Annotated in this window: 49 protein-coding genes (2 of these 49 cut by a window edge); 18 read left to right on the top strand and 31 right to left on the bottom strand. The window is 59.7% G+C overall.

Annotation, left to right across the window (positions count from 1 at the left end; all coding sequences use genetic code 11):
• A protein-coding gene (cls, locus tag WH299_RS09965; protein ID WP_323622972.1) for a cardiolipin synthase crosses the window boundary here: on the top strand, nucleotides 1-995 show its 3' portion. Its footprint begins 445 nt before the window's first position; the window shows 995 of its 1,440 coding nt (coding positions 446-1,440); its start codon lies beyond the left edge, outside the window; it ends in the stop codon at nucleotides 993-995.
• A 138-nt stretch (nucleotides 996-1,133) separates the two neighbouring features.
• Here the strand turns inward: cls and cfaB are convergent, their stop codons facing one another.
• From cfaB to hflK (WH299_RS09925), 8 genes are all read right to left on the bottom strand, one after another.
• Nucleotides 1,134-2,315, bottom strand: coding sequence for a C17 cyclopropane fatty acid synthase CfaB (gene cfaB, locus WH299_RS09960; RefSeq protein ID WP_323622973.1), 1,182 nt, complete (start codon nucleotides 2,313-2,315; stop codon nucleotides 1,134-1,136).
• 87 nt (nucleotides 2,316-2,402) lie between these two features.
• A complete protein-coding gene (locus WH299_RS09955; RefSeq protein ID WP_123478416.1) occupies nucleotides 2,403-3,191 on the bottom strand; it encodes an HvfC/BufC N-terminal domain-containing protein in 789 nt (262 codons plus the stop codon).
• Complete coding sequence (bufB, locus tag WH299_RS09950) at nucleotides 3,182-4,027, bottom strand: MNIO family bufferin maturase (protein ID WP_339550177.1); 846 nt, start codon at nucleotides 4,025-4,027, stop codon at nucleotides 3,182-3,184. Before bufB ends, WH299_RS09955 begins: the two co-directional genes overlap by 10 nt.
• Before the next feature lie 63 nt (nucleotides 4,028-4,090).
• The gene (gene bufA2 / locus WH299_RS09945) at nucleotides 4,091-4,342 is read right to left on the bottom strand and encodes a BufA2 family periplasmic bufferin-type metallophore (protein ID WP_028618561.1); all 252 of its coding nucleotides are present in this window, start codon (nucleotides 4,340-4,342) and stop codon (nucleotides 4,091-4,093) included.
• A gap of 118 nt (nucleotides 4,343-4,460) precedes the next feature.
• Nucleotides 4,461-6,347, bottom strand: a complete 1,887-nt coding sequence (locus WH299_RS09940) for a cation-translocating P-type ATPase (protein WP_061434685.1) — start codon at nucleotides 6,345-6,347, stop codon at nucleotides 4,461-4,463.
• On the bottom strand, nucleotides 6,344-7,378 hold the full coding sequence (hflK, locus tag WH299_RS09935; RefSeq protein WP_339550176.1) for a protease modulator HflK: 1,035 nt from the start codon (nucleotides 7,376-7,378) through the stop codon (nucleotides 6,344-6,346). The genes WH299_RS09940 and hflK (WH299_RS09935) overlap by 4 nt, the downstream gene beginning before the upstream one ends.
• A complete protein-coding gene (hflC, locus tag WH299_RS09930) occupies nucleotides 7,375-8,367 on the bottom strand; it encodes a protease modulator HflC (RefSeq protein ID WP_164393884.1) in 993 nt (330 codons plus the stop codon). Before hflC ends, hflK (WH299_RS09935) begins: the two co-directional genes overlap by 4 nt.
• A 9-nt stretch (nucleotides 8,368-8,376) precedes the next feature.
• The gene (gene hflK, locus WH299_RS09925; RefSeq protein WP_126569411.1) at nucleotides 8,377-10,281 is read right to left on the bottom strand and encodes a protease modulator HflK; all 1,905 of its coding nucleotides are present in this window, start codon (nucleotides 10,279-10,281) and stop codon (nucleotides 8,377-8,379) included.
• Nucleotides 10,282-10,586: 305 nt separating this feature from the next.
• Between hflK (WH299_RS09925) and WH299_RS09920 the strand changes: the two genes are divergently transcribed.
• The 6 genes from WH299_RS09920 to WH299_RS09895 are packed head-to-tail and all read left to right on the top strand — an operon-like array spanning nucleotide 10,587 to nucleotide 16,268.
• Nucleotides 10,587-11,210 (top strand): CDP-alcohol phosphatidyltransferase family protein, encoded by a 624-nt coding sequence (locus WH299_RS09920; RefSeq protein ID WP_061434689.1) that lies wholly within the window; start codon nucleotides 10,587-10,589, stop codon nucleotides 11,208-11,210.
• Between the two features lie 11 nt (nucleotides 11,211-11,221).
• Nucleotides 11,222-12,970: a bifunctional alpha/beta hydrolase/class I SAM-dependent methyltransferase gene (locus WH299_RS09915; RefSeq protein ID WP_339550175.1), complete on the top strand. Its 1,749-nt coding sequence runs from the start codon at nucleotides 11,222-11,224 to the stop codon at nucleotides 12,968-12,970.
• A 2-nt stretch (nucleotides 12,971-12,972) separates the two neighbouring features.
• A complete protein-coding gene (locus tag WH299_RS09910) occupies nucleotides 12,973-14,271 on the top strand; it encodes a phosphatase PAP2/dual specificity phosphatase family protein (protein ID WP_122730009.1) in 1,299 nt (432 codons plus the stop codon).
• A complete protein-coding gene (locus WH299_RS09905) occupies nucleotides 14,261-14,704 on the top strand; it encodes a hypothetical protein (protein WP_339550174.1) in 444 nt (147 codons plus the stop codon). Before WH299_RS09910 ends, WH299_RS09905 begins: the two co-directional genes overlap by 11 nt.
• Nucleotides 14,705-14,713: 9 nt before the next feature.
• On the top strand, nucleotides 14,714-15,334 hold the full coding sequence (locus tag WH299_RS09900) for a lysophospholipid acyltransferase family protein (RefSeq protein WP_122730013.1): 621 nt from the start codon (nucleotides 14,714-14,716) through the stop codon (nucleotides 15,332-15,334).
• A 1-nt stretch (nucleotide 15,335) separates the two neighbouring features.
• Nucleotides 15,336-16,268, top strand: coding sequence for a phosphatidate cytidylyltransferase (locus WH299_RS09895; RefSeq protein WP_010207670.1), 933 nt, complete (start codon nucleotides 15,336-15,338; stop codon nucleotides 16,266-16,268).
• Between the two features lie 21 nt (nucleotides 16,269-16,289).
• Here WH299_RS09895 and WH299_RS09890 read toward each other — a convergent pair whose 3' ends face one another.
• Nucleotides 16,290-16,763, bottom strand: coding sequence for an Lrp/AsnC family transcriptional regulator (locus tag WH299_RS09890; protein ID WP_323623044.1), 474 nt, complete (start codon nucleotides 16,761-16,763; stop codon nucleotides 16,290-16,292).
• A gap of 135 nt (nucleotides 16,764-16,898) precedes the next feature.
• On the opposite strand from WH299_RS09890, the gene WH299_RS09885 reads away from it, so the two are divergent.
• From WH299_RS09885 to pbpC, 3 genes are all read left to right on the top strand, one after another.
• Nucleotides 16,899-17,528, top strand: coding sequence for a LysE family translocator (locus WH299_RS09885; protein ID WP_122730015.1), 630 nt, complete (start codon nucleotides 16,899-16,901; stop codon nucleotides 17,526-17,528).
• Between the two features lie 77 nt (nucleotides 17,529-17,605).
• Nucleotides 17,606-23,404 carry an MG2 domain-containing protein gene (locus WH299_RS09880; RefSeq protein ID WP_339550173.1) on the top strand — a complete coding sequence of 1,933 codons (5,799 nt, stop codon included), beginning with the start codon at nucleotides 17,606-17,608 and terminating at the stop codon, nucleotides 23,402-23,404.
• The gene (gene pbpC, locus WH299_RS09875; RefSeq protein ID WP_339550172.1) at nucleotides 23,385-25,685 is read left to right on the top strand and encodes a penicillin-binding protein 1C; all 2,301 of its coding nucleotides are present in this window, start codon (nucleotides 23,385-23,387) and stop codon (nucleotides 25,683-25,685) included. Before WH299_RS09880 ends, pbpC begins: the two co-directional genes overlap by 20 nt.
• On the opposite strand, the gene WH299_RS09870 is transcribed toward pbpC, so the two are convergent.
• From WH299_RS09870 to mnmG, 17 genes are all read right to left on the bottom strand, one after another.
• Nucleotides 25,682-26,059, bottom strand: a complete 378-nt coding sequence (locus WH299_RS09870) for a hypothetical protein (RefSeq protein ID WP_126569407.1) — start codon at nucleotides 26,057-26,059, stop codon at nucleotides 25,682-25,684. The genes pbpC and WH299_RS09870 overlap by 4 nt on opposite strands.
• Before the next feature lie 60 nt (nucleotides 26,060-26,119).
• Nucleotides 26,120-27,952 (bottom strand): glutamine--fructose-6-phosphate transaminase (isomerizing), encoded by a 1,833-nt coding sequence (glmS, locus tag WH299_RS09865; RefSeq protein WP_033900499.1) that lies wholly within the window; start codon nucleotides 27,950-27,952, stop codon nucleotides 26,120-26,122.
• Between the two features lie 10 nt (nucleotides 27,953-27,962).
• Complete coding sequence (locus WH299_RS09860) at nucleotides 27,963-28,730, bottom strand: DeoR/GlpR family DNA-binding transcription regulator (RefSeq protein ID WP_028618576.1); 768 nt, start codon at nucleotides 28,728-28,730, stop codon at nucleotides 27,963-27,965.
• A gap of 229 nt (nucleotides 28,731-28,959) precedes the next feature.
• Entirely contained in the window at nucleotides 28,960-30,327 is a 1,368-nt protein-coding gene (glmU, locus tag WH299_RS09855) for a bifunctional UDP-N-acetylglucosamine diphosphorylase/glucosamine-1-phosphate N-acetyltransferase GlmU (RefSeq protein WP_323622985.1), read from the bottom strand.
• Between the two features lie 123 nt (nucleotides 30,328-30,450).
• A complete protein-coding gene (locus WH299_RS09850) occupies nucleotides 30,451-30,867 on the bottom strand; it encodes a F0F1 ATP synthase subunit epsilon (protein WP_003177061.1) in 417 nt (138 codons plus the stop codon).
• Nucleotides 30,868-30,911: 44 nt separating this feature from the next.
• Nucleotides 30,912-32,288, bottom strand: coding sequence for a F0F1 ATP synthase subunit beta (atpD, locus tag WH299_RS09845; RefSeq protein ID WP_010207684.1), 1,377 nt, complete (start codon nucleotides 32,286-32,288; stop codon nucleotides 30,912-30,914).
• Between the two features lie 27 nt (nucleotides 32,289-32,315).
• Nucleotides 32,316-33,176 (bottom strand): F0F1 ATP synthase subunit gamma, encoded by an 861-nt coding sequence (atpG, locus tag WH299_RS09840; RefSeq protein ID WP_028618578.1) that lies wholly within the window; start codon nucleotides 33,174-33,176, stop codon nucleotides 32,316-32,318.
• A gap of 50 nt (nucleotides 33,177-33,226) precedes the next feature.
• Nucleotides 33,227-34,771, bottom strand: a complete 1,545-nt coding sequence (gene atpA / locus WH299_RS09835; protein WP_010207686.1) for a F0F1 ATP synthase subunit alpha — start codon at nucleotides 34,769-34,771, stop codon at nucleotides 33,227-33,229.
• Between the two features lie 21 nt (nucleotides 34,772-34,792).
• A complete protein-coding gene (locus WH299_RS09830; RefSeq protein ID WP_010207689.1) occupies nucleotides 34,793-35,329 on the bottom strand; it encodes a F0F1 ATP synthase subunit delta in 537 nt (178 codons plus the stop codon).
• Nucleotides 35,330-35,341: 12 nt separating this feature from the next.
• Nucleotides 35,342-35,812 (bottom strand): F0F1 ATP synthase subunit B, encoded by a 471-nt coding sequence (locus WH299_RS09825; RefSeq protein WP_008439543.1) that lies wholly within the window; start codon nucleotides 35,810-35,812, stop codon nucleotides 35,342-35,344.
• A gap of 56 nt (nucleotides 35,813-35,868) precedes the next feature.
• Nucleotides 35,869-36,126, bottom strand: a complete 258-nt coding sequence (gene atpE, locus WH299_RS09820) for a F0F1 ATP synthase subunit C (protein ID WP_002555987.1) — start codon at nucleotides 36,124-36,126, stop codon at nucleotides 35,869-35,871.
• Nucleotides 36,127-36,260: 134 nt separating this feature from the next.
• Nucleotides 36,261-37,130, bottom strand: a complete 870-nt coding sequence (atpB, locus tag WH299_RS09815; protein ID WP_016978714.1) for a F0F1 ATP synthase subunit A — start codon at nucleotides 37,128-37,130, stop codon at nucleotides 36,261-36,263.
• A 16-nt stretch (nucleotides 37,131-37,146) separates the two neighbouring features.
• Complete coding sequence (locus WH299_RS09810) at nucleotides 37,147-37,554, bottom strand: F0F1 ATP synthase subunit I (RefSeq protein ID WP_010565865.1); 408 nt, start codon at nucleotides 37,552-37,554, stop codon at nucleotides 37,147-37,149.
• 148 nt (nucleotides 37,555-37,702) lie between these two features.
• Nucleotides 37,703-38,575, bottom strand: coding sequence for a ParB/RepB/Spo0J family partition protein (locus WH299_RS09805; protein WP_016970690.1), 873 nt, complete (start codon nucleotides 38,573-38,575; stop codon nucleotides 37,703-37,705).
• A 9-nt stretch (nucleotides 38,576-38,584) separates the two neighbouring features.
• Nucleotides 38,585-39,382: a ParA family protein gene (locus WH299_RS09800; protein ID WP_016978715.1), complete on the bottom strand. Its 798-nt coding sequence runs from the start codon at nucleotides 39,380-39,382 to the stop codon at nucleotides 38,585-38,587.
• A gap of 18 nt (nucleotides 39,383-39,400) precedes the next feature.
• Nucleotides 39,401-40,045 carry a 16S rRNA (guanine(527)-N(7))-methyltransferase RsmG gene (gene rsmG / locus WH299_RS09795; RefSeq protein WP_028618580.1) on the bottom strand — a complete coding sequence of 215 codons (645 nt, stop codon included), beginning with the start codon at nucleotides 40,043-40,045 and terminating at the stop codon, nucleotides 39,401-39,403.
• Nucleotides 40,042-41,934: a tRNA uridine-5-carboxymethylaminomethyl(34) synthesis enzyme MnmG gene (gene mnmG / locus WH299_RS09790; RefSeq protein WP_123478451.1), complete on the bottom strand. Its 1,893-nt coding sequence runs from the start codon at nucleotides 41,932-41,934 to the stop codon at nucleotides 40,042-40,044. The genes rsmG and mnmG overlap by 4 nt, the downstream gene beginning before the upstream one ends.
• Before the next feature lie 565 nt (nucleotides 41,935-42,499).
• Between mnmG and WH299_RS09785 the strand changes: the two genes are divergently transcribed.
• The 3 genes from WH299_RS09785 (at nucleotide 42,500) to WH299_RS09775 (ending at nucleotide 46,481) form a co-directional block, all read left to right on the top strand.
• Nucleotides 42,500-43,006, top strand: coding sequence for a sigma-70 family RNA polymerase sigma factor (locus WH299_RS09785; RefSeq protein WP_339550170.1), 507 nt, complete (start codon nucleotides 42,500-42,502; stop codon nucleotides 43,004-43,006).
• Nucleotides 43,006-43,950 carry a FecR domain-containing protein gene (locus WH299_RS09780; protein ID WP_339550169.1) on the top strand — a complete coding sequence of 315 codons (945 nt, stop codon included), beginning with the start codon at nucleotides 43,006-43,008 and terminating at the stop codon, nucleotides 43,948-43,950. Before WH299_RS09785 ends, WH299_RS09780 begins: the two co-directional genes overlap by 1 nt.
• Nucleotides 43,951-44,042: 92 nt before the next feature.
• Nucleotides 44,043-46,481, top strand: a complete 2,439-nt coding sequence (locus tag WH299_RS09775) for a TonB-dependent siderophore receptor (RefSeq protein ID WP_339550167.1) — start codon at nucleotides 44,043-44,045, stop codon at nucleotides 46,479-46,481.
• Between the two features lie 83 nt (nucleotides 46,482-46,564).
• On the opposite strand, the gene mnmE is transcribed toward WH299_RS09775, so the two are convergent.
• The 5 genes from mnmE to rpmH all read right to left on the bottom strand — a co-directional run bounded on the left by mnmE (nucleotide 46,565) and on the right by rpmH (nucleotide 50,493).
• Nucleotides 46,565-47,935: a tRNA uridine-5-carboxymethylaminomethyl(34) synthesis GTPase MnmE gene (gene mnmE / locus WH299_RS09770; protein ID WP_339550166.1), complete on the bottom strand. Its 1,371-nt coding sequence runs from the start codon at nucleotides 47,933-47,935 to the stop codon at nucleotides 46,565-46,567.
• Between the two features lie 79 nt (nucleotides 47,936-48,014).
• Entirely contained in the window at nucleotides 48,015-49,697 is a 1,683-nt protein-coding gene (gene yidC, locus WH299_RS09765; protein ID WP_068937756.1) for a membrane protein insertase YidC, read from the bottom strand.
• Between the two features lie 2 nt (nucleotides 49,698-49,699).
• Nucleotides 49,700-49,945 (bottom strand): membrane protein insertion efficiency factor YidD, encoded by a 246-nt coding sequence (gene yidD / locus WH299_RS09760; RefSeq protein WP_003213574.1) that lies wholly within the window; start codon nucleotides 49,943-49,945, stop codon nucleotides 49,700-49,702.
• Nucleotides 49,938-50,342 carry a ribonuclease P protein component gene (gene rnpA / locus WH299_RS09755; protein ID WP_204937165.1) on the bottom strand — a complete coding sequence of 135 codons (405 nt, stop codon included), beginning with the start codon at nucleotides 50,340-50,342 and terminating at the stop codon, nucleotides 49,938-49,940. The genes yidD and rnpA overlap by 8 nt, the downstream gene beginning before the upstream one ends.
• A 16-nt stretch (nucleotides 50,343-50,358) precedes the next feature.
• Nucleotides 50,359-50,493, bottom strand: coding sequence for a 50S ribosomal protein L34 (gene rpmH / locus WH299_RS09750; RefSeq protein WP_003213577.1), 135 nt, complete (start codon nucleotides 50,491-50,493; stop codon nucleotides 50,359-50,361).
• Nucleotides 50,494-51,078: 585 nt separating this feature from the next.
• Between rpmH and dnaA the strand changes: the two genes are divergently transcribed.
• The 5 genes from dnaA to WH299_RS09725 all read left to right on the top strand — a co-directional run.
• Nucleotides 51,079-52,590 carry a chromosomal replication initiator protein DnaA gene (gene dnaA, locus WH299_RS09745; protein ID WP_122730031.1) on the top strand — a complete coding sequence of 504 codons (1,512 nt, stop codon included), beginning with the start codon at nucleotides 51,079-51,081 and terminating at the stop codon, nucleotides 52,588-52,590.
• Between the two features lie 38 nt (nucleotides 52,591-52,628).
• Nucleotides 52,629-53,732, top strand: a complete 1,104-nt coding sequence (gene dnaN, locus WH299_RS09740) for a DNA polymerase III subunit beta (RefSeq protein ID WP_016970682.1) — start codon at nucleotides 52,629-52,631, stop codon at nucleotides 53,730-53,732.
• A gap of 20 nt (nucleotides 53,733-53,752) precedes the next feature.
• Nucleotides 53,753-54,856, top strand: a complete 1,104-nt coding sequence (gene recF / locus WH299_RS09735; protein WP_012721452.1) for a DNA replication/repair protein RecF — start codon at nucleotides 53,753-53,755, stop codon at nucleotides 54,854-54,856.
• 4 nt (nucleotides 54,857-54,860) lie between these two features.
• On the top strand, nucleotides 54,861-57,278 hold the full coding sequence (gene gyrB / locus WH299_RS09730) for a DNA topoisomerase (ATP-hydrolyzing) subunit B (protein WP_339550165.1): 2,418 nt from the start codon (nucleotides 54,861-54,863) through the stop codon (nucleotides 57,276-57,278).
• A 265-nt stretch (nucleotides 57,279-57,543) separates the two neighbouring features.
• Nucleotides 57,544-57,671, top strand: the beginning of a protein-coding gene (locus tag WH299_RS09725) for a type I restriction-modification system subunit M (RefSeq protein ID WP_339550164.1). It continues 1,483 nt past the right edge of the window; the window shows 128 of its 1,611 coding nt (coding positions 1-128); it begins with the start codon at nucleotides 57,544-57,546; the stop codon falls past the right edge of the window.

Below are 57,671 nucleotides of genomic sequence, written 5' to 3'. Positions count from 1 at the left end.
AGTTCTTCATCATTCATGACGACGAACTTGGCAGGCAGTTGCACGCCCTGTTGAAGGAAAAGGCCGCAGAAGGCGTCTCCATCTACGTGCTGTATGACCGCATCGGCAGCCACGCCCTGCCCCATCGTTATGTGCAATCGCTGCGCGACGCCGGGGTGCACGTCAAAGCCTTCGCCACCCGCAGCGGCTGGCTCAATCGCTTTCAGGTCAACTTCCGCAACCATCGCAAGATCGTGGTGGTGGACGGTATTACCGGGTTTGTCGGCGGGCATAACGTCGGCGATGAATACCTGGGCAAGAAACCACCACTGGCACCATGGCGCGATACCCATGTGCAGGTGACCGGCCCGGTTGTGGCGTGCTTGCAGGAATCGTTTGCCGAAGACTGGTTCTGGGCCGCGCGCGAACTACCGCCGCTGATATTGCCGGACGCCTACCCGGAAGACGGCGTGCTCTGCCAATTGCTCGCCAGCGGTCCGGCCGACCCCTATGAAACCTGCTCACTGTTCTTCGTCGAAGCCATCCACGCAGCGACGGAGCGGGTATGGATCACCAGCCCCTACTTCATCCCCGACGAAGCGGTGTTCTCGGCCCTGCGCCTGGCCGTGCTGCGCGGTGTCGACGTGCGTCTGCTGCTGCCTTCACGGCCCGATCACCGCATCGTCTACGCCGCGTCCAGCCTGTACGCAATCGAAGCCGTGCGCGCCGGCGTGCGGGTGTTCCGCTATATGCCGGGCTTCCTGCATCAGAAGGTGGTGTTGGTAGACGACGAAATCGCCGCTATCGGCAGTGCGAACATGGACAACCGTTCGTTCCGGTTGAATTTCGAAGTGATGTTGCTGACGGTCGACGAGGCCTTCGCCAAGGAAGTCGAGCACATGCTGCTGGGCGACTTCGCCCTGGCCCATGAAGTCAGCCAAGAAGAAAGCCGCGAAACCCGTCGCCTTCAGCAACTGGGCATGCGGGTTGCGCGGCTTATTTCACCGATTCTCTAACAAACACCGCGGTAAACAATGTGGGAGGGGGCTTGCCCCCGATAGCGGTCAACCAGTGCCGAATCAGCTGGCTGACACACTGCCATCGGGGGCAAGCCCCCTCCCACATTTGTATCTTCATTGGTCTGGAGGTTCGGGTTAGCGGTAGATATCTTCCCGTGTCCACGGCAGGTCATGGCTGCCATCGGCATGGGGTTTCACCGCCAGAATCTGGTGCAGGTTGATCCAGCCCCGGGCAAACGCATACGCGCAACCCGCCAGGTACAGCCGCCAGATGCGCAACGCTTGCTCCGGCACCATTTTCGCCGCCGCTTCCAGGTTGTCTTCCAGGCGCTCGCTCCAATGGTCCAGGGTGCGCGCGTAGTGCAGGCGCAGGCTTTCGACGTCGACCACTTCCAGCCCGACTTCGCTGATCTCGGCCGTCATCATCGCCAGGTGTGGCAGCTCGCCGTTGGGGAACACGTAACGCTCGATGAACTCCCCGGCGCCACGGCCCACAGGGCGACCATCGGTGTGCTTGGCGGTGATGCCGTGGTTCATCACCAGGCCGCCTTCGCGCACAGCACCGAACAGGGTCTTGCAGTACTCCGCCAGGTTGGCATGGCCGACGTGTTCGAACATGCCCACGCTGACAATTTTATCGAAACGGCCGTCTTGCGGCAGGTCACGGTAGTCGAGCAGTTGCAGGTCCACCTGGTCTTCCAGGCCTTCGGCTTTTACCCGTTCCCGGGCCAGCGCCAACTGCTCCTTGCTCAGGGTGATGCCAAACACCTTGACCCCGAACTCCCGCGCGGCAAACCGCGCCAACCCGCCCCAACCACAACCGACATCCAGCAGATACTCGCCCGGCTGCAGCCGCAGCTTGCGGCACAGGTGGCGGAATTTGTCTTGTTGGGCCTGGTCGATGGATTCGCTGCCGGTTTCAAAATAACCGCAGGAGTACACCATGTCCTGGTCCAGCCACAGCTGGTAGAAATCGTTGGACAGGTCGTAATGGTAGGAAATGGCCGCTGCGTCGGTGGCCTTGTCGTGGATCGAGCGCACCGGACGTGTCTCATCGTCGTGCACCAGCGCGTGACTCAACTCATCACACACCCGGATGACCTCGGCAATAGAGCCTTCCAGCTCCAGTTTACCTTCGATAAAGGCTTCGCCCAGTGAGTTGAGCGTGGGATGGGTCAGTTGGCTGACAACCGTGGGGTCCTTGACCACGATGGTCACACTGGGCTCGGGGCCCAAGTTGAATTCATGGCCGTCCCAGAGTCGAAGACGCAGCGGTAGCTGAAGATTCTGTAAGGCCGGTGGAAGTTGCGCGAGCATGAGTAGTCCCCCCTTGTTTCAGACGTCTGCTGAGAGGTTAGACCATCCAAAGACAAAGTAGGAGGCTATCGATTTGATAGCGCTCCTCTATGGGGCTCGACGTTCGAGCAACCCGTCCTGGACCCACTGCTTCAGCCATGTGACGGCCTGCAGTGGCGCACCCTCTGCATGAGTGACTGCCAACTCGGCGCACAGTTCGGCAAAGCTCCAACCGGTGGTCGCCATTCCTGTCAAGGCAGAGGCTTCGGCGGGCTCCAGGCTACGGTAATGGCAGACATTCTGATGGCGCCACACCAGGCACGTCTGCGCCGGGGCCAGTGCCTGGCTGTCGGGAAAGTCGGATTCGTCCTTACTGGCGCGCCAGATCGCTACGCTGTTGAACTGGCACAGCAGCGGTTGCACCGTCGGCGCCAGGGAAACCTGCAACACCGGCCACGCCTCCGGCGGTAACGACGCCATGTCGTTCAGCGTCAGCGGTTCGCCCTGCGGCGCATCAAATGCCAGGGTAAACGCCCATTCCAAACGCGCTAGCTCCGCCAATGGCGCACTCTGCTCCGCCACCAGATGCTCAAGGATAAACGCCGGGAAACGCTCGCCCAGCCAACGCAGGCTGTAATGAGCCGAGGGGTAGCGGCGCAGGTAGGCCTCGGTCAACGCGGCAAACTCGTCATCACCCAGCCAATAAAGGAGGGCGCTGAAGTCATGCCGCAAGACTTCTTGCAACCGTGAGAGGTAGGCGTTGTGGTAAATCGCCAGGCCCGTGTCCACATCCAGCGTCGGTCCGCCCAGCAACGTGGCGGCGAAGTCACTGCGGGCACTCGGTGTGTCGGCTAATAGATGCTGTTCGAAGGCCAACTGCCAATCGGTCAGGCGCATAACGGCCTCCTGGCCAGGGCCGTCGCACCCAGTTCACGGGCCTTGCTCAGCTCGGTGAGCAGCTCTTCAAAGGGTGGAAAATGGTCGTCTCGCTCCAGTAGCGTCGACACAGGTCCCAGGTGCTCAAGCGTCTGTTGATAAAGCGCCCACACCGGATCACACACGGGATGGTCATGGGTGTCGACTACGTAGTCGCCGTAGTCCATATGCCCCGCCAGGTGTAGCTGGCGAATGCTATCCGATGGCAGGTTGCGAATAAACGTCCAGGCGTCAAAACCATGATTGCGCGAGCTGACATACACATTGTTAACGTCCAGCAACAGCTGGCAGCCCGACAGGTGGACCAGGGCATTGAGGAATTCCCATTCGGTGAATTCGTCCGCTTTCGAACGCACGTAACTGGAGACGTTTTCCAGCACCAACGGGCGTTGCAACACGTCCTGCACTTGGCGCACACGGGCGGCCACGTGGTAGAGGCTTTCTTCGGTGTAAGGCAGCGGCAGCAGGTCATGCAACTGGTGGGCGCTGCCGCGGCTCCAGCACAGGTGATCGGAAATCCACGCCGGCTGGATACGCTCGGCGAGCTGTTTGATCTGCTTCAGGTAATCGGTATCAAAGGCATGCGGCCCGCCGATGGACAGGGAGACACCGTGCATGACCAAGGGATAACGCTCGGCTATCGCATCCAGGTAATACAAGGCTTTACCGCCCTGGACCAGATAATTCTCGGAGATTACTTCGAACCAATCCACCGCAGGGGATTGCGCAAGGATCTGCTCATAGTATTCGTTGCGTAAACCCAGGCCGTAACCCAGAGAGGAGAAAGAGGTAGGCATGTAGACTCCTGGAAAGTGTCCGCAGCGGCTTGAAGGCCCGCTGCGGTTGCACTCGGCTTGCGATTACTCGCCGACTTTTCCGCCAGCAGCATCGCAGGCAGCCTTGGTCATCGCCTTGAAGCCATGACCCTTGCAGACAGCCTGGCCTTTGCAGGCGTTCTCGGCGGTCTTGCAGTCGTTCATGCCTTTGCAGGAGGTCACGCCGTAGCAATGAACAGTAGCGTCGGCGGCCTGTACCTGGGTGGCGACACCGGCAAACATGGTGGCGGCAGCGATGGCCAGAGCAGCACCGGAAACGGCGTTTTTGATGTTCATTTTTGTAGTCCTCAGAGATCAGTAAGGGTGTCGGTCTGAACGGATTGTTCAGTCTCGACACACCACTAGAGTGAGGTCCCTCATGCGCGTTACAGCGCTGTACAAAAATTTCTGAAGATTATTCCTCGAGCTTCAAAAGCGGTTCCTGAAAACGCAGTAATCGCCCGGCGTTGCCCAGTACCAGCAAGGTGCTGAGGTTATGCAACACCGCTGCAATCATCGCGCCCGCCGCACCCAACCATCCAAACGCAGCAAACACGACAATGGCCAAGGTCCAACCCAGGCCGATGATCACGTTGACCTGCAAGGTCTGCCGGCACTGGCGACTCAAGCGCACACAGGTGCCCAGGCGCCGCAGGTCGCTGCCGATCAGCACCACGTCCGCCGACGCCAGGGCAATATCCGCCCCGCCCGCGCCCATGGCTACGCCGACCACACCGGCCTTGAGCGCCAGGGAATCGTTGATGCCGTCGCCCACCACCATCGGACGGAAGCCGCTGCCGATCTCACCCAACACTCGGTTGAGCTTGTCCTCCGGCAGGGCCTGGGCTTCGACATCGCTGATGCCTACCTCCAGCGCCAGGCTGTTGGCCACGCTTTGACGATCGCCGGTAAGCAGCAGTTGGCGACCGAGACCGAGGTCACGCAGTTCTTGCAGGGCCTGGCGAGCCTCCGGCTTGACGCTGTCGGCCAGCAGCAACCAGGCGAGGAACTGCCCATTCAGCGCCAGCCCGGCGATGGGGCCATCGTGGTTCGGTACAGCGGTGGTGACGATGCCCAGTTGCTCGAACAACTCCGGCCGACCCAAGGCCGCTTCGCCCTGATCGGTCTGCGCCACGACGCCCAGCCCCTGGCGCTCACGAATATCCGTCAACGCCAGCAGTTGTTCCTGCGTTGCCAACCCCGCCAACGCCCGGCTGACCGGATGGCTGCTCGCCGAGCCCAGGCTGGCTGCCAGATTGAGCAGCACTTGCCGATCCGGCGCGGTGGTTTCGATGGATTGCAGGCGCAGGGTGCCGAAGGTCAGCGTCCCGGTCTTGTCGACCACCAACGAGGTCAGGTCCGCCAGCTCCTCCAGAAACGCCGAGCTGCGAATCAGAATCCCATGCCGCGCCGCCACCGCGATCCCGGCAATCGCCGTGGCCGGTGCCGACAGCACCAACGCGCACGGGCACGCCGCCACCAGCACCGCGAGCATCGCCTGGGCGTCGTTGGTTACAAACCAGGTCACCGCCGCCAGCAACAACACCAGCACCATATAGCTGCCGGCATAGCGTTCCAGCAGCCGCGTGATCGGCGGCTTGGCGCGCTCGGCGTTCTGCATCAGCGCAATCACCTTGCCCAAGGTGGACTCATTGCCCGTGCGCGTCACTTGCAGGCGCAGCAAGCCATCCAGGTTGATCGCCCCGCCAAACACCTGCACGCCCACACTGGCTTCCAACGGCACTGACTCACCGGTAATCGGCGCCGTGTCCAGGCTCGCCTGGCCCGACAACACCACGCCATCGGCCGGCACCCGGTCACCGGCCCGCACCTCGACCACATCGCCGGTGTTCAGCGTGCCGTTATCCACTTCAACAATGCTGCCGTCGGCCTGCACCAACCGCGCATGGCTGCGCGTCAGTTTGCCCAACGCATGGATCGCTTCCTGGGAACCGATCACGCTGCGCTCTTCCAGCACATGGCCGAAGATCATGATGATCGGCAGCAACGCCGCCGTCAGCAGGTCCCCTGTGGCCCAGGCACCGAGCATCGCCAGGGCGATCAGTTGATCGGTGATGCCATGCAGGCTCGGAAACCGCAGGCTGTACCAAGCCGAACGCATCACCGGCACCGCCACCAGCAACGACGCCACGCCCAGCAGCAGTTGGCTCACGCCGGTCTGGTCCGGCGCCAGCCAGCGCCATACCAGGCCCAGCACCAGCAAACCCAAGGCCAGCATGGCCAGGGTCAATTGCCGGGCAGCGCTGCGCTGTTCGGCGGAGGTCAGCATGGGTGCGCTCATTGTTCGGCTCCCTGGATGATCAAACGGGAGTCGTCTTTAGGATCGACCGTGGTCACGGAATCGGCCTGGCCGAGAATTTTCGGCAAGCGCTCGCGGTACAGACGCAGCAGCAAACCCGGGTCTTTAACTTGGGCCAGGCTGGCAACGGTTGCGGTTTGCGCCTGGGCGTTGGCCAGGCGTTCGCTGGCCTGGGCGTGGGCGACTTGCACCAGGCGGTCGGCCTGCTGGGTCGCGGTCTGGGTGAGTTTTTCCGCGTCGGTGCGCGCGTTGGCCACGGCCTTGTCGGCTTGTTGGCTGGCCGTCAGCACGGCGTTGAACGCATTGACTGCCGGGCCCGGCAGGCTCGATTGCACATCGACACGGGTCACTTGGATACCCAATCCCAAGCCTGTGGAAGCCAATTCCACCAGGCGCTTGTTGATGCCTTGCACCAAGTCGCCACGCAACCGCTCACGGCGCTCGGCGGCGCCGTTGTCGGTGCTGATCAGTTCAGGTCGCGCCACCAGAATCGTGTCCAAGTCCCGCGCCGCGGTGAGGGCCACCGCGCTGCGCGTCACCAGTCGATCCAGGGCCGGCAGCACATGATCGCCCTGCAACACAAAGGCATAGGGTTCAGTGACTTTGTAGAACACCCGCACATCCAGTTGCACCACGCCGGCATCGCCAGTCAGCAGGTAACCGGAACCGGCCAGCGCATCACTCAAGGGCGTGGCGAAGCTGGCTACACGGTCGGCCTGGAGCGCCGCGTCGGAGCGCAGCAGGTTCTCCACCCGGCGTTCGATCACCCGATCAGCTGCCGGTAGCAGCACCACCTGCTCGAAGGGCTGCGGCCATGCCAGCAAGAGTCCGGCATTCTGGATACGGTCTAGTGCGCCAAAATGCAGGACCACCGCACGGTTCTGCGGGTCGATCTGGCGCACATTGGAAAACGCCCAGGCCAACGCCGCCAATACCGTCACCGCGTACAACGCCAGGAAGGTCAGGCGCCCGGCCTGGATCCATGGGCTGTCCGGGCTGTCACGCTCGATCATGGCTGGACGTCCTTCGGACCGTCCACCAAGGCGCGGAACGGCGCCGCGTCGGTGCGCAGGATAATCTTGGTGCCTGGCGTGACCACAGTGCCCAAGGTATCCAGAGAGCGCAGCAGGTTGTACAGCTGTGGATTACCCGCGTAGGCGCGGCCATAAATCTGCGCCGCTTCGACCCGCGACTGGGCCTCGATATCGGCAGCCTTCACCGTGGCATCGGCCTGCACGATGCGCGCATCACGCTCGGCGGCGGAGCGGATCTGCGCGGCTTCACGCTTGCCCACGGCGGTGCGTTCGGTCGCGATGGTTTCACGCTCGGCGCGCATGCGGTCGACGGTGGCCGTGAGGGTGACCGATGGCAAGGTCAGGCGTTCAACGCCGACCTGGGCCACGCGCACGCCATAGGTGGTGAGCAATTGTTGATCAATCTGCTGGCGCAACTGCGCTTCGAAATCAGCGATGCGCACCTGGCTGGCATCGGTGTTGATCAGGCTGGACAGGTCGAAGCTGGCGGCCGTGGTTTCCAGCGCCGAACCCACGAAGGTGCGAATCTGCCGCGCCGCTTCATCCGGCTGGTTCTGCACAGCGCGCATGAAACGCTGCACGTTGTCTGCGTCGCCCTGCACCTGCCAGGCCACATAGGCCTGCACGATAATCCGCAGGCCATCGCGGGTGCCCACATCCTGCAAACCGCTGGAGGTGGTGCGCAGGCGCAAATCCACCGGGATCGCCGCTTCGAACGGCGCCGGCCAACGCCAGCCCAAGCCCGGCTCCAACAACACCCGCGACGGGTTACCGAAACGGGTAATCACCGTGGCCTCGCCGGAACGCACCTGCACCAGGCTGGCGGCAGCGACCGCAAACAGCACCAGCAACAGCGCCCAGGCCATACGCCGCCAGGGGAACGGGCCGGCCGCTTGGTCGTCACCGTGATGATGGTGGTGGTGATGGCCGTGATGATGACCGTGATCGTGAGAATGAGCGCTCAACAGACAGACTCCTTATTGAACGGCTTTACGCGGCACCGAAGGATCGGCCGGCAAGGTAAAAGAACGCAGATCGATCGTCGGTGCGCCGTCGGCACCCAGGCGATGATCCAGAATCAGCAGCTTGGCGTGGGCCAGGCCCTGGCTGAGTTGGCCGAGGTACTGTTCCAGCACGAACGCCTGCCCGGCGGTGGCGTAGGCCTTTTGTTCAGCGGTGAAGCGCAGGTTGGCCGCTTGCGCGCCCGCGTTCACTTCGCGGGCCGTGGCCGTGGCCTGGTCGCGGGCGGTGCTGGCTTGCAGCAACGCCTGGTTGGTTTGCTCACTGGCCGCGCCGCGTTCGCGGGAGATCAGGGCCTGGGCGCCGATCTGTGCAGCCTGCACACCGTGGTAAGCGTTGGCGGCACCGGCCGGCGGGTGGATCGCCTCCACCACCGTGGCGAGGATTTCCACGCCGCTGTCGAGCTTTTGCAGGTCGGCCTGCACGGCGCGTCCGATTTCGTCGGCCAGGCTGGTGCGTTGTTCGCCGAGCAATTCGTCGAGGGTGCGCGAGGCGAAGTCATGTACGAGGATGCGGCTGGCGGTGCTGCGGATCAGGGTCGGCACGTCCGCGCTGTTATAGGTGGCGGCGAGCGCGGCCTGGTCGGTGAGGCCGATGCGGTAGACGAACCGCACATCCATATTGACGATCTGGAAGCTCTGTTTGTCGCCGCTACTGCTGGCGATCACCTGGGACTTGTCATTCACATGGCTGGCGTCCCACAAGCGGTTGGCGATCAGCGGGGCTGGGCCTTCGGCAGGCGCCAGCTCCGGTGTAGCGGCTTCGCTGACGCTGGTGGCCAGTTCATGCACCACGCCGTTTTCCACACTGATCACGCGGCCCAATGGCCATGGCAATCCCGCATGCAAGCCAGGGCCGAAGACCTGCACCGGCTTGCCGAAACGTTCATAGATCCCACGGCCTTGCAGGGGCACTTCGTGCACGCCAGTGAGCGCCCAGCCTACCGCCAGTACCACCAGCAACACCGGCAGGAACGCCCGGCGCATGTAGGTAAATGCCCAGATCTGGCGCAGGTCGATGCCGAAGCGGTTGTGCAATTCATGTTGCAATGCGAGCAAGGGTTGCGGCGGCCAGCGTAACAATCCGGCGATAAAGCTTTGCGCCATCAGGCGCGGCTCGAGGCGTGGCTGGCGTGGGCTGAAGAGGGACAGCACGGCTCTTAATAGAAATTCGAGCGAGACCAAGGCCGGCAGCAAACCGATCAACACAGCCAACCTCAGTGGCCAGACTGAGTTAGCCCCGGCAAACAGCAGACACACCGCACTGACCACCAGGCAAATAATCGCTACTCGGCTCAACTGCGCCAGTTGCGAGGCTTCCGGCCATTGCGCGGCGGTCTCCTGGGCCAGACGGCGTTCAAACACCAGCAAACCAAACGCCAATCCCAACGCCAGCGCGGCGCCGATGCTTGCCGATTGACCGACCGGTGCGGCGGGCAGCGCCAGGTTCCAGAACTCGACAATGCTGACCAGCGCCAGCAACGACCAGCCGCCGAGCCACAACACCGGCGTACCGATCTGTTTGCCAAAACGCTCCACAAGCCGCGCGTACCGGCTTGCGTCTTCAACCGGCACATCAACCGTCGGTTCTTCCAACGCCTGGGCACGCCAATCCGCCACCCACCACGCCGATTGCAAACCCGCCACCAATAGCAGCAACGCCGAGGCACAGTTGATCAGCACCACCGGCCAGATCGACAGCGGCGCAAACAGTGCGACAAACAGCGCCAGCACCCAGCCGGCAACAGCCAACACCGTCAGGCTGATACCGGCCTGGCGCAATCGGCGGGCATGGAACAGCCCCTGTTGAAAACGTGGAAGGCCTTCCACCGAAGCGCCGTCAGCTTCCAGATCCACTTGCATCCACTCAACGCCCGCCTGTACATGATTCGTTACGATATAACACGGAGCGTGAAATTTTTGTTCGAATACAACGCAAATTCCCTGTGGGAGCGGGCTTGCTCGCGAATGCAGAGTGTCAGTCACTTAATAGTTGGCTGATCCACCGCATTCGCGAGCAAGCCCGCTCCCACATTTGTTCTTCAGCGCGTTCGATATCGTGACTAAACCCCCAGAAACACGCGCCATCACTGGTGCAGGCCACAAAGAATCGGGCACACTCCAGAACAGTTTTTCGCGGGTCCACGGACAAGGAAGCGTCACTCCCCATGATTTCGATCTATCAGCTCAAGCCGCGTTTTCAAAACTTGCTGCGCCCTCTTGTGCAGCGCCTCTATGACAATGGCACCACCGCCAACCAAATCACCGTGCTGGCCGGCGTGATTTCCTTGCTGGTCGGCCTGTTGATTGCCAGCTTCGCCCAACACCTGTGGCTGTTTGCGCTGATCCCGCTGTGGATGATCCTGCGCATGGCGCTCAACGCTATCGACGGCATGCTTGCCCGTGAATTCGGCCAACAGTCGCGCCTGGGCGCCTACCTGAATGAACTGTGTGATGTGATCGCCGACAGCGCGTTGATCCTGCCGTTTGCACTGATCCCCGGCGTGAGCCTGGCGCCGGTGCTGCTGGTGGCGCTACTGGCGGTGTTCAGCGAATACGCCGGCGTGCTGGGGCCGATGGTGGGCGCATCGCGACGCTATGACGGGCCGATGGGCAAAAGCGATCGCGCGTTCGTGCTCGGCGTACTGGCCACCGGCGTGGCTCTGGGCTGGCTGGGCGCGGGTTGGGTCGACGCGGTGATGTGGCTGGTGGCCGCCCTGCTCGCCTACACCTTGGTCAACCGAGTGCGTCAGGGCCTCAAAGAACAACAAGAAACCTCACCGATTGCATAAGGATTTTTGCGATGCGCGAACAGCAACAGCACACCTTCACTACCCACGACGGCGTCGAGCTTTTCTACCGGCACTGGCCGGCCACGGAGACTACCGGGCCGCGCAAGGCAATCGTGTTGTTCCATCGCGGCCATGAGCATTCGGGACGTATCGCCCACCTTGTGGATGAGCTGAACCTCCCGCAGTTTGATTTCTTCGCCTGGGACGCCCGTGGCCATGGCCAGTCTCCCGGCGAGCGCGGTGACAGCCCCAGCTTCGCCACCAGCGCCCGTGATGTGCAGACTTTCTGCGACCACATCGGCACCACCTATGGCATCGAGGAAGACAACTTCGCCGTCATTGCGCAAAGCGTCGGCGCGGTGATTGCCGCGACGTGGGTGCACGACTACGCGCCGAAGATTCGCGCGCTGGTGCTCGCGTCCCCCGCGTTCAAGGTCAAGCTCTACGTGCCATTCGCCCGGCCAGGCCTGGCGCTGATGCGCAAGTTCCGTGGCAACTTTTTCGTCAACAGTTACGTCAAGGCCAAGTTCCTCAGCCATGACCCGGAGCGCGTGGCGTCCTACGACAGCGATCCGCTGATTACCAAGGCCATTTCGGTGAATGTGCTGCTCGGCCTGTACGAAGCGGCCGACCGGGTTGTCGCCGATGCCCAGGCGATCCAAGTGCCGACGCAACTGCTGATCTCGGGTTCGGACTTTGTGGTGCACCGCAAACCCCAGCAGCAATTTTTCGACCGCCTCGGCAGCCTGAAAAAAGAGCTGCACATTCTCCCCGGTTTCTTCCACGACACCCTCGGCGAACGCGAGCGCGCCACTGCGGTGAGCAGCGCCCGGCGTTTCATCCTGCAGAACTTCGAACACCCGCTGGACCGCGCGTCACTGCTGGACGCCGACAAGCTGGGCGCCACCTGCGCCGAGTCCGAAGCCCTCGCCGCGCCGCTACCGCGCAACTCCTTGCGCGACCTGTACTGGCGCATGACCCGCGCCAGCATGGGCCTGGGCAAGAACCTGTCGGACGGTGTGAAGCTGGGCTTCGACACCGGTTTCGACTCCGGCAGCACCCTGGACTATGTGTACCGCAACACGCCCACCGGCAAGGGCGGGCTGGGACGGATGATCGACACCAACTACCTCAACTCCATCGGCTGGCGCGGCATTCGCCAGCGCAAGCTGAATGTGGAGGAACTCCTGCGCCTGGCGATGGCCAAGTTGCGTGGAGAAGATCGCGAAGTGCGTATCGTGGATATCGCCGCCGGTCATGGCCGCTACATCCTGGAAGCCTTGCAGGGTGTGTCGCCGCTGCCGGAATCGATCCTGCTGCGCGACTACAGCGACATCAACGTGCGTGACGGTGGCGCGCTGATTCGCGAGAAAGGCCTGGGGGATATTGCGCAGTTCGTCAAAGGTGACGCATTCGACCGTCTGGACCTGGCGGCACTGGACCCCAAGCCGACGCTGGCGGTGGTGTCCGGGTTGTATGAGCTGTTTGCCGATAACGGCATGGTCGGCGGTTCGCTGGCGGGCCTCGCTGAGGCCGTAGAGCCCGGCGGCTATCTGGTCTACACCGGCCAGCCATGGCACCCGCAACTGGAGCTGATCGCACGCGCACTGACCAGCCACCGCCAGGGCCAGGCTTGGGTGATGCGCCGCCGCAGCCAAGCGGAAATGGATCAACTGGTGGAAGCCGCCGGTTTCCGCAAGATCACCCAGCGAGTGGATGAGTGGGGCATTTTCACGGTGTCCCTGGCACAGAAGATCTGAGCATGCGCGAACCCGGCTTATTGAAACCTGCGTTCCTGTGGCTACTGCTGTTGGCGCCGCTGTTTTTCAGCACCTATGGCTTTGCCACCTGGGTCACCAGCCAGCGCAGCGACGTCGGCACGCTGGTGTTCGGCTGGGAAACCCATATGCCGTTCTGGGCCTGGACCATCGTGCCCTACTGGTCCATCGACCTGCTCTACGGGTTCTCCCTGCTGCTGCCCAACACCCGGCATGAGTTGAAGCAACATGCGCTGCGTTTGCTGAGTGCCCAAGTGATCGCCGTGAGCTGCTTCCTGATCTGGCCGCTGCGCTTCACCTTCGAGCGGCCGGAGTTGGACGGCGTGTTTGGCTGGCTGTTTGCGGTGCTGGCGGGGTTCGACAAGCCGTTCAACCAGGCGCCGTCCCTGCATATCGCGTTGCTGGTGATCCTGTGGGTCATGTACCAACGCCATACCCAGGGAATCTGGCGTTGGCTGGTGCATGGCTGGTTCGCGTTGATCGGCATTTCGGTGCTGACCACTTATCAACATCACTTTATCGACTTACCCACAGGCGCCCTCGCCGGTTGGCTGTGTGTGTGGTTGTGGCCGGTGGAAAATACGAGCCCACTGTTGAATGCACGGCTGACGCGGGACCCCAAGCGCTGGCGGTTGGGTGTGCGCTATGGCGTAGGCGCCTTGGCCTTGGCGATCCTTGCATTGGTGATGGGTGGCGCATGGCTGTGGATACTTTGGCCTGCGGTTTCCCTCGCCTTGATCAAAGCGAATTACTTCGTGCTCGGCGCTGCGGGCTTCCAGAAACGCGCTGACGGCCAACTGACGCCCGCCGCGCGTTGGCTTTATGCACCCTATCTGGCCGCCGCCTGGGTCAACTCGCGCCTGTGGACACGCAAGCATCCACAACCCGACCTGATTGTGGATAACGTCTGGCTTGGGCGTATTCCTACAACGAGCGAGCAAGAACCCTTCAAGGCCATCGTCGATCTCTGTGCCGAATTGCCGATTAATCCACAGGGCCGCGCTTACCAATTGATTCCCGTGCTGGACCTGATTGCCCCGAGCCCCACCGAATGCCTGCAAGCCGCGCAAGCCATCGAGCACTTGCGCGCAAGTGGCCCATTGCTGGTGTGCTGCGCTCTCGGCTACTCGCGCAGCGCCACCGCCGTCGCGGCCTGGCTACTGCACACCGGGCGCGCCGCGACGATAGAGAATGCGCTGACTATCATTCGTACAGCGCGGGCCGATGTGGTCCTGCACCCCGCACACCGTGAAGCTTTGGAGGGTTTACCCCATGCCCGCTGATATGGAACTGCAGGTTATCGCCAGCCTGCTGCGTCGTGGTCGCTCGCTGGATCAGTTATCCACAGGCCTGACCCTGGTCGGCGTCGCGTTTGGCCTGGCTCAACTGCTGATGGCGAGTATTGCGCCGATCTGCCTGCTGCTGAGCCTGTGGATGATTATCCTCGGGCTGCTGCAAAAGTACTGGGCATTGCGCGTGGCCTTCGATGCCGATCTGTTCGCCCTGCTGGCCCGCGATATCGACCGCACCCCGGACCTCGACCAGGCCTTGCAGACCCTTGGCCTGCAATCGGCCAAGCGCATTGGCCGGCCCTGGACCGAGCGCCGTCGTGGCGCGCTCAAACTGTTGCGCAAACAAGCCTGGCTGCTGGGCGCGCAAGCGCTGCTGACCCTGGGCGTGATCCTCGCCAGCCCTTGGCTGCCTTTCGCCGGATAAGGAATCCCCATGTTCGAACCCGTGGTCGCCACGTTGATTACCTCCATGGCCCGCACCGTCACCGGTGCCCGCAGCCTGTGGCTGGGGTGCGCGCCGGTGCCGGTGCAACGCATCTACTTCGCCAACCACAGCAGCCACGGCGACTTCGTGTTGCTGTGGGCCTCACTGCCGCAGAACCTGCGCAAATTCACGCGCCCGGTGGCCGGCAGCGATTACTGGAATAAAAGCGCCTTGCGCCGCTACATCATTAACCGCGTGTTCAACGGCGTGCTGATCGACCGCGAACGCAAGGACCCTGTGGATAACCCTTTGCAACCCATGCTCAACGCTCTGGAAGGCGGTGATTCGCTGATTATCTTCCCCGAAGGCACACGCAACCTTGAAGACGGCCTGCTGCCGTTCAAAAGTGGCTTGTATCACCTGGCGAAAAGTTACCCACAGGCCGAATTGGTCCCGGTGTGGATCGCCAATCTCAACCGGGTCATGCCCAAGGGCCGCGTCCTGCCGCTGCCCCTGCTGTGCACCACCAGCTTCGGCGCGCCGCTGCAACTGGAAGAAAGCGAAGACAAAACTGCCTTTCTCACCCGCACCCGCGATGCCCTGCTCGCCCTTGCCCCGGAGCATGTCTGACATGGATAGCCAAACCCTGATGCTGTTCGGCGGCATCGGCGCCATCCTGGTGCTCGCCTCGCTGATCGGCCTGATCCTCAAGCTGCGCACCCGTGGCAGCCCAAATGCCGTCATCGACAACCTCAACGCCCGCATCAACGCCTGGTGGGTGATGGTGGTGGTGATCGGCATTGCCTTCTGGCTCGGCACCGGCGCGGTGATCCTGCTGTTCTATGCGGTATCGTTCTACGCCCTGCGCGAATTCCTCACCCTCACACCCACCCGCCGCAGCGACTACCCGGCGCTGGTGGCCGCGTTCTACCTGGCGCTGCCGCTGCAATACCTGCTGATCTACTCGGACTGGTACGGGCTGTTCTCGATTTTCATCCCGGTGTACGTATTCCTGCTACTGCCGATCCTCGCCTCCCTGGGTGGCGACAGCACGCACTTCCTGGAACGCGCGTCGAAAGTGCAGTGGGGCTTGATGATCGCAGTGTTCTGCGTGTCCTTCGTGCCGGCATTGCTGACGTTGGACATCCCCGGCTACGAAGGCCGCAACCTGCTGCTGATTGCCTACCTGGTGATCGTGGTGCAACTGTCGGACGTATTGCAGTACGTGTGTGGGAAGTTGTTCGGCAAGCACAAGATCGCGCCGAACCTGTCACCGTCGAAAACCGTGGAAGGCTTTGTCGGCGGCATCCTGTTGTCGTCCCTGATCGGCGCGGCACTGTGGTGGACCACACCGTTCAACCCGTGGCAGTCGTTCTTGATTGCGCTGCTGATCAACCTGCTCGGGTTTGCCGGCGGCATCGTGATGTCGGCGATCAAACGTGATCGGGGCGTGAAGGACTGGGGCCATATGATCGAAGGGCACGGCGGAATGCTGGATCGGTTGGATTCGGTGTGCTTCGCCGCGCCCATCTTCTTCCACCTCGTGCGCTACTGGTGGACCTGAACAAGCCGGCTCCTACAGTCATTAGCTTGGCAAATGCCCCAGCGGCAATGCGCCTGGGGTTTTCACGGTCTGGATCGCGAAGTTGCTGCGGATATCCCTCACGCCCGGCAGCTTCAGCAAACTACCAGTGACGAACCGCTCATAGCCGCGCAAATCCGGAACCACCACCTGCAACAGAAAGTCCGACTCCCCCGACACCAGGAACGCCGAGATCACTTCCGGCAGCGCCGTCACTGCCTCGCGAAAGGCATTGGCCTCGGTGTCGTTATGCCGCTCCACCTTCACGCCCACGAACACCATCATCCCCAGGCCCACTTCATCCCGATCCAGTGTGGCCTGGTAGCCGCGAATCACACCGGCTTCTTCCAGCAACCGCACGCGCCGCAGGCAGGGTGAGGCAGACAGCCCGATCTCGTCCGCCAACTGCACATTGCTCAGGCGGCCGTCGCGTTGCAGGGCTTCGAGAATCTTGCGGTCAAAAGTATCGAGCTTCAGATTTGGCATAAGTGGATGGCTTACAGAGTAATAAGTGGCAGATAGTGCCAAGACTAGACGCTTTTCTGGCTGACTACGCAAGCACCTGCCCCGCCCTTCGGCCCTAGAATTGGCCAACACACAAGGGGGTGGAACATGGCGGAACTCTGGTTGTTTCTGGTGGCTCTTTCGGTGGCGTATCTGCTGCCAGGGCCGGACATGATCCTGCTGCTGCAGACCGGCGCGCGCCAAGGCAAAGCCTTGGCGCTGACCACCGCGATTGGCCTGGGACTGGCCCGCGCCTGCCATGTGGCCCTGGCAGGCATGGGCTTGGCGACCTTGTTCAAAGTGGCGCCCTGGACCTTTGATGTGGTGCGGCTGGGTGGCGCGGCCTATCTGTTGTGGCTGGGGGTGCAGTGCCTGCGGGCAAATATGCTGCCGACGCTCGATACGGCCAACGCCACCCTGAAAACCCACGCCTGGCGTGCCGCACTGCAACGCGGCTTGCTGACCAATCTGCTCAATCCCAAGGCGCTGCTGTTCTGCTCGGTGCTGCTGCCGCAATTCATCAACCCGCAAGCCAGCCCCGTGGCGGCGCAATTCGCGTTGCTGGGCGTGATCCTGGTCGCGGTCGGTTTCGCCTTCGACTGTTGCTACGCCCTGGCCGGCGCGCGCATCGGCCAGTGGCTGGCACGCAGTCGCTCGGCGCAGCGTGTGCAGCAGTGGCTATTCGGCAGTCTTTTGATCGGTTTTGCGGTACGCCTCACTTTTGTGCAACACGCCTAGCAGTGCGGCGTATCGGCGTCATCTTTTGTATCAAAGACGCGTGTAAGATACGCCGCACTTAGCCAGGGATGCTCACCATGTTCGATTCGTTCAAAGCGATCAGCCGCCGTATTGTCGGTGCGTTATTGACTATGGTGGGGGCCGTCTTTGGTCAATGGCATCCGCCGTTCTGGCTGCGCGCCATCGGCCGTGGACTGGCGAACCTGGGCAGCAAGGCGCGCGCTTATCCGCGTCAAACCGGTGCCGGCTTAGTGGGCCTGGTGTTGCTGGCCGCCGCTGGTTTCTACGGCTGGCACTGGTATTCCAACCTGCCACAGCCGCATACCGCGAGCTACTCGCTGCATAAACCCAACCTCACCGACTACACCCAGCAAACCCCGGTTGTGGATAACTTGCAGGTGCGTTTCGGTGAATCCGTGGCTCCGTTGTCGGCCATCGGCAAACCGGTCACCGAAGGCATCACCCTCAAACCTGCGGTGGCGGGCACCTGGCGCTGGGCGGATGACCGCAGCCTGTTGTTCGTGCCGGAAAAAGACTGGCCCATCGACGCCCATTACACCTTGGATATGGCGAAGAAAAACCTGTTGGCGGATGGCGTGTTGCTGGACCAATACAGCACGCAGTTTTCCACCCAACCGTTCCGCGCCACCCTGGCGCAAAACGAGCTGTATCAGGACCCGTCCAACCCGACACTGAAACAGTTGGTGGCGACCTTCCATTTTTCCCACCCGGTGGATGAAGACAACCTACGCAAGCGCGTCACGGTAACCCTCGGCAAAGGCCTGGCTTACCGCGACGCCCAGTTGCCCAACCGCCCGGAAATCACCTTCGACGAGAAAAAACTCAACGCCTACGTGCGCTCCGCCGCCCTGGCCACGCCACTGGAAAGCACGCCAGTCAGCGCCAAGCTCGACGAAGGCATCAAGGCCCGCGATGGTGGCAACGCCAGCACCGCGCCGCTGGTGGCGGAAGTCACCGTGCCCGGGCGCTATCGCCTGACCTTTACCGGCGCCGAAGTGAGTTTTGTCGACAACGCACGGGGTGAACCAGAGCCGGTGTTGATGTTCAGCAGTTCCAGCGCGGTAGCCGATGAGACCATTGCCGGTAAGGTCCAGGCCTGGTTGTTGCCGGAAAAAGCCCAGGACGACACGCGCCCCTACAGCAGCAACGAGATCGACGACGCCCTGCTCGCCCGCAGCACCAAGCTCAACCTGACCCACGTGCCCAGCGTCGAGCCTCTGAACACCCTGCATGCCTTCAAATTCAAGGCCCCGGCGGGCCGCGCGGTGTATGTACGCGTGCCCGCCAACCTGGAAGCCATCGGCGGCTACCTGGCGAAGGATCCTACGCCGTCGCTGATCAGCATGCCGGCTTACCCACGCACCCTGCAGTTCCTGTCTGACGGCGCCTTGCTCAGCCTCAACGGCGAAAAACGCCTGGGCTTCATGGCCCGCGGTGTGCCTGGCGCCCATGTGGAAATCGCTCGCCTGCTGCCCAACCAATTGCAACACCTGGTGGACCAAAGCAGCGGCAGCTTTGCCCGGCCGAACTTCGGCAACGAATACTTCGATCGCATGGTCGAGCGTCAATCGCTGGATATCCCGCTGTCATCCAATGACCCGGCGAAAACCGTCTACGACAACGTGGATCTCAGCCACTACCTCACCGCCAACGGCGGGCGGCGCGGCATTTTCGTGCTCAAGCTGAGCCCGCAGGATGATCCGGCCCAGCGCACCTTCGAGTACGACCGCAGCAGCACCAGCGACTTGCGTTTTATCGTGGTGACGGACCTGGGCATCATCGCCAAGCGCTCCAGCGATGGCAGCCATGACGTGTATGTGCAATCCATCGGCAATGGTTCGCCGGTGTCCGATGCACAAGTCGACATCATTGGGCGTAACGGTCTGCCGGTGAGCAGTGGCCGCACCGACGCCGAAGGCCACGCGCACTTCGCCAAGCTGGATGAGTTGCGCCGTGAGAAAACGCCGCTGATGTATGTGGTCACTCGCGGCAATGACCAGTCGTTTTTGCCGATCGCCCGTCAGTCCCAGCAACTGGATCTGTCGCGCTTCGATGTAGGCGGTTTGGAAGAAGACGGTGCGATTGATCGCCTCAGCGCCTACCTGTTTACCGACCGCGGCCTGTACCGTCCGGGCGAAACCGCGCACCTGGGCATGATCGTGCGCAGCGGCAACTGGAAAGGCGCCCTGCTGGGCCTGCCGGTGGAACTGCAAATCACCGACCCCCGTGGCCTGGAAGTGATTCGCCAACCGTTGAAGCTGTCCGCCAGCGGTTTTGAAAGCTTTGATTTCCCCAGCAGCGAAGTCGCCCCCGCCGGGGAATACACCGCGACCTTGCAGTTGATCGGCCAGAAGCAGACCCGCACCGACCTGGGCAGCGTGAGCTTCAAGGTCCGTGACTTCGAACCGGACCGCATGAAGGTCAGCCTGAGCCTGCACGACACGCCGGTGCAGGGCTGGATCCCACCGGATCAGGTGGTCGCCAAGGTCACCGCGATGCATCTGTTTGGCGCCCCGGCGTCCGGCCGTCGTGTGACCGCCAAAATGTCCCTGAGCCCAACACTCGCTGCGTTTGATCGTTACCCGGATTACCGTTTCCGTCTCAACGACTCCCTGGAAGACGCCACCACTGAAGACCTGGCCGAAACCACCGTCGACGATAACGGCCAGGCCGTGCTCGACCTCAACCTGCAACGCTTCGCCAACAGCACCTATCGCCTGCAGGTGATGAGCCAGGTGTTCGAAGCCGAAGGCGGGCGCAATGTGGCGGCGCAAAGTGCCTTGCTGGTGTCGTCCGCACCCTACCTTGTGGGTGTGAAAAGTCAGGACTCGCTGTCGTACGTCGCCAAGGATGCGCCGCGCCAAGTGCAATGGCTGGCCGTCGCGCCGGACCTTTCGCCCCTGGCGGTGGACGGCCTGACTACAGAGGTGGTCGAGCACCGTTATGTGTCGGTGCTGGTGAAACAATCCAACGGCACCTACAAGTACGAGTCGCGCATCAAGAACATCAGCCAGCCGGCCTCACCGCTGCTGATGACCAAGGAGGGCGCCAAGCAGGCCTTGAACACCGGCACACCGGGCGATTTCACCGTACAACTCAAGGACGCCAACGGCAATCTGCTCAACCAGATCGACTACAGCGTGGCCGGGCGTGGCAACACTTCGCGCTCCCTGGAACGCAATGCCGAGTTGCAACTGCGCCTGGATAAACGCAGCTACGCCACCGGTGATGAAATCGCCATCAGCATCCGCGCGCCGTATACCGGCGCCGGCTTGATCACCATCGAGCGGGACAAGGTCTACACCCAGCAGTGGTTCAAGGCCGACAGCACCAACAGCGTGCAACATATCCGCGTGCCTGCGGGGCTTGAGGGCAATGCCTACGTCAACGTGCAATTTGTGCGCGATATGGGTTCGGCCGAGGTGTACATGAGCCCTCTGTCCTATGGCGTGGTGCCCTTCAGCATCAATCTGGATGCGCGGCGCATGGCGCTGAAGGTTGAAGGCCCGGCGAAGATCGAGCCGGGGCAGATGCTCGACATCAAGGTCAACGCCGACCGCCCAGGCCGCGCGGTGGTGTACGCGGTGGACGAAGGCATCCTGCAAGTGGCGCGCTACCAGACGCCGGACCCGCTGGGCTTTTTCTTTCAGAAACGTGCGCTGGAAGTAGGCACCAGTCAGATCCTTGACCTGATCCTGCCGGAATTCAGCCGTCTGCTCAGTGGGGCAGCGCCCGGTGGCGATACGGAAGGCGCCCTGGCCAATCACCTCAACCCGTTCAAGCGTAAACACCAGCCGCCCGTGGCTTGGTGGTCTGGACTGGTCGACCTGCCAACTGGCGAGACCGTGCTGCATTACCAGGTGCCGGACAGCTTCAACGGCAAGCTTCACCTGTTTGCAGTGGCGGTGGACAGCGACAGCGTGGGCGTCAGCGAAGCCAATACCGAAGTCCGCGGTCCGATCGTGATCACGCCAAACGTGCCGGCGTTTGTGGCGCCGGGGGATGTGTTCAACGTCAGCGCCGGGGTGTTCAGCAACCTCGACGCGGCGGCAGAGGTGAAGTTTGAACTGCAGACCAGCGATGGCCTGAAGGTACAGGGCGACAAGGGCGGCACCTTGTCCCTGCAACCGCGCAAGGAAGGCACCGCCGAGTTCAAGATCAAGGTCGGTGAAACTCTGGGGTCGGCGGACCTGCGTTTTGTCGCAGTGCTGCCGGACGGCAAACGTATCCAGGTGGCCGAAACCACTTCGATCCGCCCACTGAGCGAACATCGCGTCGCCCTGAGCCTGGGTCGCTTTGAGAGCGCCAGCAAAGAGCTCAAGCCGACCCGAGAGCTGTTCAGCCAACTGCGCGACGTACAGTTGGGTGTGGCGGCCTCGCCACTGGTATGGGCCAACGGCCTCAAGCATTACCTGGACGACTACGGCTACGCCTGCACCGAGCAACTGGTGTCCAAGGCCATGCCGGCGTTGATCTGGGGCGGCAACGCACCCGAAGCCGAACAGGCCTTCGGCAGTGCAGTGCGCATGCTGCGCCAGCGCCAGAACCAGGCCGGGGGCTTTGGTTTGTGGGCAGCAAACCCGGACGTGGCGCCGTACGCCAGCGTGTACGCCACCGACTTCTTGATCGAAGCCAAGGAGCGCGGCTTGCCGGTGCCGGAAGACCTGTTGGTGCGCTCGAATGCGTATCTGACTGACCTGGCCAATGGCCCCAGCGAAGGCCTGTCGGAATTGCGCAACCGCGCCTACGCCAGTTACCTGCTAAGCCGTCAGGGGATTCTGGTAAGCGGCGCCTTGAGCGATATCCGCGAGCGCTACGAGGGCTACTTCAAGGATAGTTGGCAGAACGACTTGGGCGCCGCTTACCTGGCGGCCAGCTACAAGCTGCTCAAGCAGGATCGCCAGGCTGACACACTGTTCCGCAAAATCCCCTGGCGTTCGCTTGTGGATAAGTGGGACAGCGACGGTTTGTACTACGACCCGCTGGTGCACGACGCCGAACACCTGCACCTGCTGGCCCGACATTTCCCAGAGCTGATGGACGATGTGCCTACAGCGCTGCTGGATAAACTCGGTAAGCGCCTCAACGAGCAACGTTACAACTCGCTGTCGGCCGCCCTGCTGTTGCGCGCCTTGGACAACTACGGCCAGCGTGCGCAAAGCGACATGACGCTCAAGGCCACCGCCTGGCTGGGGGACAAGCAGCAGCAATTGCTGGAGATGGCCGGCCAGCCACCCCGCGCCGCTGTGCCAGGCGCCACGCAGAAGCTGGTGATGGAAAAATCCGACGGCCCGGCGGCGTTCTTCATGCTCAGCGAAGCCGGTTTCGACAAGGGCGCCAAACTCAAGCCGATCACCAATGGCCTGGAGATCATCCACGAATACCTCGACCTCAAGGGCGAGCCGGTGAGCAAGGTCGCGGTAGGCGATGAGTTCCTGGTGCGCCTGCGTCTGCGCGCGACCGACCGTGACCAGGTGCAGCAAGTGGCCGTGGTCGACCTGCTGCCGGGTGGCGTCGAGCCTGTGTATAACTTGCCGCCGGAGCCAGAAGCCGCGAGCAGCGAGGAAGGCGAAGAGTCCGAGTACGTGGAAGAGGACAGCCAGGAAGAAGAAAGCTGGCAAGCCCCTATCGGCGAAACCGAGCTGAGCAACTGGCAGCCGGAGTACGTCGATGTGCGCGATGATCGCGTGGTGCTGTACGGTACCGCGCTGCGCGATGTAGGCACTTTCGTCTACCGCGTGCGCGCTACCAACGCGGGCACCTTCAATACGCCACCGGCCTACGCCGAGGGCATGTACGAAACCACCCTGCAAGGGCGCGGCAAAGTAGGCCAGCTTGAAATTACCAAGCCTTAAGCGACTGACACTGCCGCTGTTCGCAGCGGCGGTGGTCCTGGTGGCGCTGCGGGTGTGGCCCCACGCTCCGCTGGAAAAGGCCGTGACCTCATCGCGGGTGGTGTTGGCCGATGACGGCGCGCTGCTGCGCATGACGTTGGCGGATGACGGGCAATACCGTCTTTGGCTACCGTTGGAGCGGATTTCTCCTTCATTGGTCGAAGCCTTGCTGCTCAAGGAAGACCGCAATTTCTACTGGCACCCGGGGATCAATCCCCCGGCGTTGCTTCGCGCGGCCATGGCCACCTACAGCGGTGGCCAGCGCCAGGGCGGCTCGACCTTGAGCATGCAATTGGCACGGCGCCTGTGGGACTTGAACACCCGCCAGGTGCCGGGCAAGTTGCAGCAGATGGCCTTGGCACTGTGGCTGGAGGCGCGCTACAGCAAGCACGACATCCTTGAGGCCTATCTGAACCTGGCGCCCATGGGTGGCAATATCGAAGGTGCCGAAGCGGCCAGCCATATCTACTTCGGCAAGTCGGCGGCGCAACTGTCATTGTCCGAAGCCCTGGCGCTGGCGGTGATCCCGCAACAGCCAGGGCGGCGGGCGCGCTTCGGGCCGTCGCTGCAAAACGCCCGGCTGCGCTTGATGAACGACTGGCGCGAGACTTATCCACAGGACCCGCGTAACGACAGTTTGCTGGAGTTGCCCCTCGAAGCACGCGACCGCCAGCACATCCCGTTCCTTGCGCCGCATTTGAGTGAGCAACTGCTGGCATCCCAGCCCGGCACTGAGCTGAACAGCACCCTCAACCTGCCGCTGCAACAATTGCTCGAACGTCTGATCACCGGCTTCATCGCCGAACGGCGCAGCACGGGTGTGGAAAACGCCACGGCGATCTTGATCGACAGCCGCGACCAGAGCGTCAAGGCATTGGTCGGGTCGGCGGATTACTTATCCACAAGCCTTCACGGCCAGGTCAATGGCGTGCTGTCGCGGCGCTCGCCAGGGTCGACACTCAAGCCGTTCCTGTACGGGCTGGCGCTGGACCAAGGGGTGATCCACCCCATGAGCATCCTCAAGGACCTGCCGAGTAACTTCGGCTACTTCCAACCGGAAAATTTCGACGGCAGTTTTGTCGGGCCACTGACAGCGCGGGATGCGCTGATCCGTAGTCGCAACATCCCGGCGGTGTGGCTCGCCAGTCAGGTCAAGTCGCCTTCCTTATACGGACTGCTGCAACGCGCCGGGATCAAAGGCCTGCGTGACGAAAGCCATTACGGCCTGGCCCTGGCCCTCGGTGGTGGTGAAATGACCCCGGAAGAGCTGGCGCGGCTGTATGTGATGCTGGCCGGTGATGGGCATCTGCGGCCATTGCGCTATTTGCAGGAACAGCCCCAGACCACCGGCGCCCAACTGCTGACGCCCCAGGCAGCGTTCATGGTGCGCGACATGCTGCGTCGTAACCCACGCCCGGATGGCCTGCCTGGACGTCACTGGCGCACCGCCTGGAAAACCGGCACTTCCTGGGGTTTTCACGATGCGTGGAGTGCAGGACTGGTCGGCCCCTACGTGCTGGTGGTGTGGGTGGGCAACTTCGATGGTCGTCCAAACCCAGCCTTCATCGGGGCCAAGACCGCCGCGCCGTTGTTCTTCCGCATCGCCGACGCCCTGCCTTTGGCCTTGCCCAACGTGGTGATCAAAGCCGACAAACCGCCCGCCGGATTAGTGCGCATTGATGTTTGCGCCGCGTCCGGCGAGTTGCCCAACCGCTGGTGCCCGCAAACCCGCAAGACCTGGTACATCCCCGGCGTATCGCCGATTCGCGTGTCGAACCTGCACCGCCCGGTGCTGATCGACACCCGCACCGGCAAGGCGGCCTGCCCGCCGTTTGACGCGCAATACACCCGCGAAGAAGTCTTCGAATTCTGGCCCAGCGATGTGCAACGCCTGTACCGCGCCGCCGGCCTGCCGCGACGTACCCCGCCAACCGTAATGAAAAACTGCCAGCCCAACCGCCTCAGCGACCAGAGCGAAGCCCCGCAGATCCGCTCGCCGCTGACCCAAGTGAGCTATCAACTGCGCCTGTCCCAGCCCCAGGAAAGCATCCCGCTGAATGCCAACGCCGCCAGCGATGCAACGACGCTGTACTGGTTTGCCGATCAAACCTTGATCGGCCAAGGGCCACCGCAAACCACGTTGAATTGGCGGCCGGGCAAGTCGGGGGAGTATCAGTTGCGGGTCAGTGATGATCAGGGGCGCAGTGTGAGTCGGGGGTTGCGGGTGGAGTTTGTGCCTTAGGAGTGGTTGTCGCACTCAGCAAGCTCAACGTAACTTGACTCCCCGCCTCCCGTTGCCCCCGACAACCAACCCCAGACAAAGCTCAGCGTGGTAGCCCCGGCAACATCCAAACCGACCGTGCCACGCGACCAACCGGACAGCAGCTCACCGTCCAAGGTCAGGCACTGAAACAGCAGTTCGATAGTGTCCGGGCCTGTCACTCGTCCCACTTGCGTGCCCAGGCGAACGCGCCCGCCCTGGTAAGTGCTGGAGATGGCATCACCCTCCACAAGGTAATGAAACACCGTGCCCGAGCCGGAAAGCCCCTGGGCATTGTTGGCGACGGTGAAGCGGCGGTTGTTCAAGCGTTGGTGAAGCTGGGAGGGGGCTTGCATTGAGGGCGCGTCCTTTCGCGGGAGCCTGGAGACCCGGGCGGGCCTCCAGGGTGTGGCGGATTACTCCACGGTCACCGACTTCGCCAGGTTGCGCGGCTGGTCGACGTCAGTGCCCTTGAGCACGGCGACGTAGTACGAGAGCAACTGCAGCGGGATGGTGTAGAGGATCGGCGACAGGGTGTCGTTGATGTGCGGCATGTTGATGACGTGGGTGCCTTCACCGTTGGTCATGCCGGCCTTTTCGTCAGCAAACACCACCAGTTGGCCGCCACGGGCGCGAACTTCCTGCAGGTTGGACTTGAGTTTCTCCAGCAGTTCGTTGTTCGGCGCCACGGTGACCACCGGCATGTCGTCATCCACCAGGGCCAATGGGCCATGCTTGAGTTCACCGGCCGGGTAGGCTTCGGCGTGGATGTACGAGATTTCCTTGAGCTTGAGCGAACCCTCCATCGCCACCGGGTATTGCGCGCCACGGCCGAGGAACAGGGTGTGGTTCTTGTCGGCGAACAGTTCGGCGACTTTTTCCACGGTGCTGTCCATGGCCAGGGCTTCGCCCAGGCGGGTTGGCAGGCGGCGCAGTTCTTCGACCAGCGTGGCTTCGACGCCTTCGGCCAGGGTGCCGCGCACTTGGCCCAGGGACAGGGTCAGCAGCAACAGACCCACCAACTGGGTGGTGAAGGCTTTGGTGGACGCCACACCGATTTCGCGACCGGCCTGGGTCAGCAGGGTCAGGTCGGACTCACGCACCAGGGAGCTGATGCTGACGTTGCAGATCGCCAGGCTGGCCAGGAAGCCCAGCTCCTTGGCATTGCGCAGGGCGGCCAGGGTGTCGGCGGTTTCGCCGGACTGGGAGATGGTCACGAACAGGGTGTCGGGCTGCACCACCACCTTGCGGTAGCGGAATTCGCTGGCGACTTCGACCTGGCACGGGATGCCGGCCAGTTCTTCCAGCCAGTAACGCGCAACCATGCCGGCGTGGTAGCTGGTGCCACAGGCAACGATCTGCACGTTGCGCACTTTGGCGAACAGCTCGGCGGCCTGTGGGCCGAAGGCGTTGACCAGCACTTGGTTCTGGCTCAGGCGACCTTCCAGGGTGCGTTGCACCACCGCTGGCTGCTCGTGGATTTCCTTGAGCATGAAGTGGCGGTATTCACCTTTGTCGGCCGCTTCGGCGCCGTCGCGGTATTGCACGGCTTCGCGCTCGACGGATTGACCGTTAACGTCCCAGATCGCCACGCTTTCACGACGGATGTCAGCAATATCGCCTTCTTCCAGATACATGAAGCGGTCGGTGACCTGGCGCAGGGCCAGTTGGTCGGAGGCGAGGAAGTTTTCGCCCAGGCCCAGGCCGATCACCAGCGGGCTGCCACTGCGAGCAGCGACTACGCGGTCCGGTTGGCTGGCACTGACCACGGCCAGGCCGTAGGCGCCGTGAAGCTCTTTGACGGTGGCCTTGAGGGCAACGGTCAGGTCGCCCAGGTCCTTGAGTTTATGGTTGAGCAGGTGGGCGATGACTTCAGTGTCGGTGTCCGAAGTGAACACGTAGCCCAGGCCCTTGAGTTGTTCACGCAGCACTTCGTGGTTTTCGATAATGCCGTTGTGCACCACGGCCAGGTCGCCCGAAAAGTGCGGGTGGGCGTTGCGTTCGCAGGGCGCACCGTGAGTCGCCCAACGGGTGTGGGCAATACCCAGGCGGCCAACCAGCGGCTCGCCGGCCAGGGCCTGCTCCAACTCGCTGACCTTGCCCGGACGGCGCATGCGCTCCAGCTTGCCGGCGTTGGTGAAGACCGCCACACCAGCGCTGTCATAGCCGCGGTATTCCAGGCGCTTGAGGCCTTCGAGCAGGATCGGGGTGATGTTGCGTTCAGCGACTGCGCCTACGATGCCACACATGGTGTTTCTCCTAGATGATTGCCGCGCATATCAGCGTAATGCCGCGGGCTTGGATCTGGTCGCGGGCCTCAAGCGGCAGGCGATCATCGGTGATAAGGGTATGGACGCTGCTCCAGGGCAGTTCCAGGTTGGGAATCTTGCGGCCGATCTTGTCGGATTCGACCATCACCACCACTTCACGGGCGACCTCAGCCATGACGCGGCTCAGGCCCAGCAATTCGTTGAAGGTGGTGGTGCCGCGTTCCAAGTCGATGCCGTCGGCACCGATGAACAGTTGATCGAAGTCGTAAGAACGCAGCACCTGCTCGGCAACCTGGCCCTGGAACGAGTCCGAATGCGGATCCCAGGTGCCGCCGGTCATCAACAGCACCGGCTCGTGTTCCAGTTCGCTCAAGGCGCGGGCCACGTGGAGGGAATTGGTCATCACCACCAGGCCTGGCTGGTGGCCCAGTTCGGGGATCATGGCGGCGGTGGTGCTGCCGCTGTCGATGATGATGCGGGCGTGTTCACGCAGGCGCATCACGGCGGCACGGGCGATGGCGCGCTTGTACACCGAGATGGGCTGGGCAGCGTCGCCCACCAACTCCTGGGGCATGGTGATCGCGCCCCCGTAGCGACGCAGCAGCAGGCCGTTGCTTTCGAGTGCGGCCAGGTCCTTACGGATCGTAACTTCCGACGTTTCGAAACGCTTGGCCAATTCGTCCACGCTGACTTCGCCCTGTTCATTGAGCAAGGTCAGGATATTGTGGCGTCGTTGGGGTGTATTTCGTTTCGACATGGCTATGGTAAGTTTCGTTTCGAAAGATAACGAAGGCAATCAAAACCTATTGCCGAAAGATCGTCAAGCGGGACACAGCAAATTTTTGATATGACGCAGCGCAAATGTGGGAGGGGGCTTGCCCCCGATAGCAGTGTGTCAGCCACTGACTACATTGGCTGAACTATCGCTATCGGGGGCAAGCCCCCTCCCACATTGAATGCCTGTTGCTGAGGAGACTATGGATAACTCATGTCTTTTTGATTTTGACCGGACGCTTCCAACCGTCGATGTTGCGTTGGCGGGCGCGGGCTACCGCCAGTTGAGACTTATCCACATCCTGGTTGATGGTTGAGCCCGCTGCGGTGTTCGAGCCATCTCCGATAGAAACGGGGGCGATCAGCGAGTTGTTGGAGCCGATAAATACGTCTTCACCAATGGTCGTCTGGTACTTGTTCGCGCCGTCGTAATTACAGGTAATGGCACCAGCGCCAATGTTGCTGCGAGCCCCAATCACCGCATCACCGAGGTAGGCCAAGTGGCCGGCCTTCGCATCGTCACCCATTTTGGCGTTTTTCAGCTCGACGAAATTGCCCACGTGCGCCCTGGCGCCCATGACGGTTCCGGGGCGCAGTCGCGCAAACGGACCCGCATCGCTGCCCTCGCCCATCACCGCACCGTCCAAGTGACTGTTGGCCTTGACCACCACGCCTTTGCGCAGGGTGCTGTCCTTGATCACACAGTTCGGGCCAATCACCACGTCGTCCTCGATGATCACGCGACCTTCGAGGATCACGTTAATGTCGATCAGCACATCGCGGCCGACGGTCACTTCACCACGTACATCGAAGCGTGCCGGGTCACGCAAGGTCACGCCTTGGGCCATCAGGCGACGGCCTTCGCGCAATTGGTAGTGACGTTCCAGTTCGGCGAGTTGCTTGCGGTCGTTGGCGCCCTGCACTTCCATCGGGTCGTGGGGCTGCTCGGTGGCGACCAGCAGGCCATCGCTTACTGCCATCTCGATGACGTCGGTGAGGTAGTACTCGCCTTGGGCGTTGTTATTGGACAGGCGGCTCATCCAGTCGCCGAGGTTATCGGCGGGGATCGCCAGGATCCCGGTGTTGCCCTCGGTAATGGCGCGCTGGGCTTCGCTGGCATCTTTGTGCTCGACAATAGCGGCAACCTTGCCATCGGCGTTACGCACGATGCGCCCGTAACCGGTGGGATCATCCAGTTCAACCGTCAGCAGGCCCATCTGGCCAGGCACGACGTGCTTGAGCAGGCGTTGCAGGGTTTCGACTTCGATCAGCGGTACGTCGCCGTAGAGGATCAGCACAGTGTCGGCGGTGATGAACGGCACGGCTTGGGCAGTGGCATGGCCGGTGCCCAGTTGTTTGTCTTGCAATACGAAATTCAGATCGTCCGCGGCGAGGCGCTCACGTACCACATCGGCACCATGGCCGATCACTACATGAATGCGTTGCGGATCGAGTTGCCGGGCGCTGTGGATAACATGGCCCAGCATGGAATTGCCGGCAACCGGGTGCAGCACCTTGGGCAGGGCCGAACGCATGCGGGTGCCCTGGCCTGCGGCGAGAATGACGATTTCAAGAGACATGAGTGGCTACCAATCCTGGGCGGTCCGGCTTCAGACCAAAGAAGTGTTTTGCTGAAAAAGAAAAAGGGTAGCCGAGGCTACCCTTTTTAATCAATCGCGCATGAAGCATGACGGCGTGGCCGGTTACTTCTTGCGGATCTGCTGGAGCGTGCGCAGCTGAGCTGCAGCCTCGGCCAGACGTACAGCAGCAGCGCTGTAGTCGAAGTCCGCACCCTTTTCGTTCAGGGCCTTCTCAGCAGCCTTGACGGCTTCCTGAGCGGAGGCTTCATCCAGGTCGCCAGCACGTTGCACGGTGTCGGCAAGAACCTTGACCATGTTCGGCTGAACCTCGAGGAAACCACCAGAGATGTAAAACACCTCTTTTTCCCCGCCTTGCTTGGTCAGAGTGATCGGACCTGGCTTCAAGCTGGTGATCAACGGCGCGTGACCCATGGCAATACCAAGGTCACCGAGTTCGCCGTGTGCAATCACCATCTCTACCAGACCGGAGAAGATTTCCCCTTCCGCGCTGACGATATCGCAATGGACTGTCATAGCCATCTGATTGCCTCAACCTGATGAGCGCCCGTTTCCGGGCGCCTGGATTACAGTTTCTTGGCTTTCTCGATCGCTTCTTCGATGCCGCCGACCATGTAGAACGCTTGTTCTGGCAGGTGGTCGTAGTCACCGTTGAGGATGCCTTTGAAGCCAGCAATGGTGTCTTTCAGGGAAACGTATTTACCCGATGCACCGGTGAAGACTTCAGCCACGAAGAACGGCTGCGACAAGAAACGCTGGATCTTACGAGCACGGTTTACCAACTGCTTGTCGGCTTCCGACAGCTCGTCCATACCCAGGATCGCAATGATGTCCTTCAGTTCTTTGTAACGCTGCAGCACGTACTGAACGCCGCGAGCGGTGTCGTAGTGCTCCTGGCCGATCACGTTCGGGTCCAGCTGGCGCGAAGTCGAGTCGAGTGGATCGACCGCTGGGTAGATACCCAGGGAAGCGATGTCACGGGACAGAACGACGGTGGCATCCAAGTGGGCGAAAGTGGTCGCAGGCGACGGGTCGGTCAAGTCATCCGCAGGTACGTATACCGCTTGGATCGAAGTGATCGAACCTTCCTTGGTCGAAGTGATACGTTCTTGTAGAACGCCCATCTCTTCAGCCAGGGTCGGCTGGTAACCTACTGCGGAAGGCATACGGCCCAGCAGTGCGGATACTTCAGTACCGGCCAGGGTGTAACGGTAGATGTTGTCGACGAACAGCAGAACGTCGTTACCTTCGTCACGGAACTTCTCGGCCATGGTCAGGCCGGTCAGTGCTACGCGCAGACGGTTACCCGGCGGCTCGTTCATCTGACCGTAAACCAGTGCCACTTTGTCCAGAACGTTGGAGTCCTTCATCTCGTGGTAGAAGTCGTTACCCTCACGGGTACGCTCACCCACACCGGCGAACACGGAATAACCGCTGTGCTCGATGGCGATGTTACGGATCAGTTCCATCATGTTTACGGTCTTGCCTACACCGGCACCACCGAACAGACCGACTTTACCGCCTTTGGCGAACGGGCAAACCAGGTCGATAACCTTGATGCCGGTTTCCAGCAGGTCGTTGCCGCCAGCTTGTTCCGCGAACGAAGGTGCTGGACGGTGAATGCCCCAACGCTCTTCGGTGTCAATCGGACCAGCTTCGTCAATCGGGTTGCCCAGTACGTCCATGATCCGGCCCAGGGTCGCTTTACCGACCGGTACGGAGATGGCTGCGCCAGAGTCGACAACGTCCAGACCGCGCTTCAAGCCTTCGGTGGAACCCATCGCAATGGTACGAACTACGCCGTCGCCCAGCTGCTGCTGAACTTCCAGAGTAGTGTCCGCGCCTTGTACTTTCAGCGCGTTGTAGATGCTCGGTACGCTGTCGCGTGGAAATTCCACGTCGATAACGGCGCCGATGATTTGAACGATACGTCCGCTACTCATAGCTGGATCCTCTGAATATTTGAACCGTTAAACCGCGGCAGCGCCGCCGACGATTTCCGAGATCTCTTGGGTGATCGCAGCCTGACGCGCCTTGTTGTAGATCAGCTGCAAATCGCTGATCAGATCACCGGCGTTATCGGTAGCGTTTTTCATCGCGATCATCCGCGCCGCTTGTTCAGCTGCGTTGTTCTCGACCACCGCCTGGTACACCTGCGACTCCACGTAGCGCACCATCAAGCCGTCAAGCAGCTCTTTGGCATCTGGTTCGTAGAGGTAGTCCCAGTGGTGCTTGAGTTCCTGATCCGGAGTCGCCACCAGTGGAATCAATTGCTCCACGGTTGGCTGCTGGGTCATGGTGTTGATGAACTTGTTGGATACCACGGAGAGGCGGTCAATCCGGCCTTCCAGGTATGCATCCAGCATCACCTTCACACTGCCGATCAAATCGTTGATCGACGGCTCTTCACCCAGGTGGCTGATAGCTGCTACGACGTTGCCGCCGAAGTTGCGGAAAAAGGCCGCACCCTTGCTACCAACTACACACAGATCAATCTCGACGCCGTTTTCGCGGTTTACCGCCATGTCCTTGACCAGGGCCTTGAACAGGTTGGTATTCAAACCACCGCACAAACCACGGTCACTGCTCACAACCACATAACCCACACGCTTAACTTCGCGCTCGATCATGAATGGGTGGCGGTATTCCGGGTTGGCGTTGGCCAGATGCCCAATTACCTGGCGGATACGCTCCGCATAAGGACGGCTAGCAGCCATGCGCATTTGTGCCTTGCGCATTTTGCTGACCGCCACTTTTTCCATGGCGCTGGTAATCTTTTGCGTGCTTTTGATGCTCGCAATCTTACTGCGAATCTCTTTTGCGCCTGCCATGTAACACCTATCAGGTTAGCAAGCGGGAGCCTTGCGGCTCCCGCTGCGGCTTACCAGGTTTGGGTGGCCTTGAACTTCTCGATACCGGCTTTGAGGCCAGCGTCGATTTCGTCATTGAAGTCACCCTTCACGTTGATCTTGGCCAACAAGTCGGCGTGATCGCGGTTGAAGTAAGCAATCAGCGCTTGTTCAAAGCTGCCGACCTTGGCGATTTCGACGTCAGTCAGGAACCCACGCTCAGCGGCATACAGCGACAACGCCATGTCAGCGATCGACATTGGGGCGTATTGCTTCTGCTTCATCAGCTCGGTAACGCGCTGACCATGCTCAAGTTGCTTACGGGTCGCTTCGTCCAGGTCAGAAGCGAACTGGGCGAATGCCGCCAGTTCACGGTACTGAGCCAGAGCGGTACGGATACCACCGGAGAGCTTCTTGATGATCTTGGTCTGAGCGGCACCACCCACACGGGATACCGAAACACCGGCGTTCACTGCAGGGCGGATGCCCGAGTTGAACATGGCCGATTCCAGGAAGATCTGACCGTCGGTGATGGAAATCACGTTGGTCGGAACGAACGCGGAAACGTCGCCAGCCTGGGTTTCGATGATCGGCAGTGCAGTCAGGGAACCGGTTTTGCCGGTCACTGCGCCGTTGGTGAACTTCTCTACGTACTCTTCCGAAACGCGGGATGCGCGCTCCAGCAGACGGGAGTGGAGATAGAACACGTCGCCTGGGTAAGCTTCACGGCCTGGTGGACGGCGCAGCAGCAGGGAAATCTGGCGGTAAGCCACTGCTTGCTTGGACAGATCATCATAAACGATCAGCGCGTCTTCACCGCGGTCGCGGAAGAATTCACCCATGGTGCAACCGGCATACGGTGCCAGGTATTGCAGTGCAGGCGATTCCGAAGCACTGGCAGCCACGATGATCGTGTTTTTCAGTGCGCCGTTCTCTTCCAGCTTGCGAACCACGTTGGCGATGGTCGATTGCTTCTGACCGATGGCTACGTAGACGCAGAAAATGCCGCTGTCTTTCTGGTTGATGATCGCGTCGATCGCCAGAGCGGTTTTACCGATCTGACGGTCACCGATGATCAGCTCACGCTGGCCACGGCCGACAGGGATCATGGCATCGACAGCCTTGTAGCCAGTCTGTACAGGCTGGTCTACCGACTTACGCCAGATCACGCCTGGAGCAACTTTCTCGACCGCGTCGGTCTCGGTGTTGCCCAGTGGACCTTTGCCGTCAACAGGGTTACCCAGTGCGTCGACTACGCGACCCAGCAGTTCCTTACCAACCGGAACCTCCAGGATGCGGCCGGTGCACTTGGCGCTCATGCCTTCAGCCAGAGACTGGTAAGCGCCCAGGATAACGGCACCTACGGAGTCCTGCTCCAGGTTGAGGGCCATACCGAAGACGCCGCCCGGAAACTCGATCATCTCGCCGGACATTACGTCGGCCAGACCGTGAATCCGCACGATACCGTCAGATACGCTGACGACAGTGCCTTCGTTACGGGCTTGGGAGGTCACATCGAGCTTGTCGATGCGGCCCTTGATAATTTCACTTATTTCGGAAGGATTGAGTTGCTGCATTGCTCTGCTGCCCCTTCAAACTCAAGATTTCAATGCTTCGGCAAGATTCGCGAGTTTGCCGCGAATCGAGCCATCGATAACCAGGTCGCCGGCGCGAATGACAATGCCCCCAATGAGGGACTTGTCTTCCGCAACTTGCAGGCGCACTTCCCGGTCGAGTCGTGCACTGAGAACCTTGGCGAGTTTGTCTTGCTGTTCTTGGTTCAATGCAAAAGCACTGGTCACTTCAACGTCTACCGACTTCTCTTGCTCGGCCTTGTACAGGTCGAACAGAGCGGCAATCTCCGGCAGAAGCAGGAGACGGTCGTTTTCGGCAACGACGTGGATGAAGTTCTGCACTTTCACATCAAACTTGTCGCCGCACACTTCAATAAAAGTGGCGGCCTTGTCTGCGCTCGTCAGTCGCGGGGCCTTGAGCACGCGCTGCATTGTGTCGTCTTGCGACACTGCTGCAGCCAGGCCGAGCATGGCTGACCAAGAGGCCAGCTGCTGGTGGGCCTGGGCGTGCTCGAAGGCTGCCTTAGCGTAAGGTCGGGCCAACGTGGTCAATTCTGCCATGATCGCCCTCGCTTAAATTTCAGCAGCCAGTTTGTTTACCAGCTCCGCGTGCGCGTTTTGATCGATTGTGGCACCCAGGATCTTCTCAGCACCGCCGACGGCCAGAGCACCCAGTTGGGCACGCAGCGCATCTTTGACACCGTTCAGTTCCTGCTCGATCTCGGCCTGAGCCTGAACCTTCACACGGTCAGCGTCGATACGGGCTTTTTCAACAGCCTCTTCAACGATCTGGTTACCGCGTTTCTTGGCTTGCTCAATGATTTCGGCTGCTTGAGCTTTCGCTTCGCGCAGTTGTTGACCCGCTTTATCTTGGGCCAACTCCAGGTCGCGAGCTGCTCGTGCTGCAGCGTCCAGCCCATCCGCGATCTTCTTCTGACGTTCGTGCAGAGCTGCGATGACCGGAGGCCATACGAACTTCATGCAGAAAACGACAAAAATCAAGAACGCTAAGGACTGACCAATAATGGTTGCATTAATGTTCACGCCAATACCTCGCTCATTCGTTGCACAACACACCAATCACTCGAAAAGACGAGTGATTAACCGGCGAGTTGACCAACGAAAGGGTTCGCGAAGGTGAAGAACAGAGCGATACCAACACCGATCATGGTCACGGCGTCGAGCAGGCCGGCGACGATGAACATTTTAACTTGCAGCATTGGAACCATTTCTGGCTGACGCGCTGCGCCTTCCAGGAACTTGCCGCCCAGCAGGCCGAAACCAATGGCAGTACCCAGGGCGCCCAGGCCGATCAACAGTGCAACAGCGATAGCGGTTAGACCAACTACAGTTTCCATCTTTCCTCCCGACTTTTACGTCGTATGGTTTAGGTTTTTTAGATTTTAAAGCGGTAAAACAAATCGTTTCATAGCCCGGTAGGGCCTACCTTCCCGTTTGACCGGGAAGGACATCAGACTAGTCGAGACTGGTCTTAATGGTTCTCTTCGTGCGCCATCGACAGGTAGACGATGGTCAGCATCATGAAGATGAAGGCCTGCAGGGTGATGATCAGGATGTGGAACACAGCCCACGCCCACTGCAGAACAATGCCCAGGCCGCTAAGCCAGAGCAGGCCGCTGCCGAACATCACAGCGATCAGAATGAATACCAGCTCGCCGGCATACATGTTGCCGAACAGTCGCAGAGCCAGGGAAATCGGCTTGGCGATCAGGGTCACGAATTCCAGCAGGAAGTTCACCGGGATCAGCAGGGCTTGAACGAAGATGTTCTTGCTGCCGAACGGGTGCAGGGTCAGTTCGCCGATGAAGCCGCCGATGCCCTTGATCTTGATGCTGTAGAAAATGATCAACGCGAAGACCGACAGGGCCATGCCCAGGGTAGCGTTCGGGTCAGTGGTCGATACGGCACGGAATGGAATGTGCGGGTCGCCGCTGATCGCCATGGCCAGCTGAGGAATCCAGTCAACCGGGATCAGGTCGACGGCGTTCATCAGGAACACCCAGACGAAGATGGTCAGTGCCAGCGGTGCGATCACCGGGCTACGGCCATGGAAGCTGTCTTTCACGCTGCCATCGACGAATTCGACCAGTACTTCAACGAAGTTCTGCAAAGCACCTGGCTGACCGGAAGTCGCCTTCTTTGCCGCCATGCGGAAAATGAAGACGAAGATCAGACCCAATGCGACCGACCAGCCCAGAGTATCCAGGTGGAAAGCCCAGAAGCCCATTTCTTTGGCCTCTGCTGCGGAGTGGGCAAAGCCCCAGCCGCCATTAGGAAGCTGACCGAAGGTCAGGTTCTGCAAGTGGTGCTGGATATAGCCCGAAGCGGTTGTTTCTGCCATGGTTGCCTCAAACGCCCTAAGGTTTCGAAAGTCTTGTTTTCATTAGCAGGGGAGCGAACCAGCTGACCAGTTGGGTCAACACGAAGACGCCGAATACAGCCAGCGGCGCCAATGGCTTCACACCTGCAAAGGTCAGTGCAAACAGCACTGCCGTCAAAATCAGTTTCCCTGCCTCGCCGGCATAAAATGACCGGACGATAGCCTGGGCTGCTCGGGCGCCGGAAAACCGAAAGGCCCTGTGAGCAAAATACATATTGGGCAGCAAGGCTATCAGGCCTCCGCAGAGTCCTGAATATCCGGCAACGACTCCATGCCAATACCAAAGCGCCAATGCGGCGATCAGCAAAATGACAAATTGAGCCAATAAAACCGGAAAAACGGCCAAGCGATGGAACGGCAACGTGTTTGGCGTGCGGGTTTCCATCACTCTTGCTCCTCAATGGTCGGCTGCCGGAAATCAATAACTTGGCATAATTTGTGCCGACAAAATGCGCGCAGAGTATAGGGGCGGTTCTGCCCCTATTCAACTGTCGGGTAGTGATTTCCGATCACACGCTACATAAGCAAATGTTTCAGCGGATGTGGGCAAGGACGCCCTGGAGCTCATCAAGCGAGTTATAACCGATGACCAATTGCCCTTTGCCTTTCTTGCCGTGGCGAATTTGCACCGCAGAGCCCAGGCGCTCGGCCAGGCGCTGCTCGAGACGGGCGATATCCGGATCAGGTTTAGCCGTTTCGACCGGTGCAGGTTTGCCGCTGAGCCACTGGCGAACCAACGCCTCGGTCTGGCGAACGGTGAGCCCCCGTGCGACAACGTGTCGCGCCCCTTCAACCTGTTGATTTTCCGGCAAACCGAGCAAAGCACGGGCGTGGCCCATTTCCAGGTCGCCGTGGGACAACATGGTCTTGATGACTTCCGGCAGCGCAATCAAACGCAGCAAGTTGGACACGGTTACGCGGGATTTACCCACCGCCTCGGCCACCTGTTGCTGGGTCAGTTGGAATTCCTGTTGCAAACGCTGCAACGCGATCGCTTCTTCGATCGGGTTGAGGTCTTCGCGCTGGATGTTCTCGATCAACGCCATGGCGATGGCGGTTTCATCCGGTACATCGCGCACCATCGCCGGGATGGTTTCCTTGCCGGCCTGCTGGCTGGCGCGCCAGCGGCGCTCACCGGCGATGATCTCAAAGCGGCCGCCGCCAATCGGGCGTACCACGATTGGCTGCATCACGCCTTGGGCCTTGATCGAATTGGCCAGCTCTTCCAGTGCTTGGGGGTCCATGTCCCGCCGTGGCTGGTATTTGCCGCGCTGGATCAGGTCCAGCGGCAGGTGCTGCAACTCGCGCTCGTCGGCCTGCACCGCTTGTTCTTCAAGCGATGTGACGGTCGGACCACTCAACAGTGCATCCAGTCCACGTCCGAGACCTCGTTTCTTGACGGCCATGGGGATTCCTTAAGTTGGCTGGGCTGCAGCGGTGCGTGAGTTGCGGCGTTGGCGACGAACCATCTCGCCGGCCAGGGCCAGGTAGGCAATGGCACCACGGGATGACTTGTCGTACGCCAGCGCGGGCATGCCGTAGCTTGGCGCTTCGGCCAGACGGATGTTGCGCGGGATCACCGTGTCGTACAGCTGATCACCGAAATGTTCCTTGAGCTGCGCCGACACATCGTTCATCAGGCTCAGGCGCGGATCGAACATGGTCCGCAGCAAGCCTTCGATCTGCAGGTTCGGGTTGAGCAACTCAGCGATACGCTTGATGTTATCCACAAGGTCGCTCAAGCCTTCCAGTGCGTAGTACTCGCACTGCATGGGGATAATCACCCCATCAGCTGCCACCAACGCGTTCAGCGTGAGCATCGACAGTGACGGCGGGCAGTCGATCAAAATGTAGTCGTAATTCTCGCGGATCGGCGCCAAGGCGCTACGCAGACGGCTTTCCTTCATCTGCATTTCCAGCAGCACCACTTCCGCCGCGGTCAAATCGCGGTTGGCCGGCAGCAGTTGATAACCGCCGTGTTCGGAGTAGTGCATGGCCTGGGCCAGGTCGCACTCGCCAATCAGCAAGTCGTAGACCGAGTTTTCCAGGCCGTGTTTATCCACACCGCTACCCATGGTGGCGTTGCCCTGTGGATCGAGATCGATCAACAGCACCCGGCGCTTGGTGGCGACCAGGGATGCTGCGAGGTTGATGCAGGTGGTGGTTTTGCCCACGCCACCTTTCTGGTTCGCTATCGCGAATACCTTAGCCATTCTTGCTTGTGTTCCCAATCATGCCGTGCGGCGCAGTATCAGCAGATGGCGTTGGCCTTGGCAACCGGGTACAGCCAAGGCGTGTTCGCTATCGAGGTGGAAGTCTGCCGGCAATGCTAACAGCTCATCGCTTGGATGGACGCCCTTCATTGCCAGCCAGCGGGTATCGCGGTCGCCGAGGTGGCGGGTCCAGTTGCTGAAGTTCTCCATGCTGCTGAAGGCCCTGGAAACAATTCCGTTGAAAGGCTGTTCAGGCGTGAAGGCTTCGACGCGACTGTGGATAACTTGCAGGTTATCCAGCTTGAGTTCGAGTTTGACCTGGGTCAGGAAACGGGTTTTCTTGCCGTTGCTGTCCAGGCAGGTCACTTGGGACTCGGGAAACAGGATGGCCAACGGAATACCAGGCATGCCGCCGCCACTGCCAACGTCAAGCCAGCGGCCGTTTTCGATGAATGGCATCACGCTCAAGCTGTCGAGCAGGTGACGGGACACCATTTCGTCGGGATCACGCACTGCGGTCAGGTTGTAAGCCTTGTTCCATTTGATCAACAACGCCAAATACCCCAACAGCAGCTCGTGCTGGGTTTCGGTCAGGTCGACGCCCAACTGGCGTGCGCCTGTGGATAACTCTTCTGCGTGTTGCGAGGTGACCAACGAACTCAAGCGCTTTGCTCCAACTGACGGCCCGCGCCGCGTTTTTTCAAATGAATCATCAACAGCGAAATGGCTGCTGGGGTGACGCCGGGAATACGTGAAGCCTGGCCCAATGTCTCGGGACGAGTTATCCCCAGCTTGCTTTGGATTTCTTTCGACAAGCCGGAAATCCCGGTGTAGTCGATATCCACAGGCAACTTGGTGTCTTCACTGGCGCGCAGGCGAGCGATCTCGTCCTGTTGGCGGTCAATGTAACCGGCGTATTTGGTCTTGATTTCGACCTGCTCGGCGACCTGTGGATCTTCCGCGCCCTGGCCGGTCACTTCGACCAGACCAGCGTAGTCGATTTCCGGACGGGACAGCAGGTTGAGCAAGTTGTACTCGTGGGTCAGCGGCGTGCCGAATTTTTCAGCGATCGCGTCGCCTTGTTCAGTCCCCGGGCGAACCCAGGTGCTTTTCAGGCGCTGTTCTTCCAATGCAATGCTTTCGCGTTTTTTGCAGAAGGCTTCCCAACGCACATCATCGACCAGGCCAAGTTCACGTCCTTTTTCGGTCAGGCGCAGGTCGGCGTTGTCCTCGCGCAGGATCAAACGGTATTCCGCCCGAGAGGTGAACATCCGGTACGGTTCCTGGGTGCCCAATGTAATCAGGTCATCGACCAAAACGCCGATATACGCTTCGTCTCGACGTGGGCACCAGCTGTCTTTGCCTTGCGCACGCAATGCTGCGTTGGTCCCGGCCAGCAAACCTTGGGCGCCGGCTTCTTCATAACCGGTGGTTCCGTTGATTTGGCCAGCGAAGAACAGACCGCCAATCACTTTGGTTTCCAGGCTGTACTTCAGGTCGCGCGGGTCGAAATAGTCGTATTCGATGGCGTAGCCCGGACGCACGATGTGTGCGTTTTCCATGCCGCGGATCGATTGCACGATCTGGATTTGCACGTCGAACGGCAGGGAAGTGGAAATGCCGTTCGGGTACAGCTCATGAGTGGTCAAGCCTTCGGGCTCGATGAAGACCTGATGGCTTTCCTTGTCGGCAAAGCGGTGAATCTTGTCTTCGATCGACGGGCAATAACGCGGGCCGATCCCTTCGATCACACCGGAGTACATCGGCGAACGATCGAGGTTCGCAGCAATGATTTCGTGGGTGCGGGCATTGGTGTGGGTGATCCAGCAGCTTACCTGTTTCGGGTGCTGTTCTTTGGAACCCATGAACGACATGACCGGGATCGGCGTATCGCCGGCCTGTTCGGTCATCACCGAGAAGTCCACAGAACGCCCGTCGATACGCGGCGGGGTCCCGGTTTTCAGGCGGCCGACACGCAGCGGCAATTCACGCAGGCGTTTTGCCAAAGCAATCGACGGCGGATCACCGGCGCGACCGCCGGAATAGTTCTGCATACCAATGTGGATAAGTCCGCCGAGGAACGTGCCGGTGGTCAACACCACGGATTCCGCGAAGAAACGCAGGCCCATTTGCGTGACAACCCCGCGTACCTGGTCTTGTTCGACGATCAGGTCATCCGCGGCTTGCTGAAATATCCACAGGTTCGGTTGGTTTTCCAGGGTTTCGCGCACAGCAGCCTTGTACAGGATGCGGTCGGCTTGAGCCCGGGTAGCCCGTACGGCTGGGCCTTTGCGGCTGTTGAGCACACGAAACTGAATACCACCCTTATCGGTAGCCGTGGCCATCACGCCGCCAAGGGCATCGATTTCCTTAACCAAATGGCTTTTGCCGATCCCACCAATGGCGGGGTTGCAACTCATTGCTCCGAGGGTTTCCACGTTATGCGTCAACAACAGGGTTTTTACGCCCATGCGTGCTGACGCCAGTGCTGCCTCGGTACCGGCATGACCGCCGCCGATGACGATCACTTCAAAACGGGAAGGGAAATCCACCACGCACCTCGTGCCTGCTTATGTAGGTAATCAGGAATTGTCTGTTGAAAGAGTTTTAGAGCTTTGGCGGCAAGTATAGGGACTTAGCCCTTCCTAAAGAACCCTTTGCACAAAATTTAACCAGCTGTGGATGAATCACAGACAATAGAAATTAAAAGAGAGAAATTTATTAAATCTTTGTTTTTATGTTTATTTCTATGTAGCTACCTTTCTGTGGATAGATCTCTACAGGCCTTTGTTTACGTTGTGTACAGCGATTCAAAAGTCTGTGGTCATGTGCCAATGAGGGGCTTGGATAAGTGCTTTAAGCCTGTGGATTAAACAGGTGCTTATCCACAGGCGGGTTTTTACTCAGGTTTCAGGCCCTGTTATCAACTGGGCACAGAGGCGGTTATTCACAGGGCTTAATCCGCAGAAATCGGTGTAACTGTCCATATTCAGTCCACGACAACGTCAACTGAAACCTCCACTCGGTGGTGAGCACAGCAAAAAAAGAGATCTATTGTGAGAAAACGATAGGGCAGTTAATAATAGCGATTATCATTAACCTACCTTGTCATGCCCTATGTCCCCTTCTTCACACACGGCTGCGGTCCAGAACATCTATGAGCAGCACCATTCCTGGCTGCACGGGTGGCTCAAAGGGAAGTTGCATAACGCCTGCGATGCGGCCGATGTGGCGCACGACACGTTCGTGCGCATCCTGGGCGGGCGGCATGCGGCGCAGATCGTTGAACCGCGAGACTATTTGGCGACCATTGCCAGGGGCTTGGTGATTGATCGCTACCGTCGACATGCCATCGAACAGGCCTATAAGCAAACCTTGGCCGAACGGCCTGAAGCCATAGCCATCAGCGAAGAAGACAAAGCCATCATCATCGAGACGTTGGTGGCTGTGGATAAAGCCTTGTCGGCACTCGGTGAGCGAGCACGGCGGATATTCATGCTGTCGCAGATCGAGGGCCTGACTTATCAACAGATTGCCGATCAGCTTCAGGTTTCACTGACCACAGTGAAGAAGCACATGATCCGTGCATTGACCGAATGCGCATTGATCATGGACAGCTTGTAATGGCGGCGCCTGATCGCAAGACCTTCGAGGCCGCTGCCAGTTGGTATGTACAGTTTCAATCCCAAACCCCTACCGCCGCCGAGCGCCAAGCCTGGCAACAATGGCTCAACGGCGATCCTTCCCATCAGGCTGCGTGGAACCAAATGGAGCAGTTGCAGCGCAGTCTCGGCGCCCTGCCCCAGGATTTCACCCGCCGGGCCTTGTCGACCAGCCAGCAACGGCGCCAGGTGTTGAAGTGGATGCTGGTGCTGGGCGGTACCGGGTACCTCGGCTGGAATGTCCAGCAACACACGCCCCTGGGCAATGTATGGGCCGACTACCGGACGTCCGTGGGTGAGCGCCGGCGTATCGAGCTGGCTGACGGTACGCGGATTGATCTGAACACCCGTACGGCAATTGACGTGGTATTCGATGGGCGCCAGCGTTTGATTCGCCTGCGTGAAGGTGAAGTACTTATCCACACCGGCAAGCGGGGTGGCCAGACGCCCTTTTATGTCGAGACCCGCCAAGGCCGAATCCAGGCCCTGGGCACCACCTTCACCGTGCGCCAGTTGCCAGACTCCACACGTGTCAGCGTCCTCGAGGATCGGGTGAGCGTAGCGCCTGGTGACCGGCCCAATCACGCGCGGCTACTCAGTGCCGGTGAAAGCGCTGACTTTGATCGCCAACACGTGGGGCTTAACCACGCTTACCGCGGCTCACAAGCGGCGTGGGTCAATGGTCAGTTGATCGTATTGGATGCTCGCCTCGGGGATGTGATCGAAGACCTCGCCCGCTACCGCCCGGGTGTCCTGCAATGCGACTTGGCGTCGGCACACCTGCGTGTTTCCGGGACCTTCCGCCTGGATTCCACCGATGCGGTACTGGCCAATCTGCAGGCAACCCTGCCGATCCAGGTGAAGTATTTCACCCGCTATTGGGTTTCGGTGAAACGAATCGGTTGATTGCAAAAAGTATCCGCACAAGGGGTTATCTTTTTTTGATCTGACACGGCCCTACAGGTAATCACGACGCCACCTTCAGGGCTTATCCACTTATGCGCCTCTCTTCCAAGCTCCGCCAGCGACTTTCCTACCACGGTATGACGTGCAGCCTGCTACTCGGCACGGCAGCCACCGGCGGTATTTTGTTATCCACTGATGTCCTGGCCGCCAGCGCGGTGCAACACTACGCTATTGCGGCGGGCCCCCTGGACAATGCGTTGAGCCAATTTGCCGCTCGGGCGAATGTGATTCTATCTTTCTCGCCCCAGCAAACCGCGCGTTTGAACTCGACCGGGATTGAAGGCGACTATTCGGTAGAGCAAGGCTTTGCGCTGTTGCTGCAGAACTCGGGGTTACAAGCGGTAGCCCAGGCGCCCGGCAGCTATGTCTTGCAGGCCATTCCTGCTGGGCAACTCACGCTTGCGCCCACCACGGTCAGCACTTATCAACAGGACGGTTTCAACCAGGAGATCGCCGGAGATGTGGGCTACAAGGCACAAAACAGCCGCGTCGGTACCAAGACCAGTACGCCTCTGTCAGAAACACCGCGTTCGGTATCCGTAGTCACCGGTCAGCGCATCAAGGACCAGAAGTCACAGACCCTGACGGAAGTGTTGGGCTACGTGCCAGGTATCTTTGCGCCACCCTTTGCTGCCGGCGACGGTCTGGCCGGTGACCTGTTCTTCATTCGTGGTTTCAATGCCACCGATTACGGCTACGGTTTGCTGCGAGATGGCCTTCGTGTACAAGGCAATCGGTATGACACCACCAGTGAGCCGTATGGCCTGGAGCGCGTCGAAATCTTCCGTGGCCCCTCTTCCCTGCTCTACGGCGAAAACGCACCTGGCGGTTTGGTGAACCTGGTGAGCAAGCACCCGACAGCCACGCCACAAGGTGAAGTCCAGCTGGGGTATGGCTCGAATAATCGGCGTCAACTGGGTGTGGATATCTCGGGACCGCTCAATGACAGCGGCAATATTCTTGGCCGAGTGGTGATGCTCGGTCGCAAATCCGACACGCAGACCGACCATGTGCCAGATGATCGCCTGTACATCGCGCCATCACTGACCCTGAATTTCGACGACTACAACACCCTTACCCTGTTGGCTAATTATCAAAAGGACCACACCAATCTCGAACTTGGCCTACCGGCCGCCGGCACCTTGCTGACAAATCCCAATGGCAAGCTGTCCAAGCACACCATGCTCGGCGACCCGGACTGGAACACTTTTGAACGTGAAGCCTGGAGCACCGGTTACGAATTCAGCCACAGCTTCAACGACGATTGGCAGTTCCGCCAGAACTCGCGGTATATGCAGTCGCGCATCAACCGCCATGAAACCTGGCCCAGCGCCCTGAATAACCGCGGGTTTGGTACGCAACTGAACATGACCGCCTATGACCGCTATAACAAGTCGATGGTGTATTCCCTGGATAACCAGTTGGAAGGCAAATTCCAGGTGGGCGGCCTGGAAAACACAGTGCTGTTTGGTGCCAGCTATGACCGCACTTCGTTCAATCAGGATTGGGACGCCGGTTTCGCCGGCACCATCAATGTGTATAACCCCGTGTATCTGCGTGATCCGCTTACGCCGGTGGCAGTGCAAAACACCTTGCTCGAGCAGCAGATGAAGGGCGTTTATGCACAGATCCAGAGCAAGTACGACCACTGGCTGTTCCTGCTGGGTGGCCGTCAGGACTGGGTCGACAGCGATTTCCGCGACAAGGTCAACAAGGCCAGTAACACCGGCTCGGAAGATCGCAAGTTCACCTACCAAGGCGGGGTGATGTACCAGTTCGACAACGGCCTGACGCCGTACGTCAGCTACTCCACCGCATTTGTGCCGGTGCAGCAGATCTCCAATGCCGGGTCACCGCTGAAGCCGATTACCAGCAGTCAGTACGAAGTGGGTGTGAAGTACGAGCCGATCGGCTGGGATACGGCGATGACCCTGTCGGTGTATGACCTGCGCAAGGAAGACGACACCTACCTCGACGCCACCACCAACAGCTATCGCCAGGTGGGCGAAAGCCGCGCCAAAGGTGCGGAAGTCGAGGTGAACAGCAACATCACGCCCAACCTGAACGTGACGGCCGCTTACACCTACACTGACGCTCGGATTACCAAGGATTCGGCTACATCGCTGGTTGAAGGGCACCAGATGACGGGGGTTCCACGCAACCAGGCTTCGGTATGGGGCAAGTACCGCTTCCTTGATGGCCAACTCAAAGGTTTGTCGATGGGCGGCGGTGTGCGTTATTTCGACAGCACCTCTTCCTACACCGCGCCAACGCTATACGGGAAGTTGGATGCAGGAAGCGTCACCTTGGTGGATGCAGCCGTTGGCTATCAAATCGACAAACATTGGTCTGTGGATGTGAACGCCAAGAACCTGTTCGACAAGGAATATGTATCTGGTTGCAACGATGCGGGCCGCTGCTATTGGGGGGATAGCCGCACGCTGCTTGGGACGGTTTCGTACAACTGGTAATGGGTGAGGGCCTGAAGAATGTGGTGTTCTTCAGGCCGCTATCGCTGCTAAGCCAGTGCCTACAGGGCGTGTGGATAACTTTTTTATTTGCCGATGCAGAAGCTGGAGAAGATCCGGCCCAACAAATCATCGGAGCTGAATGCACCGGTGATCTCTCCCAACAACTGCTGCGCCTGACGGAGATCCTCTGCCAGCAGCTCCCCTGCCCCCGCTAACGTCAACTGTGCCCGGCCGTGCTCCAACGCTGCGCTCGCGTGGCGCAACGCCTCCAGGTGCCTACGGCGCGCACTGAAGCTGCTCTCCGAGGTCTGCTCGTAGCCCATACAGGCCTTGAGGTGCTCGCGCAGCAGTTCCAGGCCTTCACCCGCCGACTTGGCGCTCAGGCTGATCGTGACGTGGCCATCCGCGCTGGTTTCCATCGCAATGGCTTCACCCGTCAGGTCGGCTTTGTTACGAATCAAGGTGACCTTGGCCGGGTCCGGCCGTTGCTCAAGGAATTCCGGCCACAACGCGAAAGGATCCACAGCCTCGGGCGCCGTCGCATCCACCACCAGCAGAACTCGATCCGCTTCGCCGATGGCCTTGAGCGCGCGTTCCACGCCGATCTTTTCCACCTGGTCATCGGTGTCGCGCAAGCCGGCTGTGTCGACCACGTGCAGTGGCATGCCGTCGATGTGGATATGTTCGCGCAGGATATCCCGGGTGGTGCCGGCGATCTCAGTGACGATGGCGGCCTCGCGCCCCGCCAGTGCATTCAACAGACTGGATTTGCCTGCATTGGGCCGTCCAGCAATCACCACCGTCATGCCGTCACGCAGCAGCGCACCTTGCCCGGCTTCACGCAGCACTGTGGATAACTCATCACGGACTTTATCGAGCATCGTCAATACATGGCCATCGGCGAGGAAATCGATTTCTTCCTCGGGAAAATCAATCGCCGCCTCGACGTATATGCGTAGGTTGATTAGTTGTTCGGTCAGGTGATGCACACGTAGCGAGAACGCGCCCTGCAGCGAGCGCAGTGCGTTGCGTGCAGCCTGTGCAGAACTGGCTTCGATCAAATCAGCAATGGCCTCAGCCTGGGCCAGGTCGAGCTTGTCGTTGAGAAAGGCGCGTTCGCTGAATTCCCCAGGCCTGGCCAGACGGCAGCCCAGTTGCAGGCAACGCTGCAGCAACATATCCAGCACAACCGGGCCGCCGTGGCCCTGCAATTCCAGGACATCTTCCCCAGTAAAGGAATTGGGCCCAGGGAAATAAAGGGCCAAGCCTTCGTCCAGCACCGTTTCATCTGCATCCAGGAATGGCCCGTAATGGGCATATCGCGGCTTTAACTCGCGGCCGCTGATAGCCTCAGCCGCCTTGCCGGCGAGCGGTCCGGAGATACGAACGATACCGACACCGCCGCGACCTTGAGCGGTAGCGACAGCAGCGATGGTTTCACGAGGAGCGCTCATCAGCAGGTTCCAGAACTAAAGTGACGGAAAGCAAAACGCCCCACTAGGGGGCGTCTTGAGTGGTTATCCACAGAGTAAATTACGCAGAGGCTTTTGCGGTAGCCGCTTCGATTTTACGTGTGATGTACCACTGTTGAGAGATCGACAACACGTTGTTGACCACCCAGTACAGCACCAGACCAGCAGGGAACCACAGGAAGAAGAAGGTGAAGATGATTGGCATCATTTTCATTACCTTGGCCTGCATCGGATCCGGCGGAGTCGGGTTCAAGCGCTGCTGGATAAACATGGTCGCGCCCATGATGATCGGCAGGATAAAGAACGGGTCTTTGATCGACAGGTCAGTTATCCACAGCATGAACGGAGCCTGACGCATTTCCACGCTTTCCAGGAGTACCCAGTACAGCGACAGGAATACCGGCATCTGCACCAGAATCGGCAAGCATCCACCCAGCGGGTTGATCTTCTCTTTCTTGTACAGCTCCATCATGGCCTGCGACATTTTCTGCCGGTCATCGCCATGCTGCTCTTTCAGCGCCGCCAGTTTCGGGGCTACGGCACGCATGCGCGCCATCGACTTGTAGCTGGCTGCCGACAGAGGGAAGAAGATCCCTTTGATCAGCATGGTCAGGAAGATGATCGAGAAACCCCAGTTACCCACAATGCTGTGGATATGTTGCAGCAACCAGAAAATCGGCTGGGCAATGAACCACAGGAAGCCGTAATCCACAGTCAATTCCAGACCTGGGGACAACTCTTTCAGCACAGCCTGGCTTTTCGGGCCGGCGTACAACGTGGCGCTGGTTTCAGCCTTGGCGCCTGGCGCGACGGTCAACGCCGGGCCAGTGAAGCCAATGATGTAGTTGCCTTGGCTGTCCTTGCGGGTTTGAACCAGGTTCGCGTCGCCCTTGCTCGGGATCCAGGCGGTCACAAAGTAGTGTTGCAGCCAGGCTACCCAGCCACCTTGGACGGTTTCTTTCAGCGAGCCCTTGTCGATATCTTTCATCGACACTTTTTTATACGGTTCGCTACTTGTCCACAGGGCGGCGCCCAGGTAAGTCGCGGTGCCGGTGGCGGTGCTGGAAGAAGGATCGGAACTGGCATCACGCTTGAGCTGGGCAAACAGGTTGCCGCTCCATGGTTTGTCGCTTTCGTTGTCGATCAGGTAAGTGACCTTCAAGTCGTACAGACCACGGGTAAAGCTGAAACGCTTGATGTAGTTGACGCCGTCGAGGCTGAATTTCAGGTCAACGTTCAACTGGTTCTGGCCATCAGCCAGTTGATAAGTCTTCTGTTCGGTCGAATAAACCGGACGACCGGTAGCACGAGCATCCGGACCGTTGGTGCCGGTCAGGCCACTTTGCGCCAGATAAGTACGTTCACCACCGTTATCGAACAGTTGGAACGGAACATCCGGATGGTCTTGGCGACGTGGATACAGCGGCAGTTTCAACTGCGCGATATCACCACCTTGTGGGTCGATAGCCAGGTCGAGCACATCCGTTTTGACATGGATGAGGTCTTTATTGGTGACCACTGGCGTTTCTAAAGGGGCGCTTGTCTCGCCATTCGCGCTGGGAACATCGGCACTCGCGGACGCATTGTTACCCAGCGGGGTGTCCGGAATAGCCGGCGCAGCCTGATTGGTAGCAACATTCTGAGTCGGCAGGGCAGCTTGGCCGTAGTCCTGGTTCCACTTAAGAACCATGACGTAGGACACGATTGCCAGGGCGACGATCAGGATCGTGCGTTTAATATCCATGATTACTCGGCCATCGAAGAAGAACGGGAGGTAGGGATAGGTGGAACCGGGTCATAACCACCGGGATTCCACGGATGACAGCGACCTAAACGACGAAAGGTCAGCCAGCCACCGCGCAGAAGACCATGATTTTCTATGGCCTCTAACGCGTAGCAGGAACAACTGGGGTAGAAACGACAGTGGTTGGCCATCAGAGGACTAATGGCATAGCGATAAAACTGGATCGGAACGAGGGCCAGTTTACGCATCAAGGCTGTCTACCCCTACAGTTTCGGTGTTGGCCGCTGGAGCTGGTTTGTTGGTACGCGCCAGACGTTTCCAGAGCTTGCCGAAATGCTGAATCAATTCGGGGTTTTCTACATCACCCAAGCCTTTGCGCGCGACGATAACAATATCCCAACCAACCAGAGTGTCCTGGTGGAGGCGAAACGATTCGCGCATCAGACGCTTGAGGCGATTGCGCTCAACGGAGAGCTTTACGCTCTTCTTGCCGATCACCAACCCGAGACGGGGGTGATCAAGATCGTTGTTACGCGCAAGGAGCAGGAGATTTTTCCCCGGAACCTTGCCGGTGGGGGAGTCAAAGACTGCCTTGAAATGCCGGGGGGTTAGCAGACGCTTTTCCCGACTGAAGTCCTGACTCACCACCAGTACCGGATTATCAAACTGCCAGACGCGCACGACCTTTGGCGCGACGACGCGACAGGACAGCACGGCCGTTCTTGGTAGCCATGCGAGCACGGAAGCCGTGGGTGCGGGCGCGTTTGATGGTGCTTGGTTGGAAAGTACGTTTCATGGCGTTGTTACCTGGTTCGTCCACAACGGGCCGGAATGGCCCCCGTTTTAAGAGACCGGCGATTCTAGTGAAAGCAAGCCTCTAGGTCAATTTCCAACCAGCTTTTCCTTTAATTAGATCTCCACAGGCCATCCGGTCATTTCTGTCCGCCAGGCTTCCACCGGTCATGGGATAGATATAAAAATAAAGAAGGAAGTTATTTAAAGCTTTTCTGTAAAGCTTATAAAAGCTAGGCAGGCCTTCCTCTGTGGATAACTTCCTTGAGGCCTTATTCCACCTGATGTACAGAGAATGACAACACGGGGGAGAAACGGTGCTCTGCCTGTGCTGCGCTGTCGGATAAGCTGTGTGTGGAATAGGTTGTTATCCACAGGCCAGTTACCCACAGACTTTCGACCCCACTTGTACAACGAGCTTAGGTAGGCTTATCCACAGAGCTTATGCACAGACCATTGGTCGCCTTTATTACCGTTAAGACGTTGATTTTGGCCGGCCTGTGATCAAGCTACATGTGGATAAGTGGGCGGCTCGCCGCTACAATGGCGGCTGTTTTTGCCTCACCGGCTTTCAACTTAGGGGATATCCGTGTCAGTGGAACTTTGGCAGCAGTGCGTGGAGCTTTTGCGCGATGAGCTGCCTGCCCAGCAATTCAACACCTGGATCCGTCCGCTACAGGTCGAAGCCGAAGGCGACGAGTTGCGTGTCTACGCGCCCAATCGTTTTGTTCTCGACTGGGTCAATGAGAAGTACCTGAGCCGCGTTCTCGAATTGCTCGATGAACATGGCAACGGCCTCGCGCCCGTGCTTTCCTTATTAATAGGCAGCAAACGTAGCTCGGCGCCTCGCGCTGCGCCGAATGCGCCACTGGCTGCGTCGCAAGCCCAGGCAGCGACAGCACCTGCTGTCAGTGCGCCCGCGCCTGCACCGGCGCCCTCCAAATCCTCTGCGCAAAAAAACGCTCCAGAGAATGAAGAGCCATCCCGCGACAGCTTCGACCCGATGGCAGGCGCCGCCTCCCAACAAGCCCCAGTTCGCGCCGAACAGCGCACTGTGCAGGTCGAAGGCGCGCTCAAGCACACCAGCTACCTGAACCGCACCTTTACCTTCGAGAACTTCGTCGAAGGTAAGTCCAACCAGCTGGCTCGCGCCGCTGCCTGGCAGGTCGCCGACAACCCCAAGCACGGTTACAACCCGCTCTTCCTTTATGGCGGTGTTGGCTTGGGTAAGACTCACTTGATGCACGCTGTGGGTAACCACCTATTAAAGAAGAACCCGAATGCCAAGGTCGTGTACCTGCACTCGGAGCGCTTCGTGGCTGACATGGTCAAGGCCTTGCAGCTCAACGCCATCAACGAGTTCAAGCGGTTCTACCGCTCGGTAGATGCGTTGTTGATCGATGACATTCAATTCTTTGCCCGCAAAGAGCGTTCCCAGGAAGAGTTCTTCCACACGTTCAACGCGCTGCTTGAAGGTGGTCAGCAGGTCATCTTGACCAGTGACCGTTACCCGAAAGAAATCGAAGGCCTGGAAGAACGTCTGAAATCCCGATTCGGCTGGGGCCTGACCGTTGCGGTAGAGCCGCCGGAGCTGGAAACCCGCGTTGCGATCCTGATGAAAAAAGCCGATCAGGCCAAGGTCGACTTGCCCCACGATGCGGCGTTCTTCATCGCTCAACGCATCCGCTCCAACGTGCGTGAGTTGGAAGGCGCGCTCAAGCGGGTCATCGCACACTCTCACTTCATGGGCCGCGACATCACCATTGAGCTGATTCGTGAATCCCTGAAGGACTTGCTGGCACTGCAGGACAAACTGGTGAGTGTGGATAACATCCAGCGCACCGTGGCCGAGTACTACAAGATCAAGATTTCCGACCTGCTGTCCAAGCGCCGTTCGCGCTCGGTGGCACGTCCTCGGCAGGTGGCCATGGCGCTCTCCAAAGAGTTGACCAACCACAGCCTGCCGGAAATCGGTGATGTGTTTGGCGGGCGCGACCACACCACGGTCTTGCACGCGTGCCGCAAGATCAACGAACTTAAGGAATCCGACGCGGATATTCGCGAGGACTACAAGAACCTGCTGCGTACACTGACCACTTGATAACACCAGCGCAGCTTATTAAGGCAAGGGACTAGACCATGCATTTCACCATTCAACGCGAAGCCCTGTTGAAACCCCTGCAACTGGTCGCAGGCGTCGTCGAGCGCCGACAGACCTTGCCGGTGCTTTCCAACGTATTGCTGGTAGTCGAAGGCCAGCAATTGTCCTTGACCGGTACTGACCTGGAAGTCGAGCTGGTCGGTCGTGTGCAGCTGGAAGAGCCTGCCGAGCCGGGCGAGATCACCGTACCGGCGCGCAAGCTGATGGACATCTGCAAGAGCCTGCCGAACGACGCGCTGATCGACATCAAGGTCGATGATGCGAAGTTGGTGGTCAAGGCCGGCCGCAGCCGTTTCACCCTGTCCACGTTGCCGGCGAATGATTTCCCGACCGTTGAAGAAGGCCCGGGCTCGCTGACCTGCAGCCTGGAGCAGAGCAAGCTGCGTCGTTTGATCGAACGCACCAGCTTCGCCATGGCCCAGCAAGACGTGCGTTACTATCTCAACGGCATGCTGCTGGAAGTGTCGGAAGGCATTATCCGCGCCGTGGCCACCGACGGTCACCGCCTGGCCATGTGCTCGATGCGCGCCGATATCGGTCAGCCGGACCGTCACCAGGTGATCGTGCCGCGCAAAGGTATCCTTGAACTGGCACGCCTGCTCACCGAGCCGGAAGGCAACGTCAGCATCGTGTTGGGTCAACACCACATTCGCGCGACCACTGGTGAGTTCACCTTCACCTCCAAGCTGGTTGACGGCAAGTTCCCGGATTACGAGCGCGTGCTGCCTAAAGGTGGCGACAAGCTGGTACTGGGTGATCGTCAGGCGCTGCGTGAAGCGTTCAGCCGTACCGCGATTCTGTCCAACGAGAAGTACCGTGGTATCCGCCTGCAACTGGCTAACGGTCAGCTGAAAATCCAGGCGAACAATCCGGAGCAGGAAGAAGCGGAAGAAGAAGTGGGCGTCGACTATAATGGTGGTTCCCTGGAAATCGGCTTCAACGTGAGCTACCTGTTGGACGTACTGGGTGTGATGACCACCGAACAGGTTCGCCTGATTCTGTCGGACTCCAACAGCAGCGCCCTGGTGCAGGAGTCCGACAACGACGACTCGGCGTATGTTGTCATGCCGATGCGCCTGTAATCATGCTCAGCAGAAGCTAGATGTCCCTCAGTCGCGTCTCGGTCACCGCGGTGCGCAATTTGCACCCGGTGACCTTCTCCCCCTCCCCCCGCATCAATATCCTCCACGGCGCCAACGGCAGTGGCAAAACCAGCGTGCTGGAAGCCATTCATCTGCTGGGGCTCGCCCGATCCTTTCGCAGCGCTCGCTTGTTACCGGTGATTCAGTACGAGCAATTGGCGTGCACTGTGTTTGGCCAAGTCGAACTCGCTGAAGGTGGGCACAGCAGCCTGGGGATATCCCGTGATCGCGGCGGAGAGTTCCAGATTCGCATTGACGGGCAAAATGCACGCAGTGCTGCGCAGTTGGCAGAGATCCTGCCGCTGCAATTGATCAATCCCGACAGTTTTCGTCTGTTGGAAGGTGCTCCAAAAATCCGCAGGCAATTCCTCGATTGGGGAGTGTTCCACGTGGAACCGCGTTTCATGGCCACTTGGCAGCGCCTGCAGAAGGCCCTGCGGCAGCGGAACTCATGGCTGCGGCATGGTACACTTGACGCCGCTTCGCAAGCGGCCTGGGACCGGGAACTGTGCTTGGCCAGCGACGAAATAGATGAATACCGCCGTGCCTATATCAAAGCCTTGAAACCAGTCTTTGAACAGACCCTGAGTGAGTTGTTGGATCTCGAGGGTCTGACGCTGAGTTACTACCGTGGTTGGGATAAAGAACGTGAGCTGAGTGCAGTGCTCGCGACGTCCTTGCAACGGGATCAGCAAATTGGTCATACCCAGGCCGGACCCCAACGGGCTGATTTGCGTCTTAGATTAGGCGCTCACAATGCCGCGGACATCTTGTCCCGTGGCCAGCAGAAGTTGGTGGTGTGTGCACTGCGTATCGCCCAGGGCCATCTGGTTAGCCAGGCCCGACGCGGACAGTGTATTTATCTGGTGGATGACTTGCCGTCAGAACTCGACGAGCAACACCGCCGCGCGCTATGCCGCTTGTTGGAAGAATTACGCTGCCAGGTGTTTATCACCTGTGTAGACCACGAATTATTGAGGGAAGGCTGGCAGACGGAAACGCCAGTCGCTTTGTTCCACGTGGAACAAGGCCGTATCACCCAGACCCACGACCATCGGGAGTGAAGGCATGAGCGAAGAAAACACGTACGACTCGACCAGCATTAAAGTGCTGAAAGGTTTGGATGCCGTACGCAAACGTCCCGGTATGTACATTGGCGACACTGATGACGGTAGCGGTCTGCACCACATGGTGTTCGAGGTGGTCGACAACTCCATCGACGAAGCTTTGGCCGGTCACTGCGACGACATCAGCATCATCATCCACCCGGATGAGTCGATTACCGTGCGCGACAACGGTCGCGGTATTCCGGTAGACGTGCACAAAGAAGAAGGTGTTTCGGCAGCAGAGGTCATTATGACCGTACTCCACGCCGGCGGTAAGTTCGACGACAACTCCTATAAAGTCTCCGGCGGTTTGCACGGTGTGGGCGTTTCGGTAGTGAACGCACTGTCCGAAGAGCTGATCCTGACTGTTCGCCGCAGCGGCAAGATCTGGGAACAGACCTACGTTCACGGCGTTCCACAAGAGCCGATGAAAATCGTCGGCGACAGTGAAACCACCGGTACACAGATCCACTTCAAGCCATCGGCTGAAACCTTCAAGAATATCCACTTCAGCTGGGACATCCTGGCCAAGCGTATTCGTGAACTGTCGTTCTTGAACTCCGGTGTGGGCATCGTCCTCAAGGATGAGCGCAGCGGCAAGGAAGAGCTGTTCAAGTACGAAGGCGGCCTGCGTGCGTTCGTTGAATACCTGAACACCAACAAGACTGCGGTCAACCAGGTGTTCCACTTCAACATCCAGCGTGAAGACGGCATCGGCGTGGAAATCGCCCTGCAGTGGAACGACAGCTTCAACGAGAACCTGTTGTGCTTCACCAACAACATTCCTCAGCGCGACGGCGGTACTCACTTGGTGGGTTTCCGTTCGGCACTGACGCGTAACCTGAACACTTACATCGAAGCCGAGGGCTTGGCCAAAAAGCACAAAGTCGCCACCACTGGTGACGATGCACGTGAAGGCCTGACCGCGATTATCTCGGTAAAAGTGCCGGATCCTAAGTTCAGCTCCCAGACCAAAGACAAGCTGGTGTCTTCCGAAGTGAAGACTGCCGTTGAACAGGAGATGGGCAAGTACTTCTCCGACTTCCTGCTGGAGAACCCGAACGAAGCCAAGCTGGTCGTCGGCAAGATGATCGATGCTGCGCGTGCCCGTGAAGCGGCGCGTAAAGCCCGTGAGATGACTCGCCGCAAAGGCGCGCTGGATATCGCCGGCTTGCCAGGCAAACTGGCTGACTGCCAGGAGAAGGACCCTGCCCTCTCCGAACTGTACCTGGTGGAAGGTGACTCTGCTGGCGGTTCCGCCAAGCAGGGTCGTAACCGTCGCACCCAGGCCATCCTGCCGTTGAAAGGTAAGATCCTCAACGTCGAGAAGGCTCGCTTCGACAAGATGATTTCTTCCCAGGAAGTCGGCACCTTGATCACGGCATTGGGCTGCGGTATTGGTCGTGACGAGTACAACATCGACAAGCTGCGCTACCACAACATCATCATCATGACCGATGCTGACGTCGACGGTTCGCACATCCGTACCCTGCTGCTGACCTTCTTCTTCCGTCAGTTGCCGGAGCTGATCGAGCGTGGCTACATCTACATCGCTCAGCCGCCGTTGTACAAAGTGAAAAAGGGCAAGCAAGAGCAATACATCAAAGACGACGACGCCATGGAAGAGTACATGACGCAGTCGGCCCTTGAAGATGCCAGCCTGCACTTGAACGACGAAGCGCCGGGAATTTCCGGTGAATCGCTGGAGCGTTTGGTAAACGACTTCCGCATGGTGATGAAGACCCTCAAGCGTTTGTCGCGCCTGTACCCTCAGGAGCTGACCGAGCATTTCATCTACCTGCCGGCCGTCAGCCTGGAACAGTTGGGCGATCACGCAGCGATGCAGGATTGGCTGGCTCAGTACGAAGTGCGCCTGCGTACTGTCGAGAAGTCTGGCCTTGTGTACAAAGCCAGTCTGCGTGAAGACCGTGAACGTAACTTGTGGCTGCCAGAGGTCGAACTGATCTCCCACGGCCTGTCGAACTATGTCACCTTCAACCGCGATTTCTTTGGCAGCAATGACTACAAGACCGTGGTGACCCTCGGCGCTCAACTGAGCACCTTGTTGGACGACGGCGCTTATATTCAGCGTGGCGAGCGTAAGAAGCAGGTCAAGGAATTCAAGGAAGCCCTTGACTGGCTGATGGCGGAAAGTACCAAGCGCCACACCATCCAGCGATACAAAGGTCTGGGTGAAATGAACCCGGATCAGCTGTGGGAAACCACTATGGACCCGGCACAGCGTCGCATGCTGCGCGTGACCATCGAAGACGCCATTGGCGCGGACCAGATCTTCAACACCCTCATGGGTGATGCGGTCGAGCCTCGTCGTGACTTCATCGAGAGCAATGCCCTGGCGGTTTCTAACCTGGACTTCTGATCCCGTGTAGGCGGGCAAAGTTATTTGGCTTCTAGGCCAAAGTTAGCGGGTCAATCCAAGTTAATCGCCCATTACCCTGCTGATAAAACCCCGGCTGACCGACAGGTCTTCCGGGGTTTTATCGTTCGGGGATGAAATATTTTTTGGGTTCCAGTTGACGACGACTTGTACAATCCTTCCACTCAATCTTCCGATCTGTCCGAGATCCAGGCTGTTATCGCCGGCTACTTGGACGTCTAGCTTTTTTATAGGGACTGATTTACCCATGGCTGACAAGCTGTCACTCGAAACGCTGGAGTCCTGGCTTTGGGAGTCCGCGAATATTCTGCGCGGATCCATCGACTCATCCGACTTCAAGAACTACATATTTGGCCTGCTCTTCCTCAAACGTTA

The organism is Pseudomonas sp. MYb541 (assembly GCF_037479595.1).
Taxonomy (GTDB): Bacteria; Pseudomonadota; Gammaproteobacteria; order Pseudomonadales; family Pseudomonadaceae; genus Aquipseudomonas; species Aquipseudomonas canadensis.
Note: the sequence above shows the minus strand (reverse complement) of the source record. Positions and strands in the feature narration are given on the sequence as shown.

Bases quoted from the DNA above. Each gene is read 5' to 3' on its own strand.
- cfaB (WP_323622973.1), bottom strand. From the start codon at position 2,315: ATGCTCGCGCAACTTCCACCGGCCTTACAGAATCTTCAGCTACCGCTG.
- WH299_RS09955 (WP_123478416.1), bottom strand. From the start codon at position 3,191: ATGCGCCTGACCGATTGGCAGTTGGCCTTCGAACAGCATCTATTAGCC.
- bufB (WP_339550177.1), bottom strand. From the start codon at position 4,027: ATGCCTACCTCTTTCTCCTCTCTGGGTTACGGCCTGGGTTTACGCAAC.
- bufA2 (WP_028618561.1), bottom strand. From the start codon at position 4,342: ATGAACATCAAAAACGCCGTTTCCGGTGCTGCTCTGGCCATCGCTGCC.
- WH299_RS09940 (WP_061434685.1), bottom strand. From the start codon at position 6,347: ATGAGCGCACCCATGCTGACCTCCGCCGAACAGCGCAGCGCTGCCCGG.
- hflK (WP_339550176.1), bottom strand. From the start codon at position 7,378: ATGATCGAGCGTGACAGCCCGGACAGCCCATGGATCCAGGCCGGGCGC.
- hflK (WP_126569411.1), bottom strand. From the start codon at position 10,281: ATGCAAGTGGATCTGGAAGCTGACGGCGCTTCGGTGGAAGGCCTTCCA.
- WH299_RS09920 (WP_061434689.1), top strand. From the start codon at position 10,587: ATGATTTCGATCTATCAGCTCAAGCCGCGTTTTCAAAACTTGCTGCGC.
- WH299_RS09915 (WP_339550175.1), top strand. From the start codon at position 11,222: ATGCGCGAACAGCAACAGCACACCTTCACTACCCACGACGGCGTCGAG.
- WH299_RS09910 (WP_122730009.1), top strand. From the start codon at position 12,973: ATGCGCGAACCCGGCTTATTGAAACCTGCGTTCCTGTGGCTACTGCTG.
- WH299_RS09905 (WP_339550174.1), top strand. From the start codon at position 14,261: ATGCCCGCTGATATGGAACTGCAGGTTATCGCCAGCCTGCTGCGTCGT.
- WH299_RS09900 (WP_122730013.1), top strand. From the start codon at position 14,714: ATGTTCGAACCCGTGGTCGCCACGTTGATTACCTCCATGGCCCGCACC.
- WH299_RS09895 (WP_010207670.1), top strand. From the start codon at position 15,336: ATGGATAGCCAAACCCTGATGCTGTTCGGCGGCATCGGCGCCATCCTG.
- WH299_RS09885 (WP_122730015.1), top strand. From the start codon at position 16,899: ATGGCGGAACTCTGGTTGTTTCTGGTGGCTCTTTCGGTGGCGTATCTG.
- WH299_RS09880 (WP_339550173.1), top strand. From the start codon at position 17,606: ATGTTCGATTCGTTCAAAGCGATCAGCCGCCGTATTGTCGGTGCGTTA.
- WH299_RS09870 (WP_126569407.1), bottom strand. From the start codon at position 26,059: ATGCAAGCCCCCTCCCAGCTTCACCAACGCTTGAACAACCGCCGCTTC.
- glmS (WP_033900499.1), bottom strand. From the start codon at position 27,952: ATGTGTGGCATCGTAGGCGCAGTCGCTGAACGCAACATCACCCCGATC.
- WH299_RS09860 (WP_028618576.1), bottom strand. From the start codon at position 28,730: ATGTCGAAACGAAATACACCCCAACGACGCCACAATATCCTGACCTTG.
- glmU (WP_323622985.1), bottom strand. From the start codon at position 30,327: ATGTCTCTTGAAATCGTCATTCTCGCCGCAGGCCAGGGCACCCGCATG.
- WH299_RS09850 (WP_003177061.1), bottom strand. From the start codon at position 30,867: ATGGCTATGACAGTCCATTGCGATATCGTCAGCGCGGAAGGGGAAATC.
- atpD (WP_010207684.1), bottom strand. From the start codon at position 32,288: ATGAGTAGCGGACGTATCGTTCAAATCATCGGCGCCGTTATCGACGTG.
- atpG (WP_028618578.1), bottom strand. From the start codon at position 33,176: ATGGCAGGCGCAAAAGAGATTCGCAGTAAGATTGCGAGCATCAAAAGC.
- atpA (WP_010207686.1), bottom strand. From the start codon at position 34,771: ATGCAGCAACTCAATCCTTCCGAAATAAGTGAAATTATCAAGGGCCGC.
- WH299_RS09830 (WP_010207689.1), bottom strand. From the start codon at position 35,329: ATGGCAGAATTGACCACGTTGGCCCGACCTTACGCTAAGGCAGCCTTC.
- atpE (WP_002555987.1), bottom strand. From the start codon at position 36,126: ATGGAAACTGTAGTTGGTCTAACCGCTATCGCTGTTGCACTGTTGATC.
- atpB (WP_016978714.1), bottom strand. From the start codon at position 37,130: ATGGCAGAAACAACCGCTTCGGGCTATATCCAGCACCACTTGCAGAAC.
- WH299_RS09810 (WP_010565865.1), bottom strand. From the start codon at position 37,554: ATGGAAACCCGCACGCCAAACACGTTGCCGTTCCATCGCTTGGCCGTT.
- WH299_RS09805 (WP_016970690.1), bottom strand. From the start codon at position 38,575: ATGGCCGTCAAGAAACGAGGTCTCGGACGTGGACTGGATGCACTGTTG.
- WH299_RS09800 (WP_016978715.1), bottom strand. From the start codon at position 39,382: ATGGCTAAGGTATTCGCGATAGCGAACCAGAAAGGTGGCGTGGGCAAA.
- WH299_RS09785 (WP_339550170.1), top strand. From the start codon at position 42,500: ATGTCCCCTTCTTCACACACGGCTGCGGTCCAGAACATCTATGAGCAG.
- WH299_RS09780 (WP_339550169.1), top strand. From the start codon at position 43,006: ATGGCGGCGCCTGATCGCAAGACCTTCGAGGCCGCTGCCAGTTGGTAT.
- WH299_RS09775 (WP_339550167.1), top strand. From the start codon at position 44,043: ATGCGCCTCTCTTCCAAGCTCCGCCAGCGACTTTCCTACCACGGTATG.
- mnmE (WP_339550166.1), bottom strand. From the start codon at position 47,935: ATGAGCGCTCCTCGTGAAACCATCGCTGCTGTCGCTACCGCTCAAGGT.
- yidC (WP_068937756.1), bottom strand. From the start codon at position 49,697: ATGGATATTAAACGCACGATCCTGATCGTCGCCCTGGCAATCGTGTCC.
- yidD (WP_003213574.1), bottom strand. From the start codon at position 49,945: ATGCGTAAACTGGCCCTCGTTCCGATCCAGTTTTATCGCTATGCCATT.
- rpmH (WP_003213577.1), bottom strand. From the start codon at position 50,493: ATGAAACGTACTTTCCAACCAAGCACCATCAAACGCGCCCGCACCCAC.
- dnaN (WP_016970682.1), top strand. From the start codon at position 52,629: ATGCATTTCACCATTCAACGCGAAGCCCTGTTGAAACCCCTGCAACTG.
- recF (WP_012721452.1), top strand. From the start codon at position 53,753: ATGTCCCTCAGTCGCGTCTCGGTCACCGCGGTGCGCAATTTGCACCCG.
- gyrB (WP_339550165.1), top strand. From the start codon at position 54,861: ATGAGCGAAGAAAACACGTACGACTCGACCAGCATTAAAGTGCTGAAA.